Genomic DNA, 45,352 nt, shown 5'->3' with positions numbered 1-45,352 from the left:
GCTCGATCCACAATTCGTCACTCCGAAGAGATCTGAAATGTTTCACGCGCTCGACTTGCATGTATTAGGCACGCCGCCAGCGTTCGTCCTGAGCCAAGATCAAACTCTCCATAAAAGTGTTTGTGATAGATGACACCGTCATCTATTCTTAGTTTCAAAAATTGATTCAGGGATAAAAAGCTTTCGTTAGATTAATCCAACGTTTTACTTCTTACCTCTTTTTCATACTGGTTGTTTTGTTCAGTTTTCAAAGAGCAAATTCACCCACCAAAAAGGCGACTTTCTAAATGTAACACAAAACATCATTTTGTGTCAACACTTATTTTTATTTGTTAATAAATATTTACAAGAAATTAACCTTGGATTTATATCATAGCATGGCATTCGATAGTTGTCAACGATAAAAACGCATTTTCTTACATGATCATACATGTTTTTTAATAGAATTTAGCAGCATCGTATTCATCAGTACCTTTCCAATCGGTCTTTAACGCTATCCACTTACCATCTTCGTAATACCAAAGTGTCTCAACTACACCTAATTGATCAGCGTGATACGCTCCGCTTATTTGTTTAAAACTTTTCAATCCATATCCATTACGATCACTAATTTCAACAGGTTCAAAAAAAGCGATTGGGTCGATCATGAGTGGTGTTTCTTGAAGCAGCCTGCCTTCTTTGTCAAATATTCCAAGTCTGATGTAATCATCCTTCCTATCCTGTACATCAAGTATAATAGGTTTCGTATTTGGCGCAATCTCTATGACTGCCTGAAATCCATCTTCAAAATATCCTTTTATATAATCTTGTTCCGGTAAAGGGATTGATTCCAATTCATTGCGGGCAAGTGTATCTAGTTTCGATGTGTACAACCCACCGCTTCCCCCTGTTGGGCTTTGATAGAAAATATCTGGAACATTATCGTGATTCAAGTCGATAAACTGAATAGTTGGGTCATACCCACCTTGATAATCAATTCGCCATTCTTCGGTCTCAGTTGTGATAATCGCAAAAATATCTTTATAATATACGGAATCCGGACTAAAATGAACGCCGTATAGCTTAATTGCATCAAGCTTGCCATCCCCAGTCACATCCTCTTCATATGTCGAGATGAGAACTGGTTCAACTTCACTTGCCGCTGCTTCAAGGGGTTGAAAAATCATAATCGACACGATAAAAAAATAAATAAACAATCGCATATGGATTCCTCTTTTCATATATTGTCATTTGTTAGCTTGTGTATCTTGATTGCAACCTATGCATGAAGACAGTAAAATAAAGCGTGAATTGAATTTGTTAATATAGAAAGGATAATTTTAATGGATCATATTAAAGAAATAAGCACAACGGAAGTAGAAAAGGTCATGCAAAAAGAGCAAGATGTCGTTCTTATCGATGTAAGAGAAGATGAGGAAGTTGCAAACGGAATAATAGAAGGGGCAACTCATATCCCTTTGAAACAAATTCCTGAAGCCATTGGTTCACTTGATCAATCGAAAGAATATATTTTAATATGCCGCTCGGGCGGTAGAAGTATGAACGCGGCATTATATATGAAAGAAAAAGGTTTTGACGTTTCTAACATGACAGGTGGAATGCTCGACTGGCAAGGTGAAGTCATCATTAAATAACAAAAAGCTTTCTCTCCTTTTCAATTTAGGAAGAGAAAGCTTTTTTATCTATTAATTTAATGAATTTCATAATACGTATTTAATGCTTCACCATCACCATATGTAGTTGAGTTGGTTCGTTCCCAACTACATATGGTGATGGGAAAGCCGACTTTGGTAATTATGAAATTCATTCAATTAGCAACAATATTAACTAGCTTACCAGGGACAACAATTACTTTTCGTACTGTCTTCCCTTGAGTCCATTCTTGGATTTTTTCGTCTGCCAATGCTAATTTCTCAAGTTCATCTTTTGAAATATCTCTTGATACATTTGCTTTCGAACGGACTTTACCCATTACCTGCAGAACGATTTCGATTTCATCCTCTACAAGTTTACGCTCATCAAATGCTGGCCATGCCTCGTACGTTATCGTACCAGCGTTACCTAATCTATCCCAGAGTTCTTCTCCCATATGGGGTGCAATCGGAGATAGTAATTTAACAAAGCCTTCCGCATACTCTTTCGGAATCTGGTCGACTTTATAAGCCTCATTCGTAAATACCATTAATTGGGAAATCGCTGTATTAAAATGCAGATTATCATAATCTATGGTGACTTTTTTAACTGTTTCATGATAAACCTTATCTAATTTCTCATTTGTTCCTTCTGTAATTTTATCTGTCAAACTTCCATCCTCATTAATGAACAAACGCCATACTCGGTCCAGGAAGCGTCGTGCACCATCAAGTCCGGTAGTAGACCAAGCAACAGAAGCATCAAGTGGTCCCATGAACATTTCATATAGTCTTAGTGTATCCGCGCCATGCGAGTGAACAATATCATCAGGGTTTACGACATTCCCTTTCGATTTACTCATCTTCTCATTACCTTCACCGAGAATCATTCCTTGGTTATATAGCTTTTGGAACGGCTCTTTCGTAGGTACGACACCGATATCGTATAAGAACTTGTGCCAGAACCTCGCATAGAGTAAGTGTAATACTGCATGCTCTGCTCCTCCGATATATAAATCAACCGGCATCCATTCTTCAAGTGCCTTCGGATCTGCTAACGCTTCTGTGTTATCCGGATCGATATACCGCAAGAAATACCAGCTGCTCCCTGCCCATTGCGGCATCGTATTCGTTTCACGACGACCTTTCATTCCGGTTTCAGGATCAACAACGTTCACCCAATCTTCCGCATTCGCTAACGGAGACTCACCTGTACCAGATGGTTTGATTTCCTTGAGAACTGGTAATTCCAATGGAAGCTCCTCCTCAGGAACAGCTGTCATTGTACCATCTTCCCAATGGATGATTGGAATTGGTTCACCCCAGTAACGCTGTCTTGCAAAGAGCCAGTCGCGGAGGCGGTAAGTGATTTTCTTCTCACCCTTGTTATTTTTAACAAGCCAATCAATCATTTTCTTGATTGCTTCTTCGGTATGAAGTCCATCTAAAAATTCGGAATTGACATGAGAACCATCACCAACATATGCTTCCTTCGTCATATCCCCCCCGCTCACAACTTCGATAATTGGAAGTTCGAATTTCGTAGCGAACTCATAGTCCCGTTCATCATGTCCTGGAACTGCCATAATCGCCCCAGTACCGTATGACATTAATACATAATCCGCAACCCAGATCGGTACTTTTTTATTGTTAGCCGGGTTAATAGCATAAGCTCCTGTAAATACTCCGGTTTTATCTTTCGCTAAATCCGTTCTTTCCAATTCGGATTTCGTTTCAACCTCATGAAGATATCCTTCAACTGCATCCTTTTGTTCTGCAGTCGTAATCTCTTTAACGAAAGGGTGTTCCGGAGCAAGTACTGCATAAGTAGCACCGAACAACGTATCAGGCCTAGTTGTAAATACAGTGAATTGTTTATCATGACCATCAATCATAAAGGTCACTTCTGCACCTTCCGAACGTCCAATCCAGTTTCGCTGCATTTCTTTTAAGCTCTCCGGCCAATCCAAGTCTTCGAGATCTTCAAGCAAACGATCTGCATATGCAGTAATACGAAGCATCCACTGCTTCATCGGTTTCCGAATGACCGGATGACCACCCCGCTCACTTTTCCCGTCAATTACTTCTTCGTTGGCAAGAACCGTCCCAAGTGCCGGACACCAGTTAACTGGCACCTCATCGATATAAGCAAGCCCTTTTTCGTATAATTTTGTAAAAATCCACTGGGTCCATTTATAATAGTCTGGATCCGTCGTGTTAATTTCTCTGTCCCAATCATAAGAAAAACCAAGCTCTTTAATTTGCCGTTTAAATGTAGCAATATTTTTTTCTGTAAACTCTGCCGGACTATTCCCTGTATCAAGGGCATATTGCTCAGCCGGCAAGCCGAACGCATCCCACCCCATTGGGTGAAGAACCTCGTAACCTTGCATCCTCTTCATCCGGGAAATAATATCTGTCGCTGTATAGCCCTCCGGATGACCGACGTGAAGTCCCGAACCCGACGGATAAGGGAACATGTCTAGCGCATAGAACTTCTCTTTATCGGAATACGTATCTGTTTTAAACGTTTTATGCTCATCCCAATATTCTTGCCATTTCTTTTCAATCTCCGCATGATGATAACTCATGCCGTGACCTCCTTCAAGCAACATGGTGCTGATTATTTTTAAAACAAAGGTGGAAGTGCCCGTTCAGCAACGTACAAACTGGAGCACTCCGAGGGGGAGATAAAGGAAACACGGCGAACGTAGAGAGCCGATGTTGACTTTCACCGCAAGGGTATAAGTGCGGCTAAGCCTCACAAAGACCATTCGGCAAGTCTTCTTTATCGATTGAAGGAGTGTGAAGTTTGCTAGTTGCTGGGCACTGGAGCCGGACGTGGCGATTGCTGGCATTTTTAGTAATCCACAGCAATTTAATTTATAGTTTCCTATATCAAAAAAAGCCACTCATCCCCGAAGAAAGGGACGAGAGGCTTACATTCCCGCGGTACCACCCAAATTAGCAATTATGCTCACTTTCCATCTTTAACGCAGATCTACGGCAGAAGTTACTCATTTCACCTCTGCAACTTATAGGTGAGTTCATAAATACATCATGTGCAGCTTCCACCAACCGCTGCCTCTCTAATCATGATTGCATTTACTACTAATCCTATGCGACGTTTTTTTAATGTAATGATTACATCGAATTATAAAGAATCCTATGTTTATTGTCAAGATAAGCCAAATGTTCTATTCTTATGCTAGAAAGGATGTATGAACAATGTTAAAAAATGTCTTGCGTTTTGCCCACGAATTACTCGAAGAAACGATATCTCCAGGTGACCTCGCGATTGATGCAACCTGTGGGAATGGTAATGATACGATTGTCTTGGCAAAACTTACAGGTAAACAAGGAAAAGTATTGGCATTCGATATACAAGAACAAGCGATTGCTTCCACTAAGGAAAGACTTGAGGCATCCGAACATACCAATGTCACACTCATCCAAGATAGCCATGCCCTTGTCGATCATTATCTAGAGAATGATGAAGAAATCAGTGCAGCGATTTTTAATCTCGGTTATTTACCGAAAAGTGATAAACAGATTATCACGACAAGCAGTTCGACTATTCCAGCGGTGGAAAAGTTATTAGCCAGGTTAAAGAAAAAAGGCCTCATCATCCTCGTTGTCTATCATGGTCATGAAGGCGGGAAAGAAGAAAAAACGGCACTTCTTGAATATGTTACGGGACTCGATCAGAAAAAGTTCCATGTCCTTAAATATGATTTCATTAATCAAATTAACGATCCGCCATTTGTACTCGCTATTGAAAAGAAATAAATCGATAGAAAACAGGTCAGCCGGATTTCTTCTCGGGCTGACCTGTTTCTATTAAGAACCTGTAATTTTATAGCGTTCGCTCACAAATGCAACTGTTTCTTTTATCATTTCTTCCAAAATAACTTGATCAATATCTTCAAGCTTGTTTACACAAATACAAGCTTTGCCAGCTTTATATTTACCAAAGTTTTCGAGCAATGCTTCCCGCTTCTCTTCCTCCACCATGAGATAGAGGCTGAGTCGTGCTTTCCTTGGAGAAAAACCGACAATTGGTGCGTCGCCTTCATGGCCGGATGCGTATTTATAATGGTAAGAACCGGAACCAATAATACTTGGCCCCCCACATTTTCGCTTCCCCTCCAGTTACGTTGGAGAAAATATCCAGTAATTTATAAGCGTCTTCCCGCCGCTTCGGATGATCTACCGACTCGATAAATTCCAAGACATCTCGATCATTTTCTTTCATTTTTAATTCATACATCTATTCACACTCCCTTTAACTTGTAAGTTTATTAAAAAAGAGTTCTAAACACTATCCTCGGATTTGTTCATAGTTTTCGATATTTGCTAATGCCGACTGGCATGTGCGCACTAATGCTTCAAGATAGCCTCCATCAGCCTGCTCCTCGCAGTAAGTATAATAATTTCGTAAACCCACACCAGGACGCAGTGCATCCTTCATCGCTTCATGTAGCATACGAAAATCTTTCAGATCAAAAGACGTGCTGCGGTCACAAAGATTATCCAAGTAATCACTGATCGTCTGGTAGGCTATGATAAAGCGAACATCCTTCTCGCACTTCTCACCTGCAAGCAATGCAAAAACAGCACCACCTTGGCAATGGAATTTTTTTGAAGCGATACTTGAAAGGGCTTGAGTCCGAAGTTCTTCATCTGGAATCATTGCCGCCTTCTCTTCCCACCATTTAAGTTCTTTCTCAACGATAGGGAATAACGTGTTATAAACCTCACGTATTAACCCAGTCGCAGTATTTGGTACGTGCATTCCTTATTCCTCCACATCATTTCATTGTTTTCGCGTCCATTTGTTATACTATCATTATTATCAACATTGCTCTTAAAAAATATAAGGGAATAGGAGTGTTCGTATGATTGATCATTATCAAGGGGTGTATCCAAAGATTCATGATTCCGTCTTCGTAGCAAAAAACGCTGTTATAAATGGAGATGTTACGATCGACGAAGAGTCGAGCATTTGGTTTCATGTCGTCATCCGGGGAGACGTTGCACCGACAAGAATCGGCAAACGTGTCAGCATCCAAGACTTGACTGTTCTCCATCAAAGTCCAGATAATACGCTTATTATTGAAGATGATGTAACGGTTGGCCACCAAGTCACCTTACATTCTGCCATCATTAAAAAAAATGCTTTAATCGGTATGGGAGCAATTATCCTGGACGGAGCAGAAATCGGAGAGAATGCATTTGTAGCGGCGGGAAGTCTAGTTCCACCCGGAAAGAAAGTTCCACCAAACACTTTATATATGGGAAACCCTGCAAAATATGCAAGAGATCTTACAGAAGCAGACTATCAAGAAATGGAACGAGTAAGAAAATCCTACGTGGAGAAAGGTCAATACTATAAAGAACATACGGATTTAGGTGAAAAATAAAGTGATACTAACATGAAGTGAGGTCACTGAATGTTAGTTGAACAGAATCAGGGATTTACGGACTGTTTCATCCCCCACCTTCACATTTTGGACTTTCCTCATGTTTAGAGGTAGGGGGATTACAGAACGTTAATGCGTGATAAATTTTTTTATACAAAAAGAGCTATCCCGATTTAACGGAATAGCTCTTTTTTCACTCCATATAAAAATGGAGTGATTAACTAAAGTTGCTAGTACTAGACAAGTCCGGCGCAAGCGCCTTTGTGCTTTTTATTTTGCACAGACTATTCCTTGCAGTTCCTCTACCTTATCCAGCTTCTCCCACGGGAAAATAATATCGGTTCTGCCAAAGTGCCCGTATGCTGCTGTGTTTTTGTAAATCGGGTTGCGTAAATCAAGCATTTGGATTAAGCCAGCAGGTCGCAGGTCAAAAAGCTTGCGCACAGCTTCCACTAATACTTCTTCCGGATATTCGCTCGTTCCAAACGTATCGATTGTGATGGACACAGGCTCTGCAACCCCAATCGCATAGGCAAGCTGTACTTCACATTTTCCAGCAAGGTCGGCCGCTACGATGTTTTTCGCTACATAACGAGCTGCATACGCACCGGAACGGTCCACCTTTGTCGGGTCCTTCCCGCTGAATGCTCCCCCACCATGGCGTGCGTAACCTCCGTACGTGTCCACAATAATCTTCCGGCCCGTTAATCCGACATCCCCTTGGGGACCGCCTAGCACAAAACGGCCAGATGGATTAATGAAATATTTTGTGTCTTCATCCAGAAGCGCTTCCGGTATAACCGGTTTAATCACATGCTCGCGAATATCAGAATCAATCTGCTCATTTGTAACTTCTTCATGATGCTGCGTAGAAACAACAATTGTATCCACACGAACCGGTCGATTGTATTCATCATATTCAACAGTAACTTGCGTTTTCCCGTCTGGGCGCAAATAATCCAATACCCGATTTTTACGTACATCTGCAAGGCGTCTTGCAAGCTTATGGGAAAGACTGATCGGAAGCGGCATATATTCCTCTGTTTCTTTCGTTGCATAACCGAATACTAATCCCTGATCTCCTGCACCGATTGCTTCCATCTCTTCTTCCATTTTTCCTTCTCGTGCTTCAAGTGCCTTATCAACTCCGCCAGCAATATCGGATGATTGCTCATCAATCGCAGTAATGACCGCACAAGTTTCATAGTCAAATCCATATTTTGCACGAGTATACCCGATATCCTTCACTGTTTGACGAACGATTTGCGGAATGTCGACATACGTTGTTGTTGAGATTTCCCCTGCGACAAGTACCATTCCTGTCGTAACGACTGTCTCACATGCTACACGAGCATCTGGATCTTCTTTTAAAATGTCATCCAATATCGCATCCGATATTTGATCCGACATTTTATCCGGATGCCCTTCTGTTACAGATTCTGAAGTAAATAAACGACGATTTGCAGCCATATGGCTTGTTCTCTCCTTTGTAATATGTAACGGAACCCAATCTTCATTCGTTCCATTATTCAAAGCATGAAAATAAAAATCCCTTCCTGCAATCATGAGGAAAGGATTCAATAGCCTTTCACTCTTATTGTTCAAGGAATATTCCTTGCAACAGATTAGCACCTTTCACAAATTGTGAGGTTGCTGGGCTTCACCGGGTCTGTCCCTCCACCAGCTCTGAATAAGAATTGAAATTATTATAACCTTATTTAAAAAGGATTCGTTACTTAATAATCGATTACTGCAAAATAGCGTATCATATTTCATTATTTTTTACCAGTTTTATTTCCATACCGCTTATTCTTTGTTACAATCAAATAAACAGCAACATATTGCAATCGCTTTCCAACAAAAAGAATAACACACTGTAACAGATACCCGGTATTTCTTTAAAATATTTTTTAATTAGTATGGACTATTCATTTTAATGTGTTATACTAATGTCAGATTTAAGATAAGTGATAAGGAAGTTTGCAGTCTTCCTTCAACAAAACCTTCTAAAAGGCGGGAGAATAAGAATGAAAATGGTGGAGAAATCATTGACAAATCAACTATTGGAAAACGGGAATTTAAAGCGAAACTATTCAGTGGCTCGTCTGGTGGAAAGCGTGTTAGACCGGAATGAAGGTGTTCTAACTTCAACAGGGGCAGTAACTGCAACTACAGGTAAATATACAGGCCGTTCACCAAAAGACAAATTTATTGTAAAAGACGAGATTACGGAAGATACGGTAGATTGGGGTGCTGTGAACCGGCCAATCGATGAAGCTTCCTTCGATAAGTTACACGAAAAGGTAGTTAATTACTTAATGGATAAGGAAGAATTATTCCAGTTCCAAGGCTTTGCCGGAGCCGATGAAAAATATCGATTGCCAATTCAAGTGATTAATGAATTTGCCTGGCACAATCTTTTTGCCCGGCAACTATTTATAACACCTACAGAAGAAGAGCTAGAAACACATCAGGCAGAGTTTACTGTTATTTCCGCTCCGCATTTTAAAGCAGATCCCAAAATAGATGGTACGAATTCCGAGACATTCATCATCATCTCTTTCAAAAAGCGTGTTATATTAATTGGCGGTACAGAGTATGCTGGTGAAATTAAGAAGTCGATCTTCTCTGTCATGAACTACCTGCTGCCACAGCAAGATATTCTATCGATGCACTGCTCAGCAAACGTCGGTCAAGAAGGGGATGTCGCCTTGTTCTTCGGCCTTTCAGGAACTGGAAAAACAACACTTTCCGCTGATCCATACCGCAGGCTGATTGGCGATGATGAGCACGGCTGGAGTCCAAATGGTGTCTTTAATATTGAAGGCGGCTGCTACGCTAAATGTGTGAACCTTTCCGAAGAGAAAGAGCCACAAATTTATAATGCGATTCGTTTCGGTTCTGTCCTTGAGAACGTTGTAATCGATAACGTAACAAGTGAACCGGATTATGATGACACGAGTCTGACAGAGAACACTCGGGCAGCTTATCCGGTGGATAATATTGATAACATCATCACTCCAAGTGTTGCTGGACATCCGAATACAATTATTTTCTTAACAGCTGACGCATCTGGAACATTGCCGCCGATCAGTAAGCTTACGAAAGAACAGGCAATGTATCATTTCTTAAGCGGTTATACAAGTAAGCTTGCAGGAACAGAGCGAGGCGTGACAGAACCGGAAGCAACCTTTTCCGCTTGTTTCGGCTCCCCATTCCTGCCGCTTGCACCAGCGAAGTATGCGGATATGCTTGGCCAAAAAATTGATCAGTATAATTCCAACGTATTCCTCGTAAATACAGGCTGGACTGGTGGTTCATACGGTGTTGGAAATCGGATGAAGCTATCCTATACACGTGCAATGATCCATGCCGCACTAGAAGGTGAATTAAACCATATCGAAACAATAACCGATGCTGTATTCGGCTTACAGATTCCTGTACACGTAGCAGGTGTACCTGATGAAGTACTTATCCCAAAAAATACATGGGAGGACAAAGCAGCTTACGAGCAAGAGGCGAAAGCACTTGCTAAAAAATTCCATGAGAATTTTGCGAAGTTCGAAAACGTGAGTGATGCAATCAAAAAAGCAGGTCCCGTGTATAAAGGGTAACAATGTATCCTCATCCCAAAAGGATAAATATAAAAGTGAAACTTCACTCAGTGGGAATTCTTTACAATCCCACTGCGTGTTAGTCCATGTTTCTTCCCACCTAACCTTCCTCGAAAGACCTGAAGTTTTGATGTGGGAGTTTGGACGGTTACACCAGAATAAATTTCATTAATAGTTACTTTGCTGAACTTCCGATTTTTAATAAAAATCGGATGTTTTTTTATTCTTCTACCCATTGTCTTCTGCACAATTCCACCGCGCAGGCATAGAATGTAGTTGACTACCTACTATCATGCGAAAGGGTCGGACAATATGAAAATAATAATAAAAGGTTTACTTTTGCTCGGCTTCCTGTTTTTCATTACTGCCTGCCAATCAGAAACAGTAAAAATTAATCTTGCTGAGGTTACACGTTCCCTTTTTTACGCACCTCAATATGTAGCACTGGAACAAGGTTTTTTTGAAGAAGAAGGATTGGATGTTGAACTGCAAACGACTTGGGGTGGGGATACGACGATGACTGCTCTTTTATCCGGTGGTGCCGATATTGCCCTAGTCGGGTCGGAAACATCAATCTATGTCTATGCACAAGACTCTCGTGACTATGCCGTAAACTTCGCCCAGCTCACACAAACAGACGGGACGTTCCTTGTTGCAAAAGAAGCTTATCCGGATTTCAGCTGGGATGATATGAAAGGGAAAGAATTTCTTGGCCAGCGTGTTGGTGGTATGCCACAGATGGTTGGAGAATTTGTATTGAAAAAGCATGACATTGATCCGCACAATGATCTCATCTTGGATCAAAGTATTGATTACGCCAATATTCCGAGCGCTTTCCAGTCTGGCAACTATGAATTCGTGCAATTATTCGAACCAACGGCAAGTGTCTTTGAACAAGAAGGCCAAGGACATATTATTACATCATTCGGTGAAGAATCCGGCAAGGTCCCATATACCGTCTTTATGACACAAGAAAGCTTCCTGGAAGAAAATGAAGACACCGTGAAGAAGTTTACTCGAGCAATTTATCGCGCTCAGCAATGGGTGGAAGAAAACGATGCCGAAACGATTGCTGAAGTGATTGCCCCTTATTTTGAAGATACCGACCAAGACATTCTCGCCTCATCGATTGAACGCTATAAAAATCAGGATTCTTTCGCAAATGATCCATATTTAGATGAAGAAGAATGGGAGAATTTAAAAACGATTATGGATGAAGCTGGTGAACTCCCAATTGATGCTCCCCATGAAGAGTTGGTAAATACAGATATTGCAGAAGAAGTGATAAATGAATAGGAGGGATATTTATGACGATTTTAAAACTTGCCGGTATCAGCCATCATTATTTTTCCAAAAATGGTTACACGAAAGCACTGGAAGATATTAGCTTTTCGTTAGAACGAGGAGAATTCATTTCCATCCTTGGACCAAGTGGCTGCGGTAAGTCAACGATCCTCTCCATTATCGCCCGGTTACTTCAGCATACCTCTGGAGATATCTTTATTCACGAGGTTCCAATCAAAGAAAGCAAAGAAGAAATCGGCTATATGCTGCAGCAAGATTATCTATTTCCTTGGAAAACGGTTTTACAGAATGTGTTACTTGGACCAAAAATTCAAAAACGCGAAGACGAAGCGATAGAGGATCGGGCAAATGTTTTGCTTCAAGAGGTTGGACTATCGAACGTAAAAAACCAATACCCGACTGAATTATCCGGGGGCATGAGACAACGTGCTGCACTCGTTCGAACACTGATGAACAATCCAGAAATATTCCTGCTGGATGAACCGTTCTCCTCCCTTGACTTTCAGACAAAATTGAAATTGGAAGATCTTGTTGCAACAATTCTTAATCAATATGAGAAAACAACGATTCTTGTAACCCACGACATTGGAGAAGCGATTGCAATGAGTGACCGAATCATCATGATGGAGGCAAACCCCGGCAGAATCGTAAAAATTTATGATGTGCCAACGGAATTACGGGCAGAATCTCCCATAGTTGCACGAAAGCATGATGCATTTCAACCAATATTCGATACGATTTGGCAAGAGTTAGAGAAAAAAGAAAAATCAGGTGAAGGAATATGAAACCTCTAAAAGATGAACAATTATACGAAGCGTATCAAAAAGGACTGAAAAAAGAGAGAAAAATTGTCTTAACCTGGCAAGTAGGTATTGCCGTTATTTTTTTCCTCTGTTGGGAAATTAGCAGCCGCCTGTACATTATCGATCCGTTATTATTCAGTTCCCCCTCCAAGATTTTTGATTTAATTCTAACACGAATTGCGAACGGCAGTCTATTTGTCCATGTATCGGTTACATTATTTGAAACATTGCTCGGCTTTCTCATCGGGACTATTGGCGGTGTGTTAATCGCCACTTCATTATGGTACTCTAACCGATTTGCAAATATTATGGACCCATATTTAGTCATTTTTAATGCGATGCCGAAAGTTGCTCTTGGACCAATCCTTATTGTTGCCCTTGGTCCCGGGTATTTATCGATTATCGCAATGGGGTTTATTATATCAGTTATTGTCACAACCTTAGTCGTCTACCGGGCATTTCTAGAAGTTGATCGGAATTACACAATGGTACTGCGCAGTTTTGGGGCAAATCAATCACAGATCTTCAAAGAAGCAATTTTCCCCGCGTCACTGCCAGTGATGATTTCTACGCTGAAAGTGAATGTCGGTTTATCCTGGGTGGGTGTTATTGTTGGAGAGTATCTTGTTTCCAAGCAAGGGCTCGGATATTTAATTATTTATGGTTTCCAAGTGTTTGACTTTTCATTAGTAATGGCGAGTCTTGTTATCATCGCGATCCTAGCAGCATTAATGTATAAAGGAGTAGAAAAGCTTGAGGCCTGGCTGATGAAGCATACAAAATAAGACTGGGACATAATTTCTTAGCATGGATATAAATCCGAATTAATCATAATAAAGAGCATCGACACCGCTCCGGGAATATACTTCGCTTTCCGCAGGCGGCTGGTGATCCTCCTCACGGGCAAGCCTGCTACGGGGGCTCACCGATGCCTTTCTTCCTGCAGAAGTCTCCGTATATTCCCGGAGCTGGTTAGCAGTTTTGTTCGGATTTAATTCATATCAGAATCGTTATTTCCCAGCCTAATCTTATTAAAAATTCTTTGTGATATATCCAATCCCATGTTCAATGATCCGGTCCTTCATAATAAAACTGTAGGATGAGTTAAATCTGACATTCTCAGGGATTTCCAGCAATAATACTGGACCATCTGTTTCATAGTAGGTTGGTTGCTCTTTTAATTCATTCACTTCGGCAAAATAAAGATTTTTTATGACATAATCCTTCTTACCATCTACAAAATATTGTCCAATATAATGGAGCTTGGTAACGACTCCACCAGTTTCTTCCATCACTTCTCTTACAGCAGCATCATTTGCGATTTCTCCAGGTTCAACTTTTCCTCCTGGAAATTCCAGTCCTCGTTCTTTATGCTTTGTTAGCAGCCACTTTCCTCGGTGTCTGCAGATGACTAAAACATGCTTCGGATCTTTGGAAAAAGGATGATCTTGAAAGGATAACTGCACCTTATTATTATAAAAATCACTAAATGTAATCAAACAAAAACACGACCTTTGATGTATTAATAATTCCGCTTATTCGTCTTTTTTATTTCCTTAGGTTGCTTCATTGTACCATATGTAAAAAAGAAAGTGAGGTCCTCCCCCACTTTCTTCTTAAACTAAATTATCACCTGGTTCGTTCAGAATACCGATGGACTCGATATGTGCTTTCGTCTCCTCATCACCAAGCTCATAGAGGAGTGCATACAGATCCTTTAGGTTATTATCATACCGAGCATTTTCGGGTGATTCATCTTGAGGAAAAAAAGGACTGTGCGCCCGAATATAGCTTCCATTATTCGCATCGTCCATATTCGTCATTTTCTCCCTTAACTTGCCAATCTCACCATTATCTGCATAAATCCCAAACGTCGCGTTGGTGGCTTCAGTTTCCTGAGAAATACCACCTTCTGCGATGTTCACGTAATATTTCTCCTTCATGATGTCATCCTCCTTTTTATTAGTTTACCTTTTTAAAGAAAATGCATGTACGAAAGCCAACCGAATCATTTGATTTTCCTTTTCAAAATTATTCATTGTTTCGTTTTCCCTCTTCTTTAATCGTTGTGTCTTCGATTGTATTATCAAATTTCTTCAAGTATTTAGCTGCGAAATCTTTTCCACCTAAACCAAATGCTAAACCGAATGCAAGTGACAATCCGCCAAGAATCAGTATAAACGCCGCGTTTACAATCGAAGGAGCTATACCAAGTTGTGTCAGTGCCATGAATACGGCTATTGTGATGATCGTTATTTTAGCAAAGAGAGCAAGCGTTCGAGCTGCCGGTCCAGATAAAATATTTTTCAAGACTTTTTCCACGATATTCGCTAAAATCAACGCTACCCCAAGTGTAAGAACTGCAGCAAGAACCATTGGTAAATACGCAGTGACAGCAGTTGCAATACCTACTAGGAAGTCTAACTGCAAAACATGGAAGGCTTGAATCGTCATAAAGAAGACGATTAATACTTGGACGATATAGCCGACAAGAGCTGCTGGTGCGAGCTTCCCGGACATCTTCCTTTCATTTACATCCATTTGCTCCGTGATCCGGTTAAATCCAATGTTTCCTAAGAAATCACGGACAAACTTGCCAATAAATTTCCCTAACCAGACACCGACAAGTATCAGTACGATTGCTACAGCTATATTCGGAATCATGCTAACTGCTTTATCAAGCATGCTGATTGCTGGATCAGTGATACCGGCAATTTCCAGTTGCTCGAGTGCTGCAATTGTAACTGGAATGAGGATGAGAATAAAGACAAGATTCCCGACGAATCCTGCTAAGGTCGTTCCTTCAAACAGTTTTGTAAGATTGAAGCGGCTTACGAGTTTTTCAGAGCCGACACTTTGTAAAAGGTTCGTGACAATTGTTTTTGTAATTTTAGCTACGAACCAACCAACAGCGAAAGTTAATACTGCAGCCGCCAGTTTCGGAATAAATGCGAGTATGGAATGCAGCAGATTTGTAAATGGTTCCGCTACCCCTGTAATGTTTAATGCATTTAATATCGCTGGCAAGAACAAGAGTAAGATAAGATAAAATGCTACTTTACCGATTGTGCGCATATACCCTTGGATTTCTTCTTCTGTCTTGGCGACTTTCATTTTATAAAACAGGCGGGTGAGATTAAATTTCTTTGTTCCCTCTGCAATTAACCATTGAACAATGAATCCAATCGCCCAAGCTACAGCAAAGATAAGTACTGCTTTTAAAATCGCAGGAATAATCGATAATAAAGTAGCTACAAGATTTGATAATGGACCTGCGAGAATGGTGAGACTAAGCATATTCAAGAAAAGGATAATAACAATCAACAACAGGAAGTAGTAAACAATCTTACCGATTATCTCGTTTGTGTCGATTTTCTTCCTGTCATCTGATGTCGCTTCCCCTTCCACCTGATACCGCTTGAACACTTTTTCATCCCAATTCGTCTTATGAAGTGCTTTCTCCACCGTTTTCCCAATCGCCTTAGCAATAAGCCATCCAACGACTAGAACGACTAAAGCGATTAAGAAATTCATTAAACTATGCATAAAACTTGCTGAAAAATACTGATCAAAAAACTCATTCATCTTCCATAACCCTCCTCTACTTGTACTAACTGTTTTCCTTATAATAAAAAATTTAAACCATTTATTGACTGGGACATGGGGTCAGTGCACTTGTCTCAAAAAATAAGCTCCCACTATTCTTAGCGGAAGCTTTAACTGTTTTTTTATGTTATATCCTTTAATTTATTTCTAACTAATTTATTCGACGCATTTCTCGGCATTTCCTTAATAAAAATGATTTCTTTCGGCAATTTATATTTAGCCAGCTGTTTGCCTAAGTTTAATAAAATATCTGTTTCCGAAACAGGCTCATTCAAAACAACATAAGCAACCGGAACTTCTCCCCATGTCTCATCAGCGACTCCAATTACACCAGCTTCTTCAATCTCAGGAAGTTTTACAAGAGCATTTTCAATTTCAGATGGATAAATATTTTCTCCGCCGGAAATAATCAGATCTGTTCGGCGATCGACAACATAAAGATAACCAGCATCATCGAGATAACCAAGATCTCCGGTATGAAGCCATCCATTCACTAGCGTCTGCTCATTGGCAGCTTCATTTTTGTAATAACCTTCAGTTACCATTGGCCCTTTCACGATAATTTCGCCGACCCCATCTATACCCGGATTCTTAATTTCCAGTTCAGCAGGCAAGAGCGGCTTACCAGCTGAGCCAATTTTATCTAACGCATCTTGAGCAGATAGCGTTGCAATTTGTGATGTCGTTTCTGTCATTCCATAACTTTGGAAAACCGGTATGTTTTTATCTTTTGCTTTCTCCAATAATATTTTTGGAGCTGGGCCACCTCCTAAAAGAAAACAACGCAATGTACGAGGGTAACTTTCTGAATTCAATTTTTCCATAAGGCGCTGCATCATTAAAGTTACAACCGAAACGATGGTCACCTCTTTTCGCATAATTGCATCGTGAACGAGGTCCACATCAAATTTCTTCATTAAGTAGATCGGCATTCCATACATTACGCTTTTCATCAAGGTGGACAGTCCACTTACATGAAAAAGCGGCAGAGAAATTAACCATTTATCGTTTTTCTCAAGACCTAAATTGAGTGCAGAGGAAATAGCGCTCCACCAATGGTTGCCATACGTATGAACGACACCTTTTGGAAAACCTGTGGTGCCAGAGGTGTAAATTATTGTAAATGGCTGTGCTAGATTTAATTCTTTTTGCAATACTGTTTGCACTTCTGTTTGCTTATTGACTTCATCATACGAATAGCTTTCGTTCACTTGAAGCTGCCGATTGGAATTTTCTTCATCCGTAATAAGGATACTCACTTCAGCATCTTGCAGTTGATAATTTATTTCATCATCACTCAGCCTTGTATTCAGAAGTACACCGACAGCTCCGAGGTAACTGACAGCATGAAGTATATAGACCATATTTAAATTGTTGGCTGATAGTATCCCAAGATGTGTACCTTTTGCAACGCCGAGAGCGGCTATTTTATTTGCCATTTGTACACTTTTCTTATGTAATTCAAGAAAAGTAATATTACTGCCGTCCACTAATTCAAGTGCCGTATTCTCAGGCGATAAATTCGCTCGTTTGGAAAGCCAATGTGGAATAATTTCAGACATTTATATAGGTTCCTTTCATCATTTGCATCATTGCTTTTTTACTACTGACGAAGTGGGACAGTTGCACTGACCACCATATCCCACTTTAGACTGGGACAAGTGCTCCGACCTCACATCCCGCTCTCAACCGGGACAAATGCTCTGACCCCACGTCCCACTCAAAAAGAAAACCTCTGCTGTGGGAGCAAAGGTTTTGGTTTTACGGGAAGCGTGGGAACTTTTTGAAGTCCGGTTTTCTTTTTTCTTTAAATGCATCGCGGCCTTCTTTTGCTTCATCTGTTGTATAATAAAGTAATGTTGCATCTCCGCCTAACTGTTGTAGACCAGCAAGGCCGTCGGTATCCGCATTAAATGATGCCTTCAAGAAACGGAGCGCAGTTGGGGATTTCTCCAAGATTTCTTCACACCACTGGATTGTTTCTTCTTCCAATTTCTCATAAGGTACGACCGTATTGACAAGACCCATATCAAATGCTTCTTGGGCGTTGTATTGACGGCAGAGGAACCAAATTTCACGCGCACGTTTATGTCCGATATGACGTGCTAAGTAACCTGCTCCGTAGCCTGCATCAAAGCTTCCAACTTTTGGACCAGTTTGACCAAAAATCGCATTATCTGCTGCAATTGTTAAATCACAAACGACATGAAGTACATGTCCACCACCAATAGCATAACCTGCCACCATTGCGATTACCGGTTTCGGTATCGTACGAATAAGACGTTGTAAATCGAGCACGTTCAAACGAGGGATTTCGTCTCCACCAACATACCCGCCGTGTCCGCGTACCGATTGGTCACCACCAGAGCAAAATGCTTTTTCCCCTTGACCAGTTAAAACGATAACACCAATCGATGAATCATCGCGCGCATCTGAAAAGGCATCAATCATCTCATTAACAGTAAGCGGTGTAAATGCGTTTCGCTTCTCTGGACGATTAATCGTCACTTTAGCAATACCATTATATTTTTCATAAATGATTTCTTCATATTTTTTAGCTTCTACCCATTGTACAGTCAAACCTTGTTCCTCCCTTATTCTATTACAAAGCTTGACATTCGCCAAACTTTTTTCGGCGAATGCCTTCGTTGCACTTATGCAGTAAGAAAGAATTTATACTTATCTTTCTGCCAAAAAACTCACTTGATTAATTTTCTCATGATGTATGCAATTTTGCAAATTCGAGTAAGGCTTGTCGAAAATGCTCTGGCTGCTCAATATGTAACGCATGGCCGCACCCTTGGAAAATTTCTAAATCTGCATAAGGTAAAATTCCAGCCATTTCTTGATTGATTTTTACGAACTTCTCATCCACTTCTCCTGCAAGAAGCTTAACTGGAACCGTTACATTTTCTAACGCACCCCAGTTGGATGGCTGACTTCCAATTCCCATACCTCTTAGTGAATCAGCAAGACCTTTTTCTGATTGGGACATCCTCTCCGCGCGTATTGCTGCCTGCGTTTCTTCCGGCAACTGTTTCTGCGTAGAGAACAGCGGCATATTCTCCCAGTAATCGACGAATGGTTCGATTCCTTCTTCCTCAAGTCGCTCTGCAAGCTCTTCGTCTCCTACCGCTCGTTTCTTCCTGTTCGTTATATCTCGGAGGCCGGGAGAAGCACTTTCCAAAACTAGCCCTTGAATAGATTGCGGATACCTCACCGTATAAGTTAAAGCAGTTCTTCCCCCCATCGAATAGCCAACAAGGAAAAACTTTTCTAATTCAAGATGTTGAAATAATTTGTGTAAATCATCAATACAGGACTCCATCGTTATTCTTGACGTCCCCTTCGTCCAGCCATGGCCCGGTAAATCAACCGTAATCAATTGCATCCCATCCGGATGTGTCACAATTTTATCCCATGTTAACGTGCTACCTGTGAAGCCATGAAGAAGAACGACTGGTACCCCTTCTCCATGAATCTCGTACCAATAATTCATATTTTCTACTGAAAAATACAATTAAAACCATCCTATTCTGCTAAAATTTCGTCTGCAATTGCCTGCCACTTCTCACGGTGCCACTTCACATTCTCTTCCCGGTCCGTTTTCACTTCAACAATTGACAAACCTTTCTTTTCATAACTTACTTGCAATACTTCTTTCAATTCTTCTTCTGTTTCAGGTGTGAAATAATTCGCCTCATAAAGTTCAGCTGCTTTTGCAAAATCTAAATGTAGAGGCGTTCCAAATAATGCTTCAAAATGCTTTGGATTTTCTGCTTGAGAAAGGAATGAAAAAATTCCGCCACCATTATTATTTATGAGTAAAATTGTAATATCAAGTTCATAATGCTTGGCTGCATGCAGCCCATTCATATCATGGAAGAATGATAAATCACCTAATACGAGTGTCACACGCTTCCCAGCAGCTGCCGCCCCGACTCCACTCGAAACCATTCCATCAATCCCGTTTGCCCCTCGGTTTGCAAGAATCGAAATCTCTTTCTCATCGCTTAAGAAAAAGGTATCGACATCTCGAACAGCCATGCTGTTTCCGACATAAAGGGTACTCTCTTCAGGTATGACTTCACGCAATCCCCGAATCGCTTCACCTTCCGTTATTTTTTCTTCCCTGCCAAAAAGGAAATGATTTCTCGCTACCTCATTCATCGCTTGCCAATCATGCAACCAATCCTCTGAAAAAGCTGGCTGCCGAAACGCAAGCAATCCTTCACAAAATGCACTCGGATCAGCAAAGATGAATTCCGTAACATTGCCTGTCGGTTCTCTGTAGCCGGAATGATTTTCTATAATGAATTGCGGAGTCGTTTCATTTTCTTTCATGAAAAATAAATAAGCTTTTGAGACAGGCATAGCACCAAAACGGATAATAAAATCAGGCTTCATCCGGTCACGGATTGCTTTATCCTTGAGTAGTGCGTCATACGTTTCGATGATATTTGTTTTATGATGAGACCCGCTTCGCAACCCGGAGAGCGGGTCAGCGAGTACCGGCAACTGCCACTTCTGGGCAAGGGCAACTATTTGCTCTGGGAATTGTTCATCATCTGCTTGCGGTCCGCAGACGATCAGTCCATTCCGCATCCCTTCCAACCGGCTGACGAATGCTTCGAGCTGCTTTTCTGTCAGCTGTTTTTTTCCATCAAGCGGGAGGAGGGTTGCCTGTTCAGTCATTCCATCATATTCCCAAATCCCTTCTAGAGAAAAATCAAGCGCAAGTGGTTCACGGAATGGGAAATTCAAATGAACCGGCCCCGGGTTCCCTTCACACGCCATGTAGACCGATCGTGCTGCCTTTTGTCTTACGTAACGAAGCATCCCATTTTCAACTTCTGGAAGGGCCATTTCCTGGAACCATTTTACATAGTTGCCATACAAATGAAATTGGTCAATTGCTTGTGGCGCTCCCACGTCTCTTAACTCATGGGGACGATCCGCCGTCATGACAACAAGTGGAACACGGCTATAATGCGCCTCGACAATTGCCGGATAGTAATTCGCCGCCGCAGTACCTGACGTACAAACTAATGCTACCGCTGCTTTCGTCTGCTTCGCAAGTCCGAGCGCGAAAAATGCCGCCGAGCGTTCATCAATAACGATCCATTCCTTTATCGCTTCATGTTCCGAAAAGGCGAGTGCTAACGGTGTTGACCGGGATCCAGGAGAAATAACAACATGCTGGATTCCGTTTTCATTCATTTCATCGACAAAATTGGCAGTATATCTTGTTAATATTTCTATATAGTTCATTCCTGCTTTCCTCCCAGCACATGTAGCATCGGCAGCATTTTAATTCTCGTCTCTTCAAATTCCATTTCCGGATCGGAATCAGCTAAAACTCCGCAGCCAGCAAATAAAGAGGCCGCGTCCGCTTGTATCAAACCACAACGGATCGCTACCGCAAACTCGCCATTTTGGTTACTATCTATCCAACCGATCGGTGCACCGTACCATCCTCGGTCAAGCAGTTCATGTTCCCGTATATAAGCTAACGATTCTTCTGTTGGCGTACCACCAAGCGCAGGTGTCGGGTGCAAATCTTTAATCACGTCGAATATGGAATACGATTCTTTCAATCTTCCAGTGACCGGTGTATACAAATGTTGTAAGTTTTTTAACGGATGAAGTACCGGTTTGCTCGGAATATTGACGTCTGTACAGGTTTTTAGTATGGCTTCTTTAATCATTTTTACGACAAATTCATGTTCATCCCGATTCTTCTTATCATGCAGCAGTTCATAACCGATCTGCTCGTCCTCCGCTTTTGTCTTTCCACGTGGAGCTGTTCCTGCTAGACAGGTTGAAAGTAACTGATTCTTTTCTACTTTAACCATCCGTTCTGGAGTCGCACCAATAAAACAGTCCCCTTCACTTTCGAATGCGAAGATGTAACTGTTTGCCTGTGTATGATGCAGTTCTTCAAGGACTTGCGTAATATTAACTTCTTCTGTAAATGTTAGACGGACTTCCCGAGCGAGGACAATTTTTTCTGCCCGCTTTTCTTTCATTTCCTTTGTTGCTTCCTTAACGGTTTCTTTCCATTTTTCCGGTGCAATGACCTGATTTTTTCTTATCCTAATCGGCTGTCCACCGAAGGATTTTCCTGCTGCAAACTGCTCTGTGTTTTTACGGATTCTTGTTGCTGCTTCTTCTATTGTCTCTTCTTTATGGATAAGTATATTCACCGTCACATAACTGTGTGATTGATAAGTCGTCCACATCAGTTCCGGTATATAGAATTTGCTTAATTCAAACTTCTTCCAAAGCTCTGTTTTTACTTCAAGTGGATCAAAATCCATCCCACCGAAAGCGACAAACCCTGTTGCCGGCACCGTCGAGTAAGGATTATCAATCCAAGTATGCTCTAACGCTTGCTTCCATAAATCCTCTGTTTCCTGAAAACGATTCTCTTCAGCTATTAACGTTTGCACACTGCCAACTCCAGTTATTGCTAGGGTGCGATTCGGATTCATCCAATAAAAGCGGTCTTTAACAAACTGCTTCGCCCCCTCAAATATAAGGAGAGGGTCTTTATTTTCTATTTTCTTCGTCAAACTGAAAAGCTTGGATGATTCATTTGGGCCGATGGAATTCTTTACGGCTGCTATTTTTTCTTCAAGCTCTTTCATTTGAATATCGATCATAACTATACCTCCGATAAATACCACTAAAAAACACCTATAACCATTTTATGCTCTTTTCATCACTTTCTCAAGAAAAGGACCGTTTTTTGATAATTAAGCCAAGAAAATGGAACATAGCAGGAGATATGGAGGATAATAAAAGAAATTGACACTTGTCCTTTATTTTCATAAGATTAATAGGATAGCGTGGAGGGGGAAGATTTATGGATACGGTTAATAAAAATTCAATCAAAGAGGCATTGAACGAAAAATCAGGCTTTGACGTCTGGTGGCGCTTGATGCGTCCGCACACACTTACAGCATCGTTTATCCCTGTATTCGTCGGTACGATGCTTGCTTATCATGATGGAACCATCAACTGGACCTTATTTCTCGCCATGCTCGTAGCGTCCTTATTAATTCAGGCTGCGACAAATATGTTTAATGAATACTATGATTACAAACTCGGTTTAGATACAGAAGAATCTGTCGGAATAGGCGGAACGATTGTCCGGGATGGTGTGGAGCCTAGAACAATCCGTAATCTAGCTGTTTCGTTTTATGGAATTGCTGTTATTCTTGGCGTTTATATTTGTATGGAATCCAGTTGGTGGATCGCCGTCATCGGTTTAATATGTATGGCAATCGGTTACTTATATACTGGAGGACCTATTCCAATATCTTATACACCATTTGGTGAGTTGTTTTCCGGTGTCCTAATGGGAACCGTCATTATCGGCATCACGTATTTCATCCAGACACTTACAATGACGAGTGAAGTCATTTGGATATCGATTCCAGTTACCATTTTTATCGGGAGCATCAATTTGTCTAATAATATTCGTGACCGTGACGGAGATAAACTTGGTGGAAGAAAGACGATCGCTGTACTGGTTGGCAGAGAAAAAGCAATTACCTTACTCGCTGTATTGTTTATCATCGCCTACGGATGGACACTAGGTTTAATTATGGCAGGTCTTTTACCAATTTGGACACTGATCACTTTCTTTAGCATACCGAAAGCCGTAGCAGTCATTAAAAACTTCCGCGGGAAAACCGAACCGCTCGAAATGATGCCAGCCATGATTGCAACCGGAAAAACGAACACCATCTATGGCTTCCTGCTTGGAATATCCCTTGTCATTGCAGCATTTGCATAAGCGTGCTTGTCACTGCTTAAATATTTTTGCCTGAATGCAAAGGAGCGATTTTGATGAAAACCTATCTTTCTGATGATAAATTAGCTTATTTCCGTGAGCGCTTGCTCGAATTAAAAACGGAAACAGAAAAGCTTTCCAATCAATCTACTAATGAATCACCGAACGACTCGATTCGTGAACTGTCTGATTATGGCAATCACCCAGCTGACATGGGCACAGAACAGTTTGAACAGGAGCGCGATGCTGGAATGGAACTCGTTCACCAGGAGCGATTACGAGCGATTGATGATGCACTGGAACGAATTGATAATAAAACGTACGGTATGAGTGTAGTATCACAAAAACCGATACCGGAAGAACGACTTGATGCCATACCAACAGCAAAAACGCTTGTGGGGGAAGAAGAATAAAGAAACACTCTAAAATAGTGGGTAAAGTCATTCAGCAATGACTTTACCCACTATTTCTTTTTAGTTATTAAGAGGTAGTTCGAATTTAAATTCCACTATTCCATCTTCTTACAATAAGGTATCTGTTATAAAGTGAAAATTCTTTCAGTCGGAGTATTACAGTCCGTTAATGCGTGAAAAAATAAGATCAGTGGTTCTTTCTTTACCGGGCAGAATCTCTTCATAAAATGCAGGCACTACGTCCACTTCTTGGTATTCACTTGTGATGCCTCCACGTAATACAGGAGTTATTGTATCATTCACAACAAAAGAATCATCCCGGTATTTGCTAAGGGATACTATCTTATTTCCCAAAGACATAAAAAAAGTCCATCTCCACGATTGAGATGAACCTTTTCTGTTATATTATGCAGCTAAATTGGTTTGCTTCTGTTCAATCCAACTGCGCATTTTTATAAACACGGGAACAAATAACATGCCGACAATAATTCCTTTCAGCAAGTTAAATGGAAACACCCCAACAAGTACGGCGCCCCATACCATTTGCTCACCCATATCCCATCCCATGAACCATGCATAAGCAGGCAAAATAACATAGTAATTTAATACAGACATTCCAACTGCCATCACAATTGTTCCTGTAACTAAGCCGGAAACGATCGATTTCACGCCTTTACGGAACTTGTGATAGATCAGTGATACTGGTAGGACAAACATGACACCTGCAAGGAAATTAGCTAGAACACCGATTGGGTCTCCTGCACCAGATACCGCAAAATAAAGTACGTTCTTAATCAGAACGACAGCGACACCAGCGAGTGGTGAAAATATAAGCGAGGCCATCAATGCCGGCACATCACTAAAGTCAATTTTTAAATACGGTGGCAGGAACGGCAGCGGGAAGTTCAAGAAAAATAAAACGAGAGCGATTGTACCCAGTAGTGCTAAAATAATGAGTTTTAATAACTTTGAAGATTGCTTTGCAGAATTTTGCATCTTCATTTCCTCCTTCATCTTTTCCTAACCGATTCTAACTCGTGATGAAGGATGGCCTTGCCTCTTTGACAACTCTTATTTCTTTCCCAGCGTCTTAAAACTTCTTTCAAGACAGAAAAACCCTAAAGCCGATAAATGGGGCTTTAGGGTTTGGGAATACAAGAGTAAATGAAGGTACATAAAAACGCACCTTGATTTGGCTCGACATCTTCTCCCATCCAGACTGTAACTGTCGGTTCTGGAATTACACCAGATCAACCATAAGAATTCAAATTATGGTTCGCGGACTTAGAATACGTATATACTCCTCACCGCCGGTCGGGAATTGCACCCTGCCCCGAAGATTAGAATCGATTATTCAGTTACTAATGATAAGTATACTACATTTTTCATATATTGCAAGAGGTGTGCTCAAAAAAAGATGCGGCAGGTTGCCGCATCTTTTCCATCATTCATCTGTATTAATAAATAGCTTCCCATCCGTTTGGTCTCTTGCTTCATTCCCATAATCATCGACTGCGATGACTTCGATAACCGCTCCTTCAGCGACAACATTGCTTGTTGCGGTCCAGTAGCCGACGTAATGCCCTTCAGACGTTTCCATCATTGGTAATTCCGTCGGGTTAGAGTTTACGTTTGCGAGCGGCATATGAACGACAAATGTCGCTCGAAGGCCTGGCTCGCTGTCAAATTCAAACTTAACGCTTTCTCCTGCACCCAAGTACACATCTTCCTCAGGGGTCAGATTCCCGATTTCAGGAGGCGTGAAGTCAACATCCAATGATACAGCTTCAACCGCCGAATTTCCTGCCAAGTCGGCTGCTGTAACTTCAATGTCATTTACCCCTTCATCAAGAATGATCCTTAGTGAATAGGTTCCATCATTGATTTTAGCACGCTGGCCGTTAACCTCGACATAATCAAGATTAGCGTCCTCAACCGTCCCTTCAACCGTTAGAGTTTCACGATTTGATTTTTCGCCGTCTTCTGGATTATCGATAGTAAGTGCTGGTGCTTCCGTATCTAGTACGACTGTTACCGGTTCTGATTCCATAATTTCAGTGTCATCCAGTACGGTGACTGCAACCAATTCGTTATCACCTTCCGAAAGCGTTGCAGAGATTGCAAACCCACCATCATCGCCAACTTCAACAGTATCCACTTCTTCCCCGTTATTCACTAATTTAACGGAAGTAGTTAGGGATGCACTACCTTCTACAGTAATATCCGCTTCATTCGTAATAAGCCCCTCTTCAGGTGACGTTATTACTGGTGCTTCCACCTCGTAGTCTACTCTAGCACGAATCATATAGTTTCCTTCATCAGCTGGAGACGCGTTCCATGCGCCATCTACATATTGGAAACTTCTTTCAGCGTTCGGACCATTTTCATCCGTTGCTAGGCCTGGCGCATTTGTATTCACATCTTGCTGGATATAGACCATATAGAAATCGCCATTCACTTGGATAGAATGTTCACTCAAGTCCACAACCGTCCACTCCTCCAGACTACGAGTCGCTTCTGCCTCAACTGGTCCGGCAATCCGTTCACCCGGTGTACCGTCTGGACCATTTGCATCCCATACTTCAACAGCAAATTCCGTACCTCCTGGTACAGGCCAATCCGCATCATGGAATTGGAAGACCCCATCGGTTACAATTGCCGAATCTTGTCCTTCATCAAGAGACATCCGAACTGCCCAACCATTACCTGCCTCATAGAATGCACGAGCATTTTCCGCTGTTCCGTCATCATAGCCAATCTCTCCGCCAGGAACGGTGTAGAAAGGTTCTAATTCGATATCAACCGTCCCGTCAGAAGTAAAGTCAGCTTCTACTTCTGCTCCGTGATAGCCGCGAGCAAGTACTTTCAGCGTATATACGCCTTCATAAGCAGTAATCGTAAAGGCGCCATTTTCATCTGTCGTGACGGCTTCCACATTCGCATCTTCTACAAGTAAAAGTGTAGCGTGTGCAATTCCCTCCCCAGTCACTTCATCTGTTACTGTACCTGAAACGGTGTATTCATCTTGTTCTTCTAAAGTAAAGTTAACCGTTGTTGTTTCATCCGCCTCAACTGTTACATTTTCTTCTGCAGGATGATACCCATAACTTTCTGCAACCACGGTGAAGTCCCCTGCAGCATGCATGATAGAGAATGATCCATCTGCAGGATTTGTATTCACTGATCTGTCGCTTTCCAGCACGCTTACTGATGCGCCTAACGGTAAAGCTGCAGGTGTAATTGCATCTTCTGTAACTGATTCATTTTCATCTGGAAATGCTGGTTTTAATTTATCTGGATCAATTGGAGCCTTCTTCATTCCGATACTATTGTAACCTAACAATAATCCAATAGAAGAATTAGAATTCATTCCGATGCTCGGTGCTTGTGCCGACTCACTTCTAGACGTATCAGCAAGCCCAACATCATCAATATACCAACCATCCCGGACAACACTGACATCAGTAGTCAGATTAAATCCGATATAAACTCTTTCTCCGCTATAATCAGATAGATCAATTTCTGAGTTCACCCAGCCATCCGAAACATTTGTAATACGTTCTAATTGTTCCCAGTTTTCCATATCACTGGAAATATACACATGCCCATAATCCCAGTTATTCTCCAGATTGTACCACTGACTATATTGTAAATAAGAATCTCCATCTGGTAAATCAATTGGCGGCATCACTAATGTTGAATTCTCATTGCTATTATACGTGCCGCTTAAATTCGTTGCATATACATTCTCACCAGAGACAGCCTCACTCGGACCTGAAGTCGGAACCCCGTGCTCCCAACTGCTATTTTCTCCAAATATAGACCATCCGCTAGGTGTTCCTTCAAAATCCTCGAAATATCCAACTGTAATTCCCGGTTCTACGGTTACACTGTAGGAATCAGTTGTTACCGAATTGTTTCCAAAGTCATTGATTTCAAAATGATATTCAAATGTTCCTTCTGCAATATCCTCACCTGGAATCGTTACGGTATACTCACCTGACAAGTGATCCCCAGATACCCGTTCCGCCGCAATCCGGTTATCCCCATAAACGACTTCTACAGAGGTTACACTGATATCATCTTCTGCAGTAATAGTTACTTCAAGATCCATTCCCGCAAATATTACTTCTGGTGCTTCATGATTATATGTTGGTGCTTCTGTATCCTCTCCATCTCTACTTACAGCCCCGTCAATGACACCTAACCCGGAAACAATGGAAGATACTGCTTCATATGCATTCAGCAGTCCGTGTCCATAACCGTTATTCGGTGACTCAGGGAATGTGCCGTCTGTAAGTGGAGTTGCAGTAGTCGTAAGGATTTCTTCTATTTCGGCAACGGACAGATTCGCATTCGCTTGTTTTACTAATGCGACTGCACCAGAAACAGCTGGCCCCGACATCGACGTACCATTCCAGCCGCCTTCATACCCACTTCCTGGTACACTCGAGCGAATATTTACCCCCGGTGCTGAAACATCAGGTTTAATCTCTTCATAAGGAGATGGCCCCTGTAAAGAGAAACTTGCTAAATTATCATTAACATCCGTTGCACCTGTTGCGAAAGATTCCGGGTAGTTTGCCGGGTTAGCAATTGAACCTGGTCCGCCCGGGTTAAATAATGTTGTGTTCCCTGCTGAGAATTCAGGGAAAATATTTGCTGCACGCCAGGCAATGACGACATCCCGGTACCATTCGTCCATTCCCGAACCACCACTCCACGAGTTATTTACTACATCGGGAGCTTGAGAGACATCTCCACCCGGAGCCATAATCCATTCAGCCGCAGCGAGTAAATCTGTATCCGTTCCACCTGCTGCAGTGAATGCTTTAACAGCAATCCATTTTGCACCTGGAGCGACTCCAACTTGGTTCGCCCCATCTGGTTCAGACCCGACCATCGTTCCAGTTACATGTGTACCATGTCCGTCATCGTCATACGGCGTATCCTCCCCCGCTGTAGCGTCAAACCAACTATACGTGTGATCCGCCTCACCGGTGCTTGCATCATAACCGCGATATTTTTCCATCAATGCCGGATGATCCCACTGGACACCAGAATCAATGCTCGCGACGACCGTGCCTGTCCCGTCTATTCCCATTTCCCAGGCAGCTGGTGCACCAACACGCTCCACGTTCCATTCGATATTTGCAAGTTCTGCTTCCTCTGTTTCCGCTCGTTCCGAAACTGTTGTGTTCAGCTCGCGAACTTCATTTGGCAGTAGCTTTTCGACTTCAGCAAAAGTAGCAATTTTTTCGGCAACTTCTTTTGTTGCAGTGACTGCCATGCCGTTCACAATATGATAGGAAACAAATTCCTTGGCATTCCCGTTCTCAATCTCCTGTTCAACAAATTCTGTCACGTGCTGCTGTGATGTAAAGGAAGTTTCTTTTAATTCAGCGATTACAGCTGATCGTTGCACATGTTCTGTTTGAGTGAGTGATAGATTTGATTTTGCTGCATTTTCTCTTGCCTCTTTAGCTACATCTTCTACTTGAGCTTTATCCGTAAACTTAACTAGGAAAGTTACAAACTCATCATCTTTGAAACTTTCTAAGAGGCGGTCATTCACTTTCTGTTCCATGAGCTTACGAGAATCATTCATAGACTGACTAATCTCACCGTTTGATTGGGCCAGTCCGGCACCAGGCAGTATGAGTGATGCGACCATGAGCGCAGAAGCTGCAATACTGAAGATTTTCGTTCTTTTTCTGTGTTTTACTCTCAAAGATTTTTCCTCCCCTTTTTTTGAATTTCTCTCCAGAGTTTCGACTTTTAAATAAACCAACCTCCTCTTTTCTCACATTTGTCGATTCCTCCAGAAATTAGCGACAGGTTGATTCTAGGTGTTAGCTCAAGTATAGTAGGTTTAACAGCAAGAGAGTGTCGAATACCGTCGAATTTTTACCGAATTTTCTAAATTGATAGATTTGAATTATGTTTTCATCTTTCGCTTCATAGGACTTTTGATAGTTTTTAGCCGGTTTTTATACAGTCAGCTATATTTCTTAAGTAATTCATGTGAAAAGCATTGCAAATATAAGTTTTTACTATGTGGCGGAATAAAAAATGATAGATTTAGCCTAGATAAAGCATAAGAAAAAGGCCCTGGTTTTCTAGATATAAGAAAACAAGGACCTTTATCCTGCATTTGTGTCATGTTTTAATTGAATATAGTAAGTCTCTACTCATATATAATTTAAATGCTAGGTCTATCTACTGCCAGTTCTTTTTTGTTTATTCAAGTGGATTCAGACTCTCATCTCCAGAAAGGTTTGCAATCATCTCTACAAGTAAAGCAATTTCTTCTTCCATATCCTTCGTACTTGCGGTTTCTACCGGGGAATGCATATAACGTAATGGCAGCGATACGAGAGAAACCGGGACACCTTTTCCAGTTAAGCGCATCCGGTCCGCGTCTGTTCCTGTATGCCTAGGCGTTAACTCATATTGCACATCAAGCTGTAAATCTGTTGCCGCTTGTTCAAGAAGACGATTTATTTTAATATTGATCGGTGCCCCTTTAGCAAGCACCGGACCACCCTCAAGCTTAATATCGCCATATTTATTCTTATTCACTCCCGGGTAATCCGTGGCAAAGGTCACATCACAAGCAATTGCCATTGTCGGTTCAATTCCTGCAGCTGCAAAATATGCTCCACCCATATTTGTTTCTTCATTTACAGTACTTGCGGCATAGACCCCGACCTTAAGTTCTTTCTCCGAGAGACGCTTCAATACTTCTGCTACAATAAACGAACCTGTCCGATTATCAAGCCCTCTTCCTGCAATATAACGGCCCTGTAACATTTCCGGTTCTGTTTTATATACACAGAGGTCGCCAATTTGAACAACTTTTTCTGCCTCTTCTTTTGTCTGATAACCGCAGTCAATAAATAAATCTGCTAGCGTGAAATCATCTTTTAAACCTCCGTGATGCTGGGCATTCACTCCAATCACTCCTGTTACTTGACCATTGTAACCGAACACTTGAACCCGCATTCCGACAGCTGCTTTAGGATTAATTCCACCCATTTTATCAAAATGTAAAAATCCTTGCTCATCGATCCGGTTGACCACAAGCGCAATCTCGTCACTATGTCCTGCGAGTAGTACTTTGAACGGAGCTTGTGGATTAAGAATTCCGATTACATTACCGGCATTATCAGTCCGCACCTCATCAGCAAATTCCTTTACATATGCCATCCACTTCCGCTGAATATCCATTTCCATACTGGAAGGTGAAGCGGTATTTAATAATTCCATTAGGAAATCTTGATTGAACGTTGTCATTTAATTCCTCCTAATCATCATTCACTCAACCCTCACACCTAAAAATCAACACTTTCACTCAGTGTAAGTGTGCCAAACTCGAAAAACTTTCTACTGGAGGTCCGCAGTCCAGACACCTCTCGCACCTGCTGAGCGGCTGGTAAGCCTACCTCCGAACAGGAAGTTCTAATGCCTGCGTTGGTCACAGCACGTGACCGTTCTTAGCCTGCCTCCCGCAGGAGTCTCGAGGTGTCTGGACTGCTACCAGGAATGGCCATATTGAGATCACGGTTTATTATTCCAAAGATATCATTTTATCGTAAAATGGCACTGGAATAAATGCTATTAATAATAATCATCTCTACCAGTTCAGTTGCCCGGTGGACAGTGACTCCTGCGGGAATAGCACGAGTCTGGAGACCCCTTAGTGCTCAGCCCGAGGAGCTCCGGCAGTGCCCAAGGATGCGCATCCGTCCACCGGGCAACTGAACGGTGATTAGAACTCCAGTCTAGAGAATGCGCAACACACTTACGCTGAATGAAAGCAATCGGTGAAGGTGGAGTGCATTATTTGAATTCCATTTTAACAAAAGAAGACAAATTTGTTTACTTAAAGCATGAACATCGGTAAAATTTAAGCGACTAAACAATGAAGGAGTTGGGTTGGATGTCTTTAAATCAATGGTTCGAAAAAGCAATGAGCGCAGATGACTATATTGAGAGTATGAAACAGAATAAGGAAGGTCTCCTCCACATTTATGATAACTTTCATATACCTAAGGATGACACATTTTTTGAAAAAATAGCCAACAAAAAATTACGAGTGATTGTCTTAACGGAAGACTGGTGCGGAGATGCTATGCTAAACGTTCCAATTTTACTGCGGATTTCTGAAAAAACGAATATGGAAGTACGAATGCTGCTCCGTGATGATAATTTGGAATTAATGGATCAATATTTAACGAACGGTACAGCCAGATCCATTCCCATCTTTATTTTCATTAATGAGGCTGGAGAAGAAGTTGCAAAATGGGGACCACGAGCAGCTAAAGTCCAAACATTTATCGATGAGTCTCGTGCTGCCCTTCCATCAAAAGATGCGGCTGACCATGAAGAAAAGGCAAAAGAAATGTATACATTCATTAGCAAGTCTTTCCATGATAACACCGATTTTTGGAATGATGTTTATCTGAGTCTGAAACAAGAATTAGTATCAATCGAATAACCCAGCTGACAACAACTCAGATACTCTATGACTTTTTGCTAGAATCCTATTCTTATGTTAGAATGGATAATTGTGCGAAAAGAATAGAGTTGAATTAAATAATAGGAGTTGTTTTGCATGAATAAAAGTTTAGAAAACGGTCAAATTGTAGAAGGTAAGGTGACAGGAATCCAGCCATATGGTGCTTTTGTCGAGTTGGATGAAGAGACACAAGGGTTGGTTCATATATCAGAAATTACGCACGGATTTGTAAATGACATTAACGAGCATCTTCAAGTTGGCGATGAAGTAAAAGTGAAAATTCTCGAAGTAAATGCAGCGGAGAACAAAGTATCTCTTTCCATTCGAGCTACTGAAGAAGCACCAAAGAAAGAAACCCGAGTAAAATCTTCCCATAACAATCCATCAACAACAGATGACTCTACTACAGGATTTAATACATTAAGAGACAAACTACAAGAATGGATTAAGCAATCGGAAAATAAATAAGTAAAAAAAGTCCCTTTAAGTCATCCTTAGAGGGACATTTTTTTTTGACAAAACAATGAAAATTCAAAATGAAGGTCTCTCCTTCTTGATTTCTAAAAGTAAATCCCGTAAAGTTAAACTAATAAAGTGAAACTTCATTCACCCGAGGATTCTTTATCTCCCCCACTGAATGTTAGTTGAACAAAATCAGGGATTTACGGACTGTTATCCCCCACCTTCACAATTTGAGCTTCCCTCATATTTTGTGGTTGGTGTATTACACAGACCGTTAATGCGTGATAAATCCGTACAAAAAGGAGAATACATATGACAAAAGTTACATTAACCTATGATAAAGCATTACCTTTCTTTTCTGAAGAAGAACTCCAAAATATGCAGCCATTTGTCGATAAAGCCCATGAGCTTGTTCATGAGAAAACAGGCCAAGGAAGTGATTTCCTTGGGTGGGTCGACCTGCCGGAGAACTATGATAAAGAGGAATATGCAAGGATTAAACAAGCAGCAGAGAAAATCCGTGAACATTCCGATATTTTGCTTGTAATTGGAATTGGTGGTTCCTACCTTGGTGCTCGTGCAGCTCTTGAAATGCTGAATCACTCTTTCCAAAACTTACTTTCCAAAGATGAAAGAAAAGTACCGCAAATTATTTTTGTTGGACATCATCTAAGCTCAACATATACAGCAGAATTATTTGATCTCTTAAAAGACAAAGATTTCTCTATCAACGTCATTTCTAAGAGTGGAACAACAACAGAACCTGCTGTTGCCTTCCGGATTTTCAAGAAATACTTGGAAGAAAAGTATGGAATGGAAGAAGCGAAAAATCGTATCTTTGCAACGACAGATAAAGAAAAAGGTGCCCTAAAAGGCGTAGCAGATGAAGCTGGTTACGAGACTTTCGTCATCCCGGATGACGTTGGTGGCCGATACTCTGTACTTACTGCCGTCGGACTACTACCAATCGCAGTCAGCGGCATTCATACAGATGATATGATGGATGGCGCGAAACAAGCGATGGATGATCTTGCAAACCCTGATTTAAAAGAGAATCCGAGCTATCAATACGCAGCAATCCGTAATATATTATATAATAAAGGAAAAGTAACGGAGCTCCTTATCAATTATGAGCCAAGCCTACAATATTTCGCTGAATGGTGGAAACAGCTCTTTGGCGAAAGTGAAGGAAAAGACCAGAAAGGGATTTACCCTTCTTCTGCCAACTTCACAACCGATCTTCACTCACTTGGTCAGTACATCCAGGAAGGAAGAAGAAATATTTTCGAGACGGTTCTTCATGTCCATGAGGCAAGAAAAGAATTAACGCTTGAAGAGGCGGATAACGATGCAGATGGATTGAATTACCTTGCTGGAAAAACCTTACACGAGATCAATGAGAAGGCATTTCAAGGAACCATGCTCGCTCACACAGACGGTGATGTTCCAAACTTGATCGTTGAAGTACCAAGACTTGATGCGTATACATTCGGCTATCTCGTTTATTTCTTCGAGAAAGCTTGTGCCATTAGCGGTTACCTGCTCGGCGTCAACCCATTTGACCAGCCAGGCGTTGAGGCATACAAAAAGAACATGTTCGCACTTCTCGGGAAACCTGGATTCGAAGATGAAAAAGCTAAATTAGAAGAAAGATTATAAATTGAAACTCCATTCAATCAGAGTTTTATGAAGGGTTGTACCGTTATAAAAAGAGCGCCCGATTGGACGCTCTTTTTATTCCTTCTCATGATATAATTCTTGCTTCGCTACCTTCCAACCTTCATCGTCTGCAATTAACTCAATAGTTGCAATCACATTCACGGAAAAGTCTTTGCTAAGAAATGTATATTCTACCTTTTCCACACTACTACGGTTTTCCAGTAACCTCTATAAATTTCCATCCAGTCGATAATATCCGATTGTGCAGCGTCACTCTTCAACTGTTCAGATAATGCTTTATCATTCACTGATGCATACATGTACAATGATAGGAATTCAAATGACGAATCATTTGATAGTAGCGTTCTATCTTTTGTCTCCTCATACTGTTTGTAATTCTTGAGTGTATTCGTTGAGAGTGGCCATCTGTTCACCTCTCTACGCTCGTCAAATTCGATATTCTCATCCATTAACTCAAACAGGATATAAAGTTCATTAAAACTAGTATAGGAATATGGCTGCCAATTGTTTTCCTCATATGTTTCCAGTGCATCTGTGACAATTGGTGTATACAACGAGTCAGGGTGTTCATTTACAAAAGAGGTAAGCTCTTCTTTTAGTTTTCCTTGAATATCCTCCCACAATTCCCTGTAGCATTCCTCGCTAAATAGTCATTTAAATACCACTCGGTAGCGAATAACCGACTAAAAGGCATCGACCTGAAAATTAAATTTCTGCTTTCTGGATACGTTTCATAAATTGTTTCCAGTTCAAGCAAAATATCATCAAATTCATACCACGGTATACCATGCATATTATCTATCCCTGGATAGTACACATCAAATTTATCATCTATAAGTGAAAAGTATGCTGCAACTCCTTCAAATTCCCGCCAATCATCGACCCCTTTAACGACTGAATAATAATCCGGCCGGATCTGAAAACGGGATTGATGTTTAAAACTCGACTCGATGATTTGGAAGCCTTCCCTACGGAGCAACTCGATAAATTCTACAATCTCTGCTTGACCTTGATAATGGTTCGGATTCAGATAGATTTCTTCCAGATCTGTCTTGTTCAATTGATGTTCAACTCTTAAATTTTTAAAAGAACTATTAAATAACTCTGACATACTGCTCATTCTCTCTATTAGGAGACTAACATTTCCTTCCGACAACTCCCGCTCACCTGAATTTATTTGTTCGATAATCTGACGGGAAGTTATGAATAAATCATCAATATTGTTTTTAATGTTCTCTATCACTTTACATAAAATCTTTAAATGAACTGCTAATTGAATGAATTTCCATTACCAAAGTTGGCTTTCCCCTCACCATATGTAGTTGGGAACGAACCAACTACATATGGTGAGGGTGAAGCATTAAATACGTATTATGAAATTCATTCAATTGCTTTCATTCAGTGTAAGTGTCCGAAACTCACTTCTGGAGGTCCGCCAGTCCAGACACCCCTCGCACCTGCTGAGCGGCCGGCAAGCCTCCGTCCATCGGGCAACTGAACGGCGACTAAAGAGCATTTCAAGGGGATGAGCAAATCACTTACGCTGAATGAAAGTAATTCACGGGTTCGCTTGACAAAAAGAGGCATATTATATTGTTTCAAACTTTAAAATTAGTGTTTTAATAAATATTTTAGTTAATGTGTTTATAATTCAAAATTAGGGGTAATACTATTATCGTAAGACTTTCTCGTATTCCCCCTGTAAGCAAAGCGTATAGCGCTTTGCTTTTTTTTGTTATAATTGATTATAAAGTGAAACTTCATTCAATGGGGGATGCCTTATCTCCCCCGCTAAATGTTAGTTGAACAGAATCAGGGATTTACGGTCTGTATATCCCCACCTTCTGATTTTAGACTTCCCTCATGTTTAAAGGTAGGGTATTATAGATCGTTAATGCGTGATAACATTGCTAGGAGGTAATTAAATGGGAAACTTTGACGAAAACATTGACCGAAAGAATACAAATTCTGTGAAATGGGATTTGGCGGAGACTTTATTTGAATCACCAGATGTCATTCCAATGTGGGTTGCTGATATGGATTTTAAGACGCCTAAAGAGGTAAATGAAGCATTAATGGAACGAGCTCACCATGGAGTATACGGATATACGATTGCAGATGATGAACTAAAAGCTTCAATTGTTGATTGGAATAAGCAGCGACATCAATGGGATATTCAACCAGAATGGTTAACCTTCAGTAACGGAGTCGTTACATCCCTACATATGGCTATCCAAGCATTTACAGAACCAGAAGACGGTATTTTGATTCAGACGCCAGTTTATCCACCATTCTATAATGTAATTGAAGCGCATGACCGTACAATTGTCAAAAATCCTCTCGTTTTTGAGGATCATTATTATACGATTGATTTTGCTGATTTTGAAGCTAAACTTAAAGAAGTAAAAGCATTTATTCTTTGTTCACCGCACAATCCAGTTGGTCGGGTATGGAAGAAAGAAGAACTGGAGAAAATGGCCGAGCTGTGCGTGAAGCATGATGTGCTGATTATTTCTGACGAGATTCATGGTGATCTCAGCTATCCTGGTTATAAACATATTCCGATTGCCGCCTTGTCCGAGGATGTTGCCAATCAAACAATTACATGTATGGCTCCATCGAAAACCTTTAACGTCCCTGGTCTCGCTACATCCTATTGTGTAACATCGAATCAGGAAGTAAGAGCGAAGTTGGACGAGTTTTGCCATAAACAAGGTTTTAATAATATGCTAAATACAATGGGGCAAATTGCAATGCAAGCTGCCTATACACACGGTGCTGCTTGGGTCGATGAATTGACCGCTCTATTAGAAAGCCATTATCAATATGTGAAAGAAAACTTTGAAAAACATGCTCCTGAACTGAAAGTAGTCGAAACAGAAGGAACGTATCTCCTCTGGATTGACTGTAGTGGACTTGGACTTGATTCGGCAGGTATTCGTGAGTTTTTCGTAAAAGAAGCAAAAGTCGGATTAAATGCAGGAATTGATTACGGAGAGGAAGGAAGTGCGTTTATGCGCCTGAACATAGGGTGCCCCCGCTCTACTCTTGAGGAAGCTGTTAATCGAATCATTAAAGCAGTTGAAAATAGAAGGTAAGAGAAATTGAAAAAAGCGCCTATTCGGGCGCTTTTCTTATTGAATTAATTTGCAGTAATTTCACCACAAGCAATCCGTTCTCCAGAATCCCCGCTCGGCTGTGTATATCCATCATCTGGACTGTCATGCAGAACTAAGGAAGTCCCGTCTTCTCTTATCAGCGAGTTTTTACCATCTAATAGGGTAGCTTCCGGCAGTTCAAGTTCCACATCTATTTTACCGTCCCCATCCGCCTCGACATTGGGGAGATCACCAAGATGCGGACCTTCTGGGTTCATCAACCCATGCTCACTATCCTCTGGGTTAAAATGATTACCGGCACTCGCAAAGTCCGGTGGCTCGCATTTAGCAAATTCATGGACATGGATCCCGTGCCAGCCCGGTTCCACCCCTTCCAGCTTGAGTTTAATACTTACTCCCTCCCCGTCTTCTGTTAAAGTTGCCGTTCCAAGCTTATCACCATCCGCATTCAACATGGCAACTTCTTTTAAAGCCTCATCTGTATTAGATGTACAAGCCGCTAAGAATATAATAAACAAACAAAAAATCCAACGCATAGCTCTTCTCCTTTAGGTTACTAATCTTAGTATCCCAAAAAAAGCTATATTTTAAACGTTGGATTATACGAACTAATGATTATTTTTATTCAACTCTTTTTCTACTTCTTCAATCCGTTCTTTATATTTCTCTTCAAACTTAACTTCTTCTTTCTTGGAGCGTCGCACCATAAATCTCACCGCAACAAATGCAAGAGCAATAAAAAGAAGCAGGGTGAGTATTGGAAGAATCATTTCAGATTTATCATCCGGAAAATAGAAGAAATCCATTTTTCATCACATCCTTACCGTTTATTATAGCAAAATTAACTTTCAATAGAAAACAAGTGGTAATTATTCGCAAAAAGTTCATGGATTTGGCACAATAAGTAGAGGGGGTTGTAAAATGGGTAAGGTAAACATTGGGGAGCTTGCAAAAGCACATTACAGGTCCGGAACATATATCGGAAAGGTGAAAGAAGACCGAGGCGACATGTATCTCATTGAAGTACTTGCTGTCCACAAGCACCCGCTCCAAGGGGATCTGCATAATATGTATGAAACGGAAAATGTCTTTTTCCATGAACGGAAAGCGCTCGCCTTTCGCGAGAAGATGAATGTTAAAAAGCCCGCTGTCCATCCGTTTGACGGCAAGGTACCGGACTATGCCGCCTCACTCGAACAAGCAATTACAGATTATCGAAAGAAGCTGAACGAAGAAGACAGTGCTTACAACCGACTAGCATTGCAGACATTGGATCGCTTAGCAAAAGAAGTATATGCCAAAATAGGAAAAGGAAGCTAGAGATATTCTCGCTTCCTTTTTATTGTTTACTCTCCTAGATGTTCTTCAATGACTGAAGTAATTCCTTCAATAGCTTCTTCTGCGTCATTACCATCAGCAGATACTTCTACTTCCGCACCACGTGGGATACCAAGAGACATAACACCCATGATTGATTTCAAGTTTACTTTTTTATCCTTATACGTAATTTGAATATCTGAACTGTACTGTCCTGCCTTATTCACCAATAATGTGGCTGGACGTGCGTGTACTCCTGATTCAGCGGTTATAGTAAAGTTTTTTGTTTGCATATTTATCGCTTCCCTTCCATCTATTTACCGTAACTATTGTTACAATATAACCCTTACATCTATTATAAACAATTCTTCGGCACTTTTAAACTAATAACCAGTGAAACGGCTATCATTTTTTCAAAAATGTTGTTATTTGTCGTTTGTCATTCATTTTTGAGTGTGATACCTTTACTTTAAGATCGTTTAAGGAGGAATAATTCATGAGTGTACACATCGGTGCAGAAAAAGGCGAAATAGCAGAAACAATATTATTACCTGGAGATCCATTACGGGCAAAATACATTGCCGAAACTTTTTTAGAAAATGCGAAGCTCTATAATGAGGTTCGTGGCATGTATGGTTATACTGGAAAATACAAAGGTAAAGATATTTCTGTTCAAGGGACGGGAATGGGAGTGCCTTCTATTTCCATCTATGTCAATGAGTTAATAAATGAGTATGATGTGAAAAATTTAATTCGGGTTGGTAGCTGCGGAGCACTTCAGGAAGATGTTCAAGTTAGGGATGTCATTCTTGCCCAAGGAGCAACAACCGATTCCCAGGTAAATAAACTTGTTTTCGGTGATATTTTCTATGCTCCCCTTGCAGATTTCGATTTATTAAAAGGGGCTTATGATGCTGCGTCGGATAAGAATTTGCCAGTGCGCGTAGGGAATGTATTTACAAGTGACAGCTTTTATCGCGAGAATGCGAAAGCTGTAAATGAATTACTCGCAGCCTATAAAGTACTTGCCGTGGAAATGGAGACGACTGCTTTATATACGCTTGCAGCGAAATTTAACAGACACGCTCTATCCATTCTTACTGTTTCCGATCATATTCTAACTGGTGAAGAAACAACTGCAGAAGAACGCCAAACAACATTCAATGAAATGATCGAAATCGCACTAGAAACTGTATAATTTGGTTGATGATGAGCCTCTCAAACTTCCGAGAGGCTCTTTCCTTTATGTCACCCTTACTTAAATTGGGTTGACAAAAACTCGTTTCCCTCGTATTATCATAAAAAAGGGGGAATTTTTATGAGTAGAATTAAACCAATTGATTTAGCATTTGGGGCAATGTTTGTTTGTTTAATGACGATAGGAGCAAATATTACAGTATGGTTCCCGTTTCTTGCGATACCAATTGGCGGAACGAGTGTACCCGTTTCTTTACAAACATTTTTTGCAACTTTGGCTGGATTTATGCTTGGTAAACGGCTCGGTGCTTTTGCTATTATTACATATATTCTTGTTGGTACGAGCGGTGTGCCGATTTTTGCCGGATTACAAGGTGGTCCTTTTGCATTGATTAGTCCTACAGGCGGATTTATTATTTCTTTCGTATTTATTGCTTATGCTGCCGGCTGGATTAGTGAGAAGTTTCATAAAGAATCGATGGTTGGATATTCTCTAGGAGCTTTTGCCGGTCTCATTTTGAATTATGTCATTGGAGTCTCTTACATGTATCTTGCGATGAATACGTGGCTTAATCTTGAAATTTCTTATCTCATCGCTTGGACTGGAATGATTCCCTTTCTAATCAAGGATACGGCCCTTTCCTTTGTCGCTGCTTTCTTTATGGTTCAGCTTGTGAAGCGTGTACCTGCAAACTGGATTAAAGCAAGAGCCTGATTACTTTCGGTGTCAGCGTAAGTATTTTGCACGTTTTCCTGGCTGGCTCTCTACTCGTCGTTAAGTTGCCCAGTGGATGGATGCGCATCCCAGGGTCCCGCGCTTGAGCCCCCTCGGAAGGAAAGCACTTCCTGCGGGGGCTCAAGCGTCTTCGCTTTCCCGCAGGAGTCACCGTCCACCGGGCAACTAATTGTGAATAGAAATTGTGGAAGATTATACTTCTGGAATTTGACATAGTGCTCCTAACTTGGCTTTTCCTCTGAGCATGCAGAAGAAAGTTCCACTTACGCTGAATGATAGGAAGCCGCTGATTTATTATTTCCTTCTATACTGCAATTGTTTTACGGATGCTATGCCACTATGATAAACTTAAAAAAACATTGGCAAACAATCAGGAAGGAAGAAATAAGCAATGGAAATCTTTGCAAACTTTCCGTTATGGGCTGCTTTAATTGCAATTGTCTTTGCGCAATTTATAAAAATTCCGATCAAATTAATCGTAGCAAGAGAGCTTTCTTTTCGTATTGCATTTAGTACAGGCGGGATGCCAAGCAGTCATTCTGCTGCTGTCACATCGCTTACGACTGCAGTAGGTATTGTGGAAGGTGTTACTTCAACGATATTTGCGGTTGCCTGTGTATTTAGTGTAATTACGATGTATGATGCTTCCGGGATCCGGCGTCATGCAGGTAAACATGCAGTTGTTCTCAATCAATTGATGAACGACTTACAAACTATATTTGAAGATGTCAGAGACTGGAATAAAAAAGAGGATAAAGAAAGACGAGAAGATCTAAAAGAATTATTAGGGCATGAACCGATTGAGGTTTTCTTCGGTGCAATTACTGGTATTATTGTAGCGTTCGTTGTCCATCCTTGGTTCATCTAATAAATCCAGAAAGGAATTTAAACTCCTTTCTGGATTTTTTGTATGTTTATTCACCTGTAAACTCTGAGCGAAATACTTGGAGGGCTTCGTTTTCATTAAGCTCTGCGAGGGCTTCTTCTGTTAACTGTCCGTCTCCCATCTCAATGACGTAAACATCAAGTTCTTGTTTCCCCCACTCATTAAACACATCATCGATCGTTTCATAATACAAATCAATTTTATTGCCTCGGATTGCACTCCCTTTATCCGCGACAACTCCATAGCCATAGGATGGAATATAAAGAATTGTTCCGATTGGAAATACATTTAAGTCCGCTGCGATTGTTGAATATAAGTCCCGCTTCACTGTCACTCCTGAAAAGGTTATGCCGTATTCCGGATGGGATTCTGTTTTTCCTGTTGATTCATACCCTGCCGTATAACCTGTCGCAACAACACGTTCGGTTGGATAGACTTCAAAATCAATTGCATCCTCTAACGTTTGTGGTGGTTCAATACTGTCACTTGAAATATACGTTACTGGTGCTGACTTATGGTTGAATTCTTTCTTGAATAAGGATATTTCTCTCAAACCAACTTGCTCTTGTTTGATTACTTTATTTACAAGTTGGGTCTTCGCTGCCTCTGTTTGGATATCTTCTTCTGGTGTCAACATCGATACTGCCACTAGGAAAATAATAATAGCTAGACTAATGATTCCCAGCTTTTTGTAAAAAACATTCATCTTTACACCTCTCTGGTACTTGCAATTTGGTAGTTTATCGATTGTCACTACCTTTACACCAGACTAGGATGTCCAGATTGTTGATGAATATACATTATTATTAAAAAATTAAAAATTAAACATCCAAAAAGACGGGCAGGGGTTGCCTGCGCGTCTTAGATTATACGATGTGTATTTTTTTATTCCATCGATGCGAGTATTTCTTCAATCTCAGCCATAATTCTTCCTGCCTCTTCCCAATCTCCACTTGATAATGCTTCTTGGTAATCATCAAATAAAGTTGAGAACTGTTCAAGAATCATATCTGCTCCCTCAAGCGGGATAGATGGCATCGATTCTTCATCTTCTGGTTGCTCTTCTTGTTCGTCGTCAGTGGCTGGAGGTGATTCCGTCTCTGGATCCATTAAATCAAAGAGTGAGTCCATTGCGCGGTCAAAAGTCGTCTCCATCACAATATGATCTTCATACGCGACAATAATCTGTTTTACTTCAGGTAAAGAAGTTTCATTAGCAGATTCGATGTAAATCGGTTCAACATACATAATCGTGTCCTCGATCGGTATCGCAATCAAGTTTCCGCGAATAACTTCTGAACCACCTTGAGACCATAAGTTCAGCTGTTGAGAAATCGTACTGTCTTGGTTAATTCGGTTCTCGATTTGCTGTGGTCCATAAATATTCCGTTGTTTCGGGAAGGTGTAGACGAATAATTCACCATAATTCTCTCCGTCATTTCGTACACCCATCCAGGCAATCATATTCTGCCTATTCCGCGGGGTATATGGAACCATAAGAATAAACTCTTCTTCCTCATACTCCGGTAACTTCATCGTTATATAATACGGTTCAATTACAACATCGGAATCGAAATAGTTCTCCGTTGCAAATTGCCAGAAGTCTTCCCGGTTATAAAATACTTCTAGGTTAGACATATGATACGTACCATACATTTCCGCTTGTACTTTAAACAATGTCTCCGGGTAACGGAAATGACGCTCTACATCTTCTGGAATCTCCTCCGTGAATAAATCCGGGAAAATCGTCTGATATGTCTTGACGAGTGGTTCATCCGGTTCCACGATATAAAAATCGACCTCTCCAGTATATGCATCAACAACAACTTTAACCGAGTTACGCATATAATTGCTGTCGTCACTGAACTGTTCCGAATAAGGGTAATTCTCAGCGATTAAATAGCCATCCATCATCCATGCTAAGCTTCCATCATCTCTAATAAAAATGTATGGATCAGAGTCATATTCAAAGAACGGTGCAATTTTTTGAACCCGGTCCATAATATTACGGGTCTTTAATAATCTACTTTCCGAATCGAGTTGATCAGATACGAGGAAACGGAAAGACCCTTGGTCGATTGCAAATAATAAACGATTAAGACCGTTCAGCTGAATCCCTGCTTCTTCTTCATACCGGGTAGAGACGTTCTCGTCCCCTGATGGATAATCAAATTCGTCCACCTTTGTATTCACAATAACATCATTATAATCTTCTTCACCGAAATAAATCTGTGGACGGTCAATATCAATCGTTCCTTCAACAGGAATGTTACGCTGTAAATATTGTGGTTGCCCTTGAGCAGTAATTTCATTTACATGACTCATCGCAATCCCGTATCCATGTGTATAACGAAGATTTCTGTTTACCCATGTCTGAGCTTGGTCCGGTAAGTCTTCTGTACTTAATTCACGAGCTCCGATAAACACTTGCTGATAATCGCCATCAATTTCGTACCGATCAATATCGATATCATTAAAACGGTAATACGTACGGAACGTTTGAATTTGGTTATAGATATCTAATAATGGCCGTGAATCATTAATCCGAATGTTGTCAATGGTGAGGGAGTTCCTCTCTATCATTTCTTGATCAAGTGAATGGTTTCCAGGGTGTTCCTCTTCTGTAATCCCATCCAAGTCATAGGCTGCTCGTGTAAACTCCAGGTTACGCTCCAAGTATGGAGATTCTCTTTGAAACTCATTTGGAGAAACGACGAAGTTTTGCACAATCATCGATGCACCTTGTCCGGCAATCAATACAACAACATACACAGCAATTGGAATTATTGCCGAATTGATTCTGCCGCGGTATAGTACAATAATCGTCCAAACAGCTGC

Annotated in this window: 40 protein-coding genes, 1 rRNA gene, 1 pseudogene, 2 riboswitches and 1 other annotated feature (1 of these 45 running past the window's edge); of the genes and pseudogenes, 17 read left to right on the top strand and 25 right to left on the bottom strand. The window is 41.0% G+C overall.

Going from position 1 to position 45,352, the window contains the following annotated elements; all coding sequences use genetic code 11:
- Together L3V42_RS10880 and L3V42_RS10875 are read right to left on the bottom strand one after the other, a co-directional pair.
- Nucleotides 1-115: ribosomal RNA gene (locus L3V42_RS10880) — 16S ribosomal RNA — on the bottom strand; the annotation flags it as partial.
- Nucleotides 116-437: 322 nt separating this feature from the next.
- On the bottom strand, nucleotides 438-1,202 hold the full coding sequence (locus L3V42_RS10875; protein ID WP_235762626.1) for a YybI family spore inner coat protein: 765 nt from the start codon (nucleotides 1,200-1,202) through the stop codon (nucleotides 438-440).
- A gap of 120 nt (nucleotides 1,203-1,322) precedes the next feature.
- Here L3V42_RS10875 and L3V42_RS10870 point away from each other — a divergent pair, with 120 nt between their 5' ends.
- A complete protein-coding gene (locus L3V42_RS10870) occupies nucleotides 1,323-1,634 on the top strand; it encodes a rhodanese-like domain-containing protein (RefSeq protein WP_235762625.1) in 312 nt (103 codons plus the stop codon).
- Nucleotides 1,635-1,807: 173 nt separating this feature from the next.
- Here L3V42_RS10870 and leuS read toward each other — a convergent pair whose 3' ends face one another.
- Entirely contained in the window at nucleotides 1,808-4,222 is a 2,415-nt protein-coding gene (gene leuS, locus L3V42_RS10865; protein WP_238471974.1) for a leucine--tRNA ligase, read from the bottom strand.
- 332 nt (nucleotides 4,223-4,554) lie between these two features.
- Nucleotides 4,555-4,765, bottom strand: a binding site (T-box leader).
- 94 nt (nucleotides 4,766-4,859) lie between these two features.
- Between leuS and mnmM the strand changes: the two genes are divergently transcribed.
- The gene (mnmM, locus tag L3V42_RS10860; RefSeq protein WP_235762623.1) at nucleotides 4,860-5,420 is read left to right on the top strand and encodes a tRNA 5-(aminomethyl)-2-thiouridylate-methyltransferase MnmM; all 561 of its coding nucleotides are present in this window, start codon (nucleotides 4,860-4,862) and stop codon (nucleotides 5,418-5,420) included.
- Nucleotides 5,421-5,471: 51 nt separating this feature from the next.
- On the opposite strand, the pseudogene L3V42_RS10855 reads toward mnmM, so the two are convergent.
- Together L3V42_RS10855 and L3V42_RS10850 are read right to left on the bottom strand one after the other, a co-directional pair.
- Nucleotides 5,472-5,901 (bottom strand): annotated as a pseudogene (locus tag L3V42_RS10855) (DUF1801 domain-containing protein).
- A 51-nt stretch (nucleotides 5,902-5,952) separates the two neighbouring features.
- On the bottom strand, nucleotides 5,953-6,426 hold the full coding sequence (locus L3V42_RS10850) for a DUF2600 family protein (RefSeq protein WP_439651887.1): 474 nt from the start codon (nucleotides 6,424-6,426) through the stop codon (nucleotides 5,953-5,955).
- Between the two features lie 103 nt (nucleotides 6,427-6,529).
- Between L3V42_RS10850 and L3V42_RS10845 the strand changes: the two genes are divergently transcribed.
- Nucleotides 6,530-7,054, top strand: coding sequence for a gamma carbonic anhydrase (locus tag L3V42_RS10845; RefSeq protein WP_235762621.1), 525 nt, complete (start codon nucleotides 6,530-6,532; stop codon nucleotides 7,052-7,054).
- Between the two features lie 270 nt (nucleotides 7,055-7,324).
- Here L3V42_RS10845 and metK read toward each other — a convergent pair whose 3' ends face one another.
- Nucleotides 7,325-8,524 (bottom strand): methionine adenosyltransferase, encoded by a 1,200-nt coding sequence (gene metK, locus L3V42_RS10840; protein ID WP_235762634.1) that lies wholly within the window; start codon nucleotides 8,522-8,524, stop codon nucleotides 7,325-7,327.
- 121 nt (nucleotides 8,525-8,645) lie between these two features.
- Nucleotides 8,646-8,751, bottom strand: a riboswitch (SAM riboswitch).
- Between the two features lie 330 nt (nucleotides 8,752-9,081).
- On the opposite strand from metK, the gene pckA reads away from it, so the two are divergent.
- The 4 genes from pckA to L3V42_RS10820 all read left to right on the top strand — a co-directional run bounded on the left by pckA (nucleotide 9,082) and on the right by L3V42_RS10820 (nucleotide 13,561).
- The gene (gene pckA / locus L3V42_RS10835; protein ID WP_238471973.1) at nucleotides 9,082-10,668 is read left to right on the top strand and encodes a phosphoenolpyruvate carboxykinase (ATP); all 1,587 of its coding nucleotides are present in this window, start codon (nucleotides 9,082-9,084) and stop codon (nucleotides 10,666-10,668) included.
- Between the two features lie 312 nt (nucleotides 10,669-10,980).
- Nucleotides 10,981-11,964, top strand: coding sequence for an ABC transporter substrate-binding protein (locus tag L3V42_RS10830; RefSeq protein ID WP_235762619.1), 984 nt, complete (start codon nucleotides 10,981-10,983; stop codon nucleotides 11,962-11,964).
- Between the two features lie 11 nt (nucleotides 11,965-11,975).
- On the top strand, nucleotides 11,976-12,758 hold the full coding sequence (locus L3V42_RS10825) for an ABC transporter ATP-binding protein (protein ID WP_235762618.1): 783 nt from the start codon (nucleotides 11,976-11,978) through the stop codon (nucleotides 12,756-12,758).
- The gene (locus L3V42_RS10820) at nucleotides 12,755-13,561 is read left to right on the top strand and encodes an ABC transporter permease (protein WP_235762617.1); all 807 of its coding nucleotides are present in this window, start codon (nucleotides 12,755-12,757) and stop codon (nucleotides 13,559-13,561) included. The genes L3V42_RS10825 and L3V42_RS10820 overlap by 4 nt, the downstream gene beginning before the upstream one ends.
- Nucleotides 13,562-13,807: 246 nt before the next feature.
- On the opposite strand, the gene ytkD is transcribed toward L3V42_RS10820, so the two are convergent.
- The 8 genes from ytkD to L3V42_RS10780 all read right to left on the bottom strand — a co-directional run bounded on the left by ytkD (nucleotide 13,808) and on the right by L3V42_RS10780 (nucleotide 23,047).
- A complete protein-coding gene (ytkD, locus tag L3V42_RS10815; protein ID WP_235762616.1) occupies nucleotides 13,808-14,275 on the bottom strand; it encodes an RNA deprotection pyrophosphohydrolase in 468 nt (155 codons plus the stop codon).
- 117 nt (nucleotides 14,276-14,392) lie between these two features.
- Complete coding sequence (locus L3V42_RS10810; RefSeq protein WP_235762615.1) at nucleotides 14,393-14,719, bottom strand: hydrolase; 327 nt, start codon at nucleotides 14,717-14,719, stop codon at nucleotides 14,393-14,395.
- Between the two features lie 88 nt (nucleotides 14,720-14,807).
- Nucleotides 14,808-16,361 carry a mechanosensitive ion channel gene (locus tag L3V42_RS10805; protein ID WP_238471972.1) on the bottom strand — a complete coding sequence of 518 codons (1,554 nt, stop codon included), beginning with the start codon at nucleotides 16,359-16,361 and terminating at the stop codon, nucleotides 14,808-14,810.
- A gap of 143 nt (nucleotides 16,362-16,504) precedes the next feature.
- Nucleotides 16,505-17,944 (bottom strand): o-succinylbenzoate--CoA ligase, encoded by a 1,440-nt coding sequence (locus tag L3V42_RS10800; RefSeq protein WP_235762613.1) that lies wholly within the window; start codon nucleotides 17,942-17,944, stop codon nucleotides 16,505-16,507.
- 199 nt (nucleotides 17,945-18,143) lie between these two features.
- Entirely contained in the window at nucleotides 18,144-18,962 is an 819-nt protein-coding gene (gene menB / locus L3V42_RS10795) for a 1,4-dihydroxy-2-naphthoyl-CoA synthase (RefSeq protein WP_235762612.1), read from the bottom strand.
- Nucleotides 18,963-19,098: 136 nt separating this feature from the next.
- A complete protein-coding gene (gene menH / locus L3V42_RS10790; RefSeq protein WP_235762611.1) occupies nucleotides 19,099-19,902 on the bottom strand; it encodes a 2-succinyl-6-hydroxy-2,4-cyclohexadiene-1-carboxylate synthase in 804 nt (267 codons plus the stop codon).
- A gap of 11 nt (nucleotides 19,903-19,913) precedes the next feature.
- The gene (menD, locus tag L3V42_RS10785; protein WP_235762610.1) at nucleotides 19,914-21,653 is read right to left on the bottom strand and encodes a 2-succinyl-5-enolpyruvyl-6-hydroxy-3-cyclohexene-1-carboxylic-acid synthase; all 1,740 of its coding nucleotides are present in this window, start codon (nucleotides 21,651-21,653) and stop codon (nucleotides 19,914-19,916) included.
- Nucleotides 21,650-23,047, bottom strand: a complete 1,398-nt coding sequence (locus tag L3V42_RS10780; RefSeq protein ID WP_235762609.1) for an isochorismate synthase — start codon at nucleotides 23,045-23,047, stop codon at nucleotides 21,650-21,652. Before L3V42_RS10780 ends, menD begins: the two co-directional genes overlap by 4 nt.
- Nucleotides 23,048-23,250: 203 nt before the next feature.
- On the opposite strand from L3V42_RS10780, the gene L3V42_RS10775 reads away from it, so the two are divergent.
- The gene (locus L3V42_RS10775) at nucleotides 23,251-24,186 is read left to right on the top strand and encodes a 1,4-dihydroxy-2-naphthoate polyprenyltransferase (protein ID WP_235762608.1); all 936 of its coding nucleotides are present in this window, start codon (nucleotides 23,251-23,253) and stop codon (nucleotides 24,184-24,186) included.
- A 53-nt stretch (nucleotides 24,187-24,239) separates the two neighbouring features.
- On the top strand, nucleotides 24,240-24,596 hold the full coding sequence (locus tag L3V42_RS10770; RefSeq protein WP_235762607.1) for a TraR/DksA C4-type zinc finger protein: 357 nt from the start codon (nucleotides 24,240-24,242) through the stop codon (nucleotides 24,594-24,596).
- A gap of 405 nt (nucleotides 24,597-25,001) precedes the next feature.
- On the opposite strand, the gene L3V42_RS10765 is transcribed toward L3V42_RS10770, so the two are convergent.
- From L3V42_RS10765 to L3V42_RS10755, 3 genes are all read right to left on the bottom strand, one after another.
- Nucleotides 25,002-25,592 carry an ECF transporter S component gene (locus tag L3V42_RS10765; RefSeq protein WP_235762606.1) on the bottom strand — a complete coding sequence of 197 codons (591 nt, stop codon included), beginning with the start codon at nucleotides 25,590-25,592 and terminating at the stop codon, nucleotides 25,002-25,004.
- 202 nt (nucleotides 25,593-25,794) lie between these two features.
- Nucleotides 25,795-25,941: riboswitch (FMN riboswitch) on the bottom strand.
- Between the two features lie 99 nt (nucleotides 25,942-26,040).
- Nucleotides 26,041-30,270: a S8 family serine peptidase gene (locus L3V42_RS10760; protein WP_235762633.1), complete on the bottom strand. Its 4,230-nt coding sequence runs from the start codon at nucleotides 30,268-30,270 to the stop codon at nucleotides 26,041-26,043.
- Nucleotides 30,271-30,836: 566 nt separating this feature from the next.
- Nucleotides 30,837-31,892, bottom strand: coding sequence for a M20/M25/M40 family metallo-hydrolase (locus L3V42_RS10755; protein WP_235762605.1), 1,056 nt, complete (start codon nucleotides 31,890-31,892; stop codon nucleotides 30,837-30,839).
- Between the two features lie 646 nt (nucleotides 31,893-32,538).
- Between L3V42_RS10755 and L3V42_RS10750 the strand changes: the two genes are divergently transcribed.
- The 3 genes from L3V42_RS10750 (at nucleotide 32,539) to L3V42_RS10740 (ending at nucleotide 35,238) form a co-directional block, all read left to right on the top strand.
- On the top strand, nucleotides 32,539-33,096 hold the full coding sequence (locus tag L3V42_RS10750; RefSeq protein ID WP_235762604.1) for a thioredoxin family protein: 558 nt from the start codon (nucleotides 32,539-32,541) through the stop codon (nucleotides 33,094-33,096).
- Between the two features lie 117 nt (nucleotides 33,097-33,213).
- On the top strand, nucleotides 33,214-33,585 hold the full coding sequence (gene yugI / locus L3V42_RS10745; protein ID WP_235762603.1) for a S1 domain-containing post-transcriptional regulator GSP13: 372 nt from the start codon (nucleotides 33,214-33,216) through the stop codon (nucleotides 33,583-33,585).
- Between the two features lie 306 nt (nucleotides 33,586-33,891).
- The gene (locus tag L3V42_RS10740; protein WP_235762602.1) at nucleotides 33,892-35,238 is read left to right on the top strand and encodes a glucose-6-phosphate isomerase; all 1,347 of its coding nucleotides are present in this window, start codon (nucleotides 33,892-33,894) and stop codon (nucleotides 35,236-35,238) included.
- Nucleotides 35,239-35,313: 75 nt separating this feature from the next.
- On the opposite strand, the gene L3V42_RS18315 is transcribed toward L3V42_RS10740, so the two are convergent.
- The 3 genes from L3V42_RS18315 to L3V42_RS10730 are packed head-to-tail and all read right to left on the bottom strand — an operon-like array spanning nucleotide 35,314 to nucleotide 36,502.
- Nucleotides 35,314-35,442: a hypothetical protein gene (locus L3V42_RS18315; protein WP_255770983.1), complete on the bottom strand. Its 129-nt coding sequence runs from the start codon at nucleotides 35,440-35,442 to the stop codon at nucleotides 35,314-35,316.
- Entirely contained in the window at nucleotides 35,430-35,882 is a 453-nt protein-coding gene (locus L3V42_RS10735; RefSeq protein ID WP_238471971.1) for a hypothetical protein, read from the bottom strand. Before L3V42_RS10735 ends, L3V42_RS18315 begins: the two co-directional genes overlap by 13 nt.
- Nucleotides 35,855-36,502, bottom strand: coding sequence for a hypothetical protein (locus tag L3V42_RS10730; RefSeq protein WP_238471970.1), 648 nt, complete (start codon nucleotides 36,500-36,502; stop codon nucleotides 35,855-35,857). The genes L3V42_RS10735 and L3V42_RS10730 overlap by 28 nt, the downstream gene beginning before the upstream one ends.
- A gap of 682 nt (nucleotides 36,503-37,184) precedes the next feature.
- On the opposite strand from L3V42_RS10730, the gene L3V42_RS10725 reads away from it, so the two are divergent.
- Nucleotides 37,185-38,357 carry a MalY/PatB family protein gene (locus L3V42_RS10725; protein WP_238471969.1) on the top strand — a complete coding sequence of 391 codons (1,173 nt, stop codon included), beginning with the start codon at nucleotides 37,185-37,187 and terminating at the stop codon, nucleotides 38,355-38,357.
- Between the two features lie 44 nt (nucleotides 38,358-38,401).
- Here L3V42_RS10725 and L3V42_RS10720 read toward each other — a convergent pair whose 3' ends face one another.
- Both L3V42_RS10720 and L3V42_RS10715 read right to left on the bottom strand, forming a co-directional pair.
- Nucleotides 38,402-38,914, bottom strand: coding sequence for a superoxide dismutase family protein (locus L3V42_RS10720; RefSeq protein ID WP_238471968.1), 513 nt, complete (start codon nucleotides 38,912-38,914; stop codon nucleotides 38,402-38,404).
- Between the two features lie 72 nt (nucleotides 38,915-38,986).
- Entirely contained in the window at nucleotides 38,987-39,184 is a 198-nt protein-coding gene (locus tag L3V42_RS10715) for a hypothetical protein (RefSeq protein WP_235762596.1), read from the bottom strand.
- Between the two features lie 115 nt (nucleotides 39,185-39,299).
- Between L3V42_RS10715 and kapB the strand changes: the two genes are divergently transcribed.
- On the top strand, nucleotides 39,300-39,698 hold the full coding sequence (gene kapB / locus L3V42_RS10710) for a kinase-associated lipoprotein KapB (protein WP_235762595.1): 399 nt from the start codon (nucleotides 39,300-39,302) through the stop codon (nucleotides 39,696-39,698).
- Nucleotides 39,699-39,724: 26 nt separating this feature from the next.
- Here the strand turns inward: kapB and L3V42_RS10705 are convergent, their stop codons facing one another.
- A complete protein-coding gene (locus L3V42_RS10705) occupies nucleotides 39,725-39,988 on the bottom strand; it encodes a phosphocarrier protein HPr (RefSeq protein WP_235762594.1) in 264 nt (87 codons plus the stop codon).
- Between the two features lie 203 nt (nucleotides 39,989-40,191).
- On the opposite strand from L3V42_RS10705, the gene deoD reads away from it, so the two are divergent.
- The 3 genes from deoD (at nucleotide 40,192) to L3V42_RS10690 (ending at nucleotide 42,496) form a co-directional block, all read left to right on the top strand.
- Nucleotides 40,192-40,893, top strand: a complete 702-nt coding sequence (deoD, locus tag L3V42_RS10700; protein ID WP_238471967.1) for a purine-nucleoside phosphorylase — start codon at nucleotides 40,192-40,194, stop codon at nucleotides 40,891-40,893.
- A gap of 120 nt (nucleotides 40,894-41,013) precedes the next feature.
- A complete protein-coding gene (locus L3V42_RS10695; RefSeq protein ID WP_238471966.1) occupies nucleotides 41,014-41,607 on the top strand; it encodes a biotin transporter BioY in 594 nt (197 codons plus the stop codon).
- A 412-nt stretch (nucleotides 41,608-42,019) separates the two neighbouring features.
- Nucleotides 42,020-42,496: a divergent PAP2 family protein gene (locus L3V42_RS10690; RefSeq protein ID WP_235762591.1), complete on the top strand. Its 477-nt coding sequence runs from the start codon at nucleotides 42,020-42,022 to the stop codon at nucleotides 42,494-42,496.
- A gap of 46 nt (nucleotides 42,497-42,542) precedes the next feature.
- Here the strand turns inward: L3V42_RS10690 and spsC are convergent, their stop codons facing one another.
- Both spsC and L3V42_RS10680 read right to left on the bottom strand, forming a co-directional pair.
- Nucleotides 42,543-43,220, bottom strand: coding sequence for a stationary phase survival protein SpsC (spsC, locus tag L3V42_RS10685; protein WP_305082621.1), 678 nt, complete (start codon nucleotides 43,218-43,220; stop codon nucleotides 42,543-42,545).
- Between the two features lie 179 nt (nucleotides 43,221-43,399).
- On the bottom strand, nucleotides 43,400-45,352 hold the 3' portion of the coding sequence (locus L3V42_RS10680) for a UPF0182 family membrane protein (protein WP_238471965.1). It continues 798 nt past the right edge of the window; the window shows 1,953 of its 2,751 coding nt (coding positions 799-2,751); its start codon lies beyond the right edge, outside the window; its stop codon occupies nucleotides 43,400-43,402.

This window comes from Oceanobacillus alkalisoli (assembly GCF_022213125.1).
In the GTDB taxonomy this organism is placed as follows: Bacteria; Bacillota; Bacilli; order Bacillales; family Amphibacillaceae; genus Oceanobacillus; species Oceanobacillus alkalisoli.
The sequence above is the reverse complement of the archived record's forward strand: the minus strand, read 5'-3'. Positions and strand labels throughout refer to the sequence as shown.

Excerpts from the sequence above, each read along its gene's own strand:
- L3V42_RS10845 (WP_235762621.1), top strand. The coding sequence starts at position 6,530 with ATGATTGATCATTATCAAGGGGTGTATCCAAAGATTCATGATTCCGTC.
- L3V42_RS10830 (WP_235762619.1), top strand. The coding sequence starts at position 10,981 with ATGAAAATAATAATAAAAGGTTTACTTTTGCTCGGCTTCCTGTTTTTC.
- L3V42_RS10755 (WP_235762605.1), bottom strand. The coding sequence starts at position 31,892 with ATGACAACGTTCAATCAAGATTTCCTAATGGAATTATTAAATACCGCT.
- L3V42_RS10825 (WP_235762618.1), top strand. The coding sequence starts at position 11,976 with ATGACGATTTTAAAACTTGCCGGTATCAGCCATCATTATTTTTCCAAA.
- L3V42_RS10720 (WP_238471968.1), bottom strand. The coding sequence starts at position 38,914 with ATGCGTTGGATTTTTTGTTTGTTTATTATATTCTTAGCGGCTTGTACA.
- L3V42_RS10695 (WP_238471966.1), top strand. The coding sequence starts at position 41,014 with ATGAGTAGAATTAAACCAATTGATTTAGCATTTGGGGCAATGTTTGTT.
- L3V42_RS10780 (WP_235762609.1), bottom strand. The coding sequence starts at position 23,047 with ATGATCGATATTCAAATGAAAGAGCTTGAAGAAAAAATAGCAGCCGTA.
- deoD (WP_238471967.1), top strand. The coding sequence starts at position 40,192 with ATGAGTGTACACATCGGTGCAGAAAAAGGCGAAATAGCAGAAACAATA.
- spsC (WP_305082621.1), bottom strand. The coding sequence starts at position 43,220 with ATGAATGTTTTTTACAAAAAGCTGGGAATCATTAGTCTAGCTATTATT.
- kapB (WP_235762595.1), top strand. The coding sequence starts at position 39,300 with ATGGGTAAGGTAAACATTGGGGAGCTTGCAAAAGCACATTACAGGTCC.
- yugI (WP_235762603.1), top strand. The coding sequence starts at position 33,214 with ATGAATAAAAGTTTAGAAAACGGTCAAATTGTAGAAGGTAAGGTGACA.
- L3V42_RS10805 (WP_238471972.1), bottom strand. The coding sequence starts at position 16,361 with ATGAATGAGTTTTTTGATCAGTATTTTTCAGCAAGTTTTATGCATAGT.
- L3V42_RS10820 (WP_235762617.1), top strand. The coding sequence starts at position 12,755 with ATGAAACCTCTAAAAGATGAACAATTATACGAAGCGTATCAAAAAGGA.
- metK (WP_235762634.1), bottom strand. The coding sequence starts at position 8,524 with ATGGCTGCAAATCGTCGTTTATTTACTTCAGAATCTGTAACAGAAGGG.
- L3V42_RS10875 (WP_235762626.1), bottom strand. The coding sequence starts at position 1,202 with ATGCGATTGTTTATTTATTTTTTTATCGTGTCGATTATGATTTTTCAA.
- leuS (WP_238471974.1), bottom strand. The coding sequence starts at position 4,222 with ATGAGTTATCATCATGCGGAGATTGAAAAGAAATGGCAAGAATATTGG.
- L3V42_RS10705 (WP_235762594.1), bottom strand. The coding sequence starts at position 39,988 with ATGCAAACAAAAAACTTTACTATAACCGCTGAATCAGGAGTACACGCA.
- L3V42_RS10760 (WP_235762633.1), bottom strand. The coding sequence starts at position 30,270 with ATGGTCGCATCACTCATACTGCCTGGTGCCGGACTGGCCCAATCAAAC.
- L3V42_RS10750 (WP_235762604.1), top strand. The coding sequence starts at position 32,539 with ATGTCTTTAAATCAATGGTTCGAAAAAGCAATGAGCGCAGATGACTAT.
- pckA (WP_238471973.1), top strand. The coding sequence starts at position 9,082 with ATGAAAATGGTGGAGAAATCATTGACAAATCAACTATTGGAAAACGGG.
- L3V42_RS10775 (WP_235762608.1), top strand. The coding sequence starts at position 23,251 with ATGGATACGGTTAATAAAAATTCAATCAAAGAGGCATTGAACGAAAAA.
- mnmM (WP_235762623.1), top strand. The coding sequence starts at position 4,860 with ATGTTAAAAAATGTCTTGCGTTTTGCCCACGAATTACTCGAAGAAACG.
- L3V42_RS10690 (WP_235762591.1), top strand. The coding sequence starts at position 42,020 with ATGGAAATCTTTGCAAACTTTCCGTTATGGGCTGCTTTAATTGCAATT.
- L3V42_RS10850 (WP_439651887.1), bottom strand. The coding sequence starts at position 6,426 with ATGCACGTACCAAATACTGCGACTGGGTTAATACGTGAGGTTTATAAC.
- menD (WP_235762610.1), bottom strand. The coding sequence starts at position 21,653 with ATGAACTATATAGAAATATTAACAAGATATACTGCCAATTTTGTCGAT.
- L3V42_RS10725 (WP_238471969.1), top strand. The coding sequence starts at position 37,185 with ATGGGAAACTTTGACGAAAACATTGACCGAAAGAATACAAATTCTGTG.
- L3V42_RS10810 (WP_235762615.1), bottom strand. The coding sequence starts at position 14,719 with ATGAAGGAGAAATATTACGTGAACATCGCAGAAGGTGGTATTTCTCAG.
- L3V42_RS10740 (WP_235762602.1), top strand. The coding sequence starts at position 33,892 with ATGACAAAAGTTACATTAACCTATGATAAAGCATTACCTTTCTTTTCT.
- L3V42_RS10800 (WP_235762613.1), bottom strand. The coding sequence starts at position 17,944 with ATGTCTGAAATTATTCCACATTGGCTTTCCAAACGAGCGAATTTATCG.
- L3V42_RS10870 (WP_235762625.1), top strand. The coding sequence starts at position 1,323 with ATGGATCATATTAAAGAAATAAGCACAACGGAAGTAGAAAAGGTCATG.
- L3V42_RS10770 (WP_235762607.1), top strand. The coding sequence starts at position 24,240 with ATGAAAACCTATCTTTCTGATGATAAATTAGCTTATTTCCGTGAGCGC.
- L3V42_RS10765 (WP_235762606.1), bottom strand. The coding sequence starts at position 25,592 with ATGCAAAATTCTGCAAAGCAATCTTCAAAGTTATTAAAACTCATTATT.
- L3V42_RS10715 (WP_235762596.1), bottom strand. The coding sequence starts at position 39,184 with ATGGATTTCTTCTATTTTCCGGATGATAAATCTGAAATGATTCTTCCA.